This window comes from Paenibacillus sp. FSL W8-0426 (genome assembly GCF_037969725.1).
GTDB classification, from domain to species: domain Bacteria; phylum Bacillota; class Bacilli; order Paenibacillales; family Paenibacillaceae; genus Paenibacillus; species Paenibacillus hubeiensis.
Genome location: NZ_CP150203.1, coordinates 428,358 through 486,028 on the forward strand (window position 1 = coordinate 428,358; position 57,671 = coordinate 486,028).

At 52.6% G+C, this 57,671-nt stretch carries 55 protein-coding genes and 1 riboswitch (2 of these 56 cut by a window edge); of the genes, 36 read left to right on the plus strand and 19 right to left on the minus strand.

The genetic code is table 11. From position 1 onward, the window contains the following. The 4 genes in view from MKY59_RS02055 to MKY59_RS02070 are tightly spaced (at most 37 nt apart) and all read right to left on the minus strand, a layout consistent with a single transcriptional unit that may run on beyond the window. Positions 1-8, minus strand: partial view of a YxeA family protein gene (locus tag MKY59_RS02055; RefSeq protein ID WP_236417713.1) — the beginning only. It extends 346 nt beyond the left edge of the window; 8 of the gene's 354 nt are visible here — the first part of the coding sequence; the start codon lies at positions 6-8; the stop codon falls past the left edge of the window. Between the two features lie 37 nt (positions 9-45). Continuing rightward, positions 46-777 carry an ABC transporter permease gene (locus MKY59_RS02060; protein ID WP_339275727.1) on the minus strand — a complete coding sequence of 244 codons (732 nt, stop codon included), beginning with the start codon at positions 775-777 and terminating at the stop codon, positions 46-48. A gap of 12 nt (positions 778-789) precedes the next feature. After that, entirely contained in the window at positions 790-1,542 is a 753-nt protein-coding gene (locus MKY59_RS02065) for an ABC transporter permease (protein ID WP_339278304.1), read from the minus strand. After that, on the minus strand, positions 1,539-2,456 hold the full coding sequence (locus tag MKY59_RS02070; RefSeq protein ID WP_236417711.1) for an ABC transporter ATP-binding protein: 918 nt from the start codon (positions 2,454-2,456) through the stop codon (positions 1,539-1,541). The genes MKY59_RS02065 and MKY59_RS02070 overlap by 4 nt, the downstream gene beginning before the upstream one ends. A 269-nt stretch (positions 2,457-2,725) precedes the next feature. Between MKY59_RS02070 and MKY59_RS02075 the strand changes: the two genes are divergently transcribed. The 5 genes from MKY59_RS02075 to MKY59_RS02095 all read left to right on the plus strand — a co-directional run bounded on the left by MKY59_RS02075 (position 2,726) and on the right by MKY59_RS02095 (position 11,125). Further along, positions 2,726-3,442: a response regulator transcription factor gene (locus MKY59_RS02075; protein WP_339275729.1), complete on the plus strand. Its 717-nt coding sequence runs from the start codon at positions 2,726-2,728 to the stop codon at positions 3,440-3,442. Beyond that, complete coding sequence (locus tag MKY59_RS02080) at positions 3,442-4,827, plus strand: HAMP domain-containing sensor histidine kinase (protein WP_339275731.1); 1,386 nt, start codon at positions 3,442-3,444, stop codon at positions 4,825-4,827. The genes MKY59_RS02075 and MKY59_RS02080 overlap by 1 nt, the downstream gene beginning before the upstream one ends. 350 nt (positions 4,828-5,177) lie before the next feature. Continuing rightward, the gene (locus tag MKY59_RS02085) at positions 5,178-5,360 is read left to right on the plus strand and encodes a type A2 lanthipeptide (protein WP_236417704.1); all 183 of its coding nucleotides are present in this window, start codon (positions 5,178-5,180) and stop codon (positions 5,358-5,360) included. 214 nt (positions 5,361-5,574) lie between these two features. Further along, positions 5,575-8,910, plus strand: a complete 3,336-nt coding sequence (locus tag MKY59_RS02090) for a type 2 lanthipeptide synthetase LanM family protein (protein WP_339275732.1) — start codon at positions 5,575-5,577, stop codon at positions 8,908-8,910. Next, positions 8,903-11,125: a peptidase domain-containing ABC transporter gene (locus MKY59_RS02095; protein WP_339275734.1), complete on the plus strand. Its 2,223-nt coding sequence runs from the start codon at positions 8,903-8,905 to the stop codon at positions 11,123-11,125. Before MKY59_RS02090 ends, MKY59_RS02095 begins: the two co-directional genes overlap by 8 nt. A 196-nt stretch (positions 11,126-11,321) precedes the next feature. On the opposite strand, the gene MKY59_RS02100 is transcribed toward MKY59_RS02095, so the two are convergent. The 4 genes from MKY59_RS02100 to MKY59_RS02115 all read right to left on the minus strand — a co-directional run bounded on the left by MKY59_RS02100 (position 11,322) and on the right by MKY59_RS02115 (position 15,540). Beyond that, a complete protein-coding gene (locus MKY59_RS02100) occupies positions 11,322-12,077 on the minus strand; it encodes a YcnI family protein (protein ID WP_339275736.1) in 756 nt (251 codons plus the stop codon). Positions 12,078-12,155: 78 nt separating this feature from the next. After that, positions 12,156-13,880, minus strand: coding sequence for a copper resistance protein CopC (locus MKY59_RS02105; protein WP_339275738.1), 1,725 nt, complete (start codon positions 13,878-13,880; stop codon positions 12,156-12,158). Between the two features lie 171 nt (positions 13,881-14,051). Further along, positions 14,052-14,708: a response regulator transcription factor gene (locus MKY59_RS02110; protein WP_236417698.1), complete on the minus strand. Its 657-nt coding sequence runs from the start codon at positions 14,706-14,708 to the stop codon at positions 14,052-14,054. A 1-nt stretch (position 14,709) separates the two neighbouring features. Further along, a complete protein-coding gene (locus MKY59_RS02115) occupies positions 14,710-15,540 on the minus strand; it encodes a histidine kinase (protein ID WP_339275741.1) in 831 nt (276 codons plus the stop codon). 305 nt (positions 15,541-15,845) lie between these two features. Between MKY59_RS02115 and MKY59_RS02120 the strand changes: the two genes are divergently transcribed. After that, the gene (locus MKY59_RS02120; RefSeq protein ID WP_236417693.1) at positions 15,846-16,013 is read left to right on the plus strand and encodes a hypothetical protein; all 168 of its coding nucleotides are present in this window, start codon (positions 15,846-15,848) and stop codon (positions 16,011-16,013) included. A gap of 173 nt (positions 16,014-16,186) precedes the next feature. On the opposite strand, the gene MKY59_RS02125 is transcribed toward MKY59_RS02120, so the two are convergent. The 3 genes from MKY59_RS02125 to MKY59_RS02135 all read right to left on the minus strand — a co-directional run bounded on the left by MKY59_RS02125 (position 16,187) and on the right by MKY59_RS02135 (position 20,502). Then, positions 16,187-18,004, minus strand: a complete 1,818-nt coding sequence (locus MKY59_RS02125; RefSeq protein ID WP_339275743.1) for a diguanylate cyclase — start codon at positions 18,002-18,004, stop codon at positions 16,187-16,189. Positions 18,005-18,308: 304 nt separating this feature from the next. Continuing rightward, positions 18,309-18,899, minus strand: a complete 591-nt coding sequence (locus MKY59_RS02130) for a DUF5317 domain-containing protein (protein ID WP_339275745.1) — start codon at positions 18,897-18,899, stop codon at positions 18,309-18,311. 202 nt (positions 18,900-19,101) lie between these two features. Further along, on the minus strand, positions 19,102-20,502 hold the full coding sequence (locus tag MKY59_RS02135; protein ID WP_339278305.1) for a hypothetical protein: 1,401 nt from the start codon (positions 20,500-20,502) through the stop codon (positions 19,102-19,104). 293 nt (positions 20,503-20,795) lie between these two features. Here MKY59_RS02135 and MKY59_RS02140 point away from each other — a divergent pair, with 293 nt between their 5' ends. From MKY59_RS02140 to MKY59_RS02175, 8 genes are all read left to right on the plus strand, one after another. Next, a complete protein-coding gene (locus MKY59_RS02140) occupies positions 20,796-21,827 on the plus strand; it encodes a BMP family protein (RefSeq protein ID WP_236417683.1) in 1,032 nt (343 codons plus the stop codon). A gap of 113 nt (positions 21,828-21,940) precedes the next feature. Beyond that, the gene (locus MKY59_RS02145) at positions 21,941-23,440 is read left to right on the plus strand and encodes an ABC transporter ATP-binding protein (RefSeq protein ID WP_339278306.1); all 1,500 of its coding nucleotides are present in this window, start codon (positions 21,941-21,943) and stop codon (positions 23,438-23,440) included. Next, complete coding sequence (locus MKY59_RS02150) at positions 23,437-24,504, plus strand: ABC transporter permease (RefSeq protein WP_236417680.1); 1,068 nt, start codon at positions 23,437-23,439, stop codon at positions 24,502-24,504. Before MKY59_RS02145 ends, MKY59_RS02150 begins: the two co-directional genes overlap by 4 nt. Beyond that, entirely contained in the window at positions 24,488-25,411 is a 924-nt protein-coding gene (locus MKY59_RS02155) for an ABC transporter permease (RefSeq protein WP_339275746.1), read from the plus strand. The genes MKY59_RS02150 and MKY59_RS02155 overlap by 17 nt, the downstream gene beginning before the upstream one ends. Before the next feature lie 60 nt (positions 25,412-25,471). Beyond that, positions 25,472-26,143, plus strand: a complete 672-nt coding sequence (locus tag MKY59_RS02160) for a sulfite oxidase-like oxidoreductase (RefSeq protein ID WP_339275748.1) — start codon at positions 25,472-25,474, stop codon at positions 26,141-26,143. 1 nt (position 26,144) lies between these two features. Beyond that, positions 26,145-26,888: a nucleoside phosphorylase gene (locus MKY59_RS02165; RefSeq protein WP_339275750.1), complete on the plus strand. Its 744-nt coding sequence runs from the start codon at positions 26,145-26,147 to the stop codon at positions 26,886-26,888. 189 nt (positions 26,889-27,077) lie between these two features. Beyond that, the gene (locus tag MKY59_RS02170) at positions 27,078-27,698 is read left to right on the plus strand and encodes a hypothetical protein (RefSeq protein ID WP_236417672.1); all 621 of its coding nucleotides are present in this window, start codon (positions 27,078-27,080) and stop codon (positions 27,696-27,698) included. 210 nt (positions 27,699-27,908) lie between these two features. Further along, entirely contained in the window at positions 27,909-28,094 is a 186-nt protein-coding gene (locus tag MKY59_RS02175) for a hypothetical protein (protein WP_236417670.1), read from the plus strand. 163 nt (positions 28,095-28,257) lie between these two features. On the opposite strand, the gene MKY59_RS02180 is transcribed toward MKY59_RS02175, so the two are convergent. Both MKY59_RS02180 and MKY59_RS02185 read right to left on the minus strand, forming a co-directional pair. Further along, a complete protein-coding gene (locus MKY59_RS02180; protein WP_339275753.1) occupies positions 28,258-29,205 on the minus strand; it encodes a response regulator in 948 nt (315 codons plus the stop codon). After that, on the minus strand, positions 29,183-32,245 hold the full coding sequence (locus MKY59_RS02185; RefSeq protein ID WP_339275755.1) for an ATP-binding protein: 3,063 nt from the start codon (positions 32,243-32,245) through the stop codon (positions 29,183-29,185). Before MKY59_RS02185 ends, MKY59_RS02180 begins: the two co-directional genes overlap by 23 nt. A gap of 228 nt (positions 32,246-32,473) precedes the next feature. On the opposite strand from MKY59_RS02185, the gene MKY59_RS02190 reads away from it, so the two are divergent. The 7 genes from MKY59_RS02190 to nfsA all read left to right on the plus strand — a co-directional run bounded on the left by MKY59_RS02190 (position 32,474) and on the right by nfsA (position 39,390). Further along, the gene (locus tag MKY59_RS02190) at positions 32,474-32,962 is read left to right on the plus strand and encodes a GNAT family N-acetyltransferase (RefSeq protein WP_339275756.1); all 489 of its coding nucleotides are present in this window, start codon (positions 32,474-32,476) and stop codon (positions 32,960-32,962) included. A 112-nt stretch (positions 32,963-33,074) separates the two neighbouring features. Continuing rightward, the gene (locus MKY59_RS02195) at positions 33,075-33,476 is read left to right on the plus strand and encodes a metal-sensitive transcriptional regulator (RefSeq protein WP_339278307.1); all 402 of its coding nucleotides are present in this window, start codon (positions 33,075-33,077) and stop codon (positions 33,474-33,476) included. A 27-nt stretch (positions 33,477-33,503) separates the two neighbouring features. Further along, a complete protein-coding gene (locus tag MKY59_RS02200) occupies positions 33,504-33,704 on the plus strand; it encodes a copper ion binding protein (protein ID WP_339275757.1) in 201 nt (66 codons plus the stop codon). A gap of 136 nt (positions 33,705-33,840) precedes the next feature. Then, positions 33,841-36,369: a heavy metal translocating P-type ATPase gene (locus tag MKY59_RS02205; RefSeq protein ID WP_339275759.1), complete on the plus strand. Its 2,529-nt coding sequence runs from the start codon at positions 33,841-33,843 to the stop codon at positions 36,367-36,369. Between the two features lie 285 nt (positions 36,370-36,654). After that, on the plus strand, positions 36,655-37,815 hold the full coding sequence (locus MKY59_RS02210; protein WP_236417664.1) for an ABC transporter permease: 1,161 nt from the start codon (positions 36,655-36,657) through the stop codon (positions 37,813-37,815). A gap of 233 nt (positions 37,816-38,048) precedes the next feature. After that, the gene (locus MKY59_RS02215; RefSeq protein WP_236417662.1) at positions 38,049-38,663 is read left to right on the plus strand and encodes a TetR family transcriptional regulator; all 615 of its coding nucleotides are present in this window, start codon (positions 38,049-38,051) and stop codon (positions 38,661-38,663) included. After that, entirely contained in the window at positions 38,644-39,390 is a 747-nt protein-coding gene (nfsA, locus tag MKY59_RS02220; protein WP_236417660.1) for an oxygen-insensitive NADPH nitroreductase, read from the plus strand. The genes MKY59_RS02215 and nfsA overlap by 20 nt, the downstream gene beginning before the upstream one ends. A gap of 218 nt (positions 39,391-39,608) precedes the next feature. Here nfsA and MKY59_RS02225 read toward each other — a convergent pair whose 3' ends face one another. The 6 genes from MKY59_RS02225 to MKY59_RS02250 all read right to left on the minus strand — a co-directional run bounded on the left by MKY59_RS02225 (position 39,609) and on the right by MKY59_RS02250 (position 44,283). After that, positions 39,609-40,415, minus strand: coding sequence for a TatD family hydrolase (locus MKY59_RS02225; protein ID WP_339275762.1), 807 nt, complete (start codon positions 40,413-40,415; stop codon positions 39,609-39,611). 38 nt (positions 40,416-40,453) lie between these two features. Then, positions 40,454-41,428 (minus strand): ABC transporter ATP-binding protein, encoded by a 975-nt coding sequence (locus MKY59_RS02230; protein ID WP_339275763.1) that lies wholly within the window; start codon positions 41,426-41,428, stop codon positions 40,454-40,456. Further along, the gene (locus MKY59_RS02235; protein ID WP_236417657.1) at positions 41,379-42,137 is read right to left on the minus strand and encodes an ABC transporter permease; all 759 of its coding nucleotides are present in this window, start codon (positions 42,135-42,137) and stop codon (positions 41,379-41,381) included. The genes MKY59_RS02230 and MKY59_RS02235 overlap by 50 nt, the downstream gene beginning before the upstream one ends. Then, positions 42,137-42,427 carry an MTH1187 family thiamine-binding protein gene (locus MKY59_RS02240; protein WP_236417656.1) on the minus strand — a complete coding sequence of 97 codons (291 nt, stop codon included), beginning with the start codon at positions 42,425-42,427 and terminating at the stop codon, positions 42,137-42,139. Before MKY59_RS02240 ends, MKY59_RS02235 begins: the two co-directional genes overlap by 1 nt. A 41-nt stretch (positions 42,428-42,468) precedes the next feature. Next, positions 42,469-43,506: an ABC transporter substrate-binding protein gene (locus MKY59_RS02245; RefSeq protein ID WP_339275765.1), complete on the minus strand. Its 1,038-nt coding sequence runs from the start codon at positions 43,504-43,506 to the stop codon at positions 42,469-42,471. 196 nt (positions 43,507-43,702) lie between these two features. Then, a riboswitch (TPP riboswitch) is annotated at positions 43,703-43,814 on the minus strand. A gap of 82 nt (positions 43,815-43,896) precedes the next feature. Next, complete coding sequence (locus MKY59_RS02250) at positions 43,897-44,283, minus strand: VOC family protein (RefSeq protein WP_236417652.1); 387 nt, start codon at positions 44,281-44,283, stop codon at positions 43,897-43,899. 214 nt (positions 44,284-44,497) lie between these two features. Between MKY59_RS02250 and MKY59_RS02255 the strand changes: the two genes are divergently transcribed. The 15 genes from MKY59_RS02255 to MKY59_RS02325 all read left to right on the plus strand — a co-directional run. Next, a complete protein-coding gene (locus MKY59_RS02255) occupies positions 44,498-44,977 on the plus strand; it encodes a hypothetical protein (RefSeq protein WP_339275766.1) in 480 nt (159 codons plus the stop codon). 326 nt (positions 44,978-45,303) lie between these two features. Further along, complete coding sequence (gene serS / locus MKY59_RS02260) at positions 45,304-46,596, plus strand: serine--tRNA ligase (protein ID WP_339275767.1); 1,293 nt, start codon at positions 45,304-45,306, stop codon at positions 46,594-46,596. Between the two features lie 123 nt (positions 46,597-46,719). After that, positions 46,720-47,823 (plus strand): Ig-like domain-containing protein, encoded by a 1,104-nt coding sequence (locus MKY59_RS02265; protein ID WP_339275768.1) that lies wholly within the window; start codon positions 46,720-46,722, stop codon positions 47,821-47,823. A 294-nt stretch (positions 47,824-48,117) separates the two neighbouring features. Beyond that, positions 48,118-48,426: a DUF2809 domain-containing protein gene (locus tag MKY59_RS02270; RefSeq protein ID WP_339275769.1), complete on the plus strand. Its 309-nt coding sequence runs from the start codon at positions 48,118-48,120 to the stop codon at positions 48,424-48,426. Positions 48,427-48,481: 55 nt separating this feature from the next. Further along, on the plus strand, positions 48,482-49,039 hold the full coding sequence (locus MKY59_RS02275) for a GNAT family N-acetyltransferase (RefSeq protein WP_339275771.1): 558 nt from the start codon (positions 48,482-48,484) through the stop codon (positions 49,037-49,039). Between the two features lie 59 nt (positions 49,040-49,098). Further along, entirely contained in the window at positions 49,099-49,434 is a 336-nt protein-coding gene (locus tag MKY59_RS02280) for a DUF952 domain-containing protein (protein ID WP_236417639.1), read from the plus strand. An 80-nt stretch (positions 49,435-49,514) separates the two neighbouring features. Next, a complete protein-coding gene (locus MKY59_RS02285) occupies positions 49,515-50,063 on the plus strand; it encodes a DUF1572 family protein (RefSeq protein ID WP_339278308.1) in 549 nt (182 codons plus the stop codon). Positions 50,064-50,143: 80 nt separating this feature from the next. Then, complete coding sequence (locus MKY59_RS02290; protein ID WP_236417635.1) at positions 50,144-50,734, plus strand: histidine phosphatase family protein; 591 nt, start codon at positions 50,144-50,146, stop codon at positions 50,732-50,734. 66 nt (positions 50,735-50,800) lie between these two features. After that, a complete protein-coding gene (pxpB, locus tag MKY59_RS02295; protein WP_339275772.1) occupies positions 50,801-51,556 on the plus strand; it encodes a 5-oxoprolinase subunit PxpB in 756 nt (251 codons plus the stop codon). Then, positions 51,553-52,581 (plus strand): biotin-dependent carboxyltransferase family protein, encoded by a 1,029-nt coding sequence (locus MKY59_RS02300; protein WP_236417625.1) that lies wholly within the window; start codon positions 51,553-51,555, stop codon positions 52,579-52,581. The genes pxpB and MKY59_RS02300 overlap by 4 nt, the downstream gene beginning before the upstream one ends. Next, the gene (locus MKY59_RS02305; RefSeq protein ID WP_236417624.1) at positions 52,578-53,339 is read left to right on the plus strand and encodes a 5-oxoprolinase subunit PxpA; all 762 of its coding nucleotides are present in this window, start codon (positions 52,578-52,580) and stop codon (positions 53,337-53,339) included. Before MKY59_RS02300 ends, MKY59_RS02305 begins: the two co-directional genes overlap by 4 nt. 38 nt (positions 53,340-53,377) lie before the next feature. Continuing rightward, positions 53,378-53,836, plus strand: a complete 459-nt coding sequence (locus tag MKY59_RS02310; RefSeq protein ID WP_236417783.1) for an NUDIX domain-containing protein — start codon at positions 53,378-53,380, stop codon at positions 53,834-53,836. 89 nt (positions 53,837-53,925) lie between these two features. Continuing rightward, positions 53,926-54,342 (plus strand): pyridoxamine 5'-phosphate oxidase family protein, encoded by a 417-nt coding sequence (locus MKY59_RS02315; RefSeq protein ID WP_236417621.1) that lies wholly within the window; start codon positions 53,926-53,928, stop codon positions 54,340-54,342. A 508-nt stretch (positions 54,343-54,850) separates the two neighbouring features. Then, positions 54,851-57,055: a bifunctional 2',3'-cyclic-nucleotide 2'-phosphodiesterase/3'-nucleotidase gene (locus MKY59_RS02320; RefSeq protein ID WP_236417778.1), complete on the plus strand. Its 2,205-nt coding sequence runs from the start codon at positions 54,851-54,853 to the stop codon at positions 57,053-57,055. 235 nt (positions 57,056-57,290) lie between these two features. Continuing rightward, positions 57,291-57,671, plus strand: partial view of an EAL domain-containing protein gene (locus MKY59_RS02325; protein WP_236417619.1) — the start only. It continues 663 nt past the right edge of the window; only the first 381 of its 1,044 coding nucleotides appear in the window; it begins with the start codon at positions 57,291-57,293; the stop codon falls past the right edge of the window.

Here is a 57,671-nt window from a genome sequence, read left to right on the forward strand (position 1 = left end):
TTTTTCATGGGGACCTACCCTCCTTAATGGATGATGACGTTTGTTTTAGGACGAGACGATGTCCTTGGTTTTCAGGCGATGTATCGACCAGAAAGCAAAAATCAGTATAAACGCGATATTCATCAACATAAACAGGACGTTCTGGGCCCGTGTGAGTCCTGTCTGGCTCAGGACGCCCATGCCGATGGTCAGCAGAGAATGGGGAAACAGCATGCCGATTTTGAGTACGTACATCCCCAAGCCAAGGAAGACGGCGCACAGGCCGATACCGATCGGCGTGGCGAAGCTGCGGATGCGGATCGACAGGCCGAGCTGCAAAGCGGCGATCGATAGGGATGCGAACCAACCGCGCAGACTCCATATGATGGTCTCCATGGGGAAGGCGTCAGGAATGGCAAACAGCTTCCCTGCAGCCCAATACATAAGCATAAAGAACCCTTGGGCTGCCAGAATCAGCACGCCGACGATAACCAATTTTGCCATAAAGAAGCTGGTAACGGACATCGGGGACGAGAGCACCATGTTCCAATTACGATTGTTATGCTCCAGTCTGCAGACGAAGGCGCAGCATATCGCGATTAGGATCGGCAGAAAAAACTCCCCGTAAAACAGGCTCACCTGCGTCCAAAGGCTGTACCATCCGTTCTGAAGTGCGGCCTGGTTGAAATAATAGTTGAAGCATCCGATCAGCAGGCTGATAATGGGCAGAATGGCCAACACCAGGCTGATCCGGGAATGCCTCAGCTTGAGCCATTCGGCGGAAATGCTTCGGATCATGTGGTTTCCTCCTTACACGTCTTGTCGTGAGACATGGATATTGCCCGCGATGTAAAACAAGATTGCCATGAGCAGGGCGGCGGCAAGCAGTCCGCTAGGCAGGCTGCCAGAAACGTAAGACCCCGAGGAAGCGCCGTAAATATACGTCACCGGAGTGAGATCCATGTAGTAGGACCAGATAAAAAGGTGCCGAACGCCTGCGGGAAACAAGCCTGATGTCGTTCCGACGAATCCTCCGAGCATGCCAAGGCACAGCGCAAAGGCCTGGTTATGGACGGTGAGCGATAACCATTGTTGAAGAGCGGTAATCGCAAGCGTCGTAAGCAGTGTCCCGATCACGAACTGCCCGAGCAGGGAGAACGGGAGAGGGCCCGGTATGTTTTTGGAAAGACCAAAAGCGACGATGAACACGGCCTGAGCCAGAATGCCGTACAGAATCAGGCTGTTGGAACAGACGTACTTGGCGGTGTATACCTCATTGCGCCCGATATTGGTAGTCATCAGCATTTTCCAGGTGCTGCCCTTGTGCTCCATGTCGCAGATGCGGGAGACGACAATCGCCGAGATGATGGGAAGGAACAATCCGTTCATGGAAGCGATGCTGAAAATGAGGGCCTCCCAGTTTGCGTTAGACGCGCTGCGGGAGATGGAAATACTGATAGACATCGCTGCCCAGATCATCTCGGCGGCGAGAAACAGGGTCAGCATGACCCAAATCTTTTTGCGTCGAATTTTGAAATACTCCAGCGCGAGTGCCTTCATTATAAACTCCGCTCCTTCCCGGTAAGATCAAGGAAGATGTCCTCCAGGCTTTTTTTGTGCTCTTCGATGCGCGTTACGGCGATTTCCTGTTCCACCAGAATTCTGTTCAAGCGGGACACTTCCTCATCGCGGAGATAGTCGAAGACCAGCTGTTTTTCTTTTGTTTTGGGCATATAACCCTGCGTAAGCAAAATTTTCTCCGCCCGGGCAGGATCTGCCGTTTGGAAATGGATCGTTGCCCTGTTGCTGGCCTGCAGTTCCTGCATCGTTCCTTGGTACATCAATCTCCCGTCACTGATGATGCCGACGGATGTGGCAATCTGCTCGATTTCGGATAACAGGTGGCTGGAGAGCAGCACGGTGATGCCATATTGCCCCGGCAGGGACTTGATCAGCTCGCGGATCTCGCCGATACCGGAAGGGTCAAGGCCGTTCGTGGGTTCATCCAGAATCAGCAGTTTGGGAAAGGCAAGCAAAGCCATGGCGATCCCGAGACGCTGCTTCATGCCGAGCGAATATTGATCCGCCTGCTTGTGCTTCTGATTTTCGAGGCGGACGATTTGCAGCACCTTGTCGATATTTTTCGCAGGAGCATTCCGCAACCGCTGCATCACTCTCATGTTTTCCAATCCGGTCAGATGGCCGTAGTAGGAGGGGGATTCGATCAGCGAACCCGTCTGGTTCAGGATCGTGGGACGATGCTTGCTCAGGTCTTTGCCAAAAACCCGTATGGTGCCTTCCGTAGGTTTGATCAAGCCTAGCAGCATTTTTAGTGTCGTTGTTTTGCCGGCCCCGTTGGGACCCAAAAATCCATAGATTTGTCCGGTTTCCACGCAAAGGTTGACTTGATGCACGCGCTCTACGCCGCCGTAGGTTTTGGTCAACTGCCGTGTTTCTACGATGGGTTGTATGCTCATCGTCGTCTCAACTCCATTTCAACTCGATTTATCCCGTTGTCCCCAATATAGCGTCATCGCCTTGCTCCCCGCTGAAGGTAACCTTACATTTACCTTAAATGAAATTGGAAAATATCGGGTGAATGCCTTTATCATGTATAATAAGAAAAAAGTCTGTAGATGTAAATTCATGGAATGTTGGAAAAAGCCGAAGAAAGTTCTTAGTGCAGTGCCGGGGAACCGTACCGCCGCACCGGAAGCGTACCTAGTTTAAAAAAAGGTGATGTGAATTGGATACAATGAAGAACAAAAAAATATTGATCGTGGACGATGAACCCGAAATACGGGAGATGATTGAACGGTTTTTGCGAAAAGAAGGTTTTTTTCGGGTATACACGGCAGACAACTTTGCCAATGCACTCTCGGTATGCAGGATGGAAAAGCCGGATGCCGCGATTCTGGACGTGATGCTTCCGGACGGAGACGGTTTTTCCCTGCTCTCGTCCATTCGCTCATTCTCGGATATGCCTGTATTGTTCTTGTCGGCCCGAGGCGAAGATGAGGATCGATTGCTGGGCCTTGGCTTGGGCGCGGACGATTACATGGTAAAGCCCTTCTTGCCGAGAGAGTTGATTTTGCGGCTAATGGCTATTTTGAAACGGGTATACGCGGCACCGGTCGTGGAAAGATTGCCTGTGTTTCGCCTCGGTTCGCAAGTCATCGATTTGGAAAGCGCAACGGTGCAAAGGGGGGATAGCGAGCATCCCCTGACGGCCAAGGAGCATGCCATTCTGGTCAAGCTGTACGAGAATCAGGGCCGAATCGTAACGAGCGATGCACTATGCCAGGCAGTCTGGGGGGATGAAAGCTTCGGATATGAAAACACGCTGATGGTTCATGTGCGCCGCATCCGGGAGAAGATTGAGGAGGACCCGTCCAAGCCGATGTATTTGCTGACCGTGCGGGGGCTGGGGTATAAGCTGCTCGCTGTTCAGGAGGCGCGTTAATGGATGGGGCCGTCCGCATTCTCAGGCGATTCGTCGGTTCCACCATTCTCGTATCCGTTGTGCTTCTCATATTCAACTTAATCCTGCTCGGTTCATTGATCTTTAAAGAGCTTCATGAGGGTCCTTCGCCTGAAGCGGTTGTGAAGCAGCTCTCAAGCGGTCTTGCGGAGGATGGACAGGGAGGTTATGAGCTAAATGCGGAATCCTCCGGCCTGCTTGGTGCGCATCAGGCTTGGGCGATGCTGCTGGACGAGCAGGGGAAGGTGCAGTGGAGCGAGCATTTGCCGACTGAAATTCCACGATCGTACAGCGTAACCGATGTCGCAAAGTTTTCCAGATATTATCTCATGGAGTACCCGGTGTATGTGTGGGAACACGCGAACGGTCTGTTAGTGGTAGGATACCCCAAGAACTCCCACGGGAAATATCAGCTTGATTTTCTCGCAGATTGGTTGAGATCCCTTCCGCTGCGCATCCTGCTGCTATTGGTATGCAACGTAGTTCTGGCGTTGGTGGTGTCCATACTGATCGGAACACGCCTGATTCGCAGCATCCGTCCACTCATGGAAAGCATCCATGCGCTTGCAAAAGGAAAGCCCGTGCATGTGGAGAACGGCGGTATTTTCAGCGACCTTTCCCAGAGCATCAACTCCGCGTCCCGCATGCTGCAGGAAAAAAACGAGGCATTAAAGGCAAGGGACGAGGCCCGCTCGAACTGGATCGCAGGCATATCGCATGACATACGGACGCCGCTCTCCATGATTTTGGGTTACGCAAGCGAGCTGGAGGAGAGGGAGGAGCTGCCTGAGGAGGCCAGCCATCAAGCTGGGATCATCCGTCGGCAAGGAGAACGCCTGCGTTCGCTCGTCAGCGATCTCAACCTGGTATCCATGCTCGAATACGAGATGCAGCCGCTGCAGATGAAGCCGATCCGGCTCTCTGTGCTCGCGAGACAGGTCGTATCCGACTTTTTGAACAACGGGTTGGATGATCGGTACGACATCGTGCTTCAAGTACAGGACGAAAGTTTGCAGGTGATGGGCGATGAGCGTCTTCTATATCGGGCCGTCACGAATTTAATACAGAACAGTATCCGGCACAACTCCGAAGGATGCACGATCCGGCTGCAAACATTGCGTTCTTCAACCGATGGCTTTTGTCATTTTGTGGTGTCCGATGACGGCCAAGGCATTGCCAAGGAGGAACTGTCCGATGTCGTCATGCTGCCCTACGCCGCAGGGCGAAAACGTCCTTCCCGGCAAGGACACGGCTTGGGCTTACCTATGGTTTCGCGAATTGCCCAAGCTCACAAGGGCAAGCTGATCTTGAAAAGCGACGTTGGAGCAGGTTTGTGGGCTGTTATAGAGCTTCCCCTATCCCGATAGGTATCTTTCGGGGACGGGACTCTTTGATGTTTATGCCTATAACAACGATAGAAAGATACATAAGGACGTTTTATATGATTCATTGGATCGTTCAATGCTTTGAGGAGTGCATTCTTTGAACTGGCAAAAGAACTTGGAGTGACGAGGCATTGTAGGCAGGCTGCATTTTTTGTAAAAATGTTGGAAAGAAATTTAAGGAAACTATTTACAAATACTAGAATAGTATGGTAGATTATGAGTATAGAAGATTTACAAAATATTTAAATAATGTAATAAAATGTTTATTTAATGTGGTGTTTAGCTTAATTTAAGCTATTCATAAAAAAATTATTCGAATGGAGGTTTTCTCAATGAAAGAATTCAATTTTGAAGCATTGGGAGCAATCGAAGACATCAGTGATGACGAGCTCATGGTCATTACGGGCGCGGTAGCGGCCATCGAGGCTGCGAAAAGCGGCGGCGTGTTCTGCACGGTGAGTCATGAGTGTCATTATAATTCGGTTTCGCCTTCTTCCTGGTTGACTTGTTGCTAAGTTCTTTTGATCATCTTCAAGCACATGGCTGTTATCAGTTGTGTGCTTGAATTTTTTAAAATTATGGAACGTACAGGTTTCAGCGGAGCTGAACCATTCTATATCGCAAAATTAACTTCGTCTAAGAACGGACCATCTTCCTTAAAGTTACGTAGATGGACGTTTTTTCTTATAGGGCTTTATATCATCTCGCACAGGACAGGAGTTGGGAAAAATGAGCATGCAAGAACTACTGGGGGATGTTCGATGGAACAATGCCCTATACCTGAACGAAAAATATGAACGCTTCAAGCAGGCCGTGTCGTCTGGACCCGCCTCATGGTCGTCTCTGCATAACCGTACCGCAGGACCGGAGGAATCAGGAGGTCGGATGGCCGATTGGATCGAGAAGTATTTCGGTGACCGGCAGCTTTTGGAGGAACGTTTTGAGGCTGAGCATATGACGTTTGAAGAGGTTCGTTCATTGTCTGAACATGAGGATTGGTCCGATGCTTACACGCACATGGAATGGTATTGGGAGCTGAAGCGCACCTTTTTGGAGAACGAAGATTATGAAATCGAATATTATATCGGGGGCGAGACGGAAGAAATTCCGTTTTTTGAATTTTCCAGGCCATTTCTGCAACGAGTCATTCATATTTTGCAGGAGGGCATGCACGAAGGCTATGAGTGGCTGGACCGCAGGCGCATCACGGGGCTGGTGCTCAAAACCGTATCGGATAAAGTGTTTCACCTGTCCGCCAAAATGCTGATTTATGAGTTGAACAGGTCGAGACTACAGGGAGAATTGAAGGGAGATCATCCTGCCGAGAGGTATAAATATTTCGTCAGGGAGAACTTGCAGCATCGGCATCAGATTCTTAACCTGCTCATCGATTACCCCGTACTGGCCAGAGCCATTGTCGAGCAGACCCGGCGGATTGCGCTAAATCTGCTGACCGTTCTGGATAGGCTTACGCTGGATCGTCGTGACCTGGAAGAGGTGTTTGCTTTTAATTTGGACCGGCTGGAGGATGTCGCTTATCTGGGAGATTCCCACAATGGCGGGGCAAGCGTGATGCGGTTGCAGTTTGCCAGCGGTGCCAGCCTGATGTACAAGCCGAGAGATATGGGGATTGACACGGCTTTTGCCAAGCTGCTGCAATGGTTCAATGATCGGCAGATCGCGCTGCCTTTTCGAATGATCAAGTCGCTGGATCGGTCGGATTATGGATGGCAGGAGTTCATTCCTTATAAGGAGGCTGCAAGCCTTGAAGAAGTGGAACGATTTTTCGAGCGGCAGGGGCAATATCTCGCCGTCTTGTATGCGTTGAACGCGACCGATATGCACATGGAAAATATCGTTGTTCATGGCGAGCATCCATTCTTTATCGATTTGGAGTCCCTTCTGCACAATCAACCCTTCCAGTATAACGATGACCAGATAGGGGGAACGGCGCTCGAGAAAACGATGGCCATCCTGAATGATTCGCTGCTGAAAACAAGCATGCTTCCTACGCTCGATGCCAATGCCTTGTACCACAGCGACTTGAGCGGGCTGGCGGGCGATGTGGACCAAGTACTCAATACGTATGAAATTTTGGACAAAAATACAGATACGATGCGAATCAAACGAACGAAGGTTAGCGTAACCCGATTCAATCATTTGCCTTCCTACCGCAATAAGCCGATCAATCCCGAGCGGTACATCCAGAACCTGAAGACAGGCTTCTACCGCACGTATTCCCTTATCATGGAAAGCAAAGAGTCCTTTGTCGATGCGCTGTCTTCGTATTTTCACGGTTGCACGGTGCGAACCATCGTCCGTCCTACCGTTTCCTATTTCAGCCTGATCGAAGCAAGTTCGCATCCCAAATATTTAAAAAATGCGCTGGATCGGAACCTTCTTTTCGACATGATGTGGATGATCGTTCGCCAGGATCGGAACCGGAAAAGATTGTTCGCATACGAGTATTATGATCTGCTGCACGGGGATGTACCGATGTTCAAGACGAGGATCGGAGACAAGCTTTTGTTTCACCATTCGGATCATGAGCCGATCGATGGCGTGTATGCATCGGACATTTTGACGCTGACGGCGGACAAGGTTATGCGAATGTGCCCGGAAGATCTGGAGATGCAGTGGGAGTTCGCAGAACGAACCATTCAAACGAAATATGTGCTTGAACGTTCCTTCGCCATGGAAAAAAGCAAGGATCGCGTCAGGGCGGAACAAATAGAAGGAAAGCGCACCACGTTGTCCGCCGAGGATTACCTGCTTGAAGCATCGAGGATCGGGGATTACATAAAAGAAATTGCCATTGCGGGAGACGACGGTCAGTCCGTATCGTGGATAAGCATGGGAATGGATGCCGACGAGAAGCTGATCTACAAATCCTCCGAGCTTGGTCTGTATAACGGGGTAACGGGAATTGCCTTTTTCTATCTCTATCTGAGCAAGGAGACCGGAAAGAGCGAGTATTTGGAAATGGTGGATCGGTGCACGGAGACGGCCTGGGAGATGATCCGCAAAAAAATGGACAGGAACGTTTCCTTGTTCACGGGATACGGTTCGCTGCTTTACCTGCTGATGCATCGATCCAGCGTCTGTTCCGAACCGGCAATCCATGCGGATACGCTTGAATTGCTGGACATTCTGGAAGAGATGATCGATGACGATCAGCAGCTTGACGTGATATCCGGTTGTGCGGGTACGCTGATCGCCTGCGTAGACATGTACGTCTCCCAATCCTTCGGAAGGGCTTTGGAGGTGGCCAGACGCTGCGGCGATCGTTTGTTGGAAATGGCGCGTCCCATGGAAAGCGGAATCGCCTGGGTCACTTCGGCCATCAATAAAACGCCGCTCAGCGGAATTGCCCATGGAAATGCGGGAATCTGCCTTGCGCTTGCCCGGTTGTACCGCGTGACCGGCCAGACGAAATATTTGGATGCTTGCCTGAAGGGACTGGAATATGAAGAAAGCCTATACAACCCGGAATTGAACAACTGGAAAGACCTTCGATTCACCGATGGAAGCGAGCCGGAGAATCATTATGTCATGTACTGGTGCAACGGTGCGCCGGGCGTTGGTATAGCTCGAGTGGGCATTGCGGAGCAGCTTGGATCATCTGCCGCAGCCCAGAGCGTGGAGACGGACATTCATCGCGCCGTAGCGAAAACGATCGACGACGGATTCACGGAAGTAAGCTATTCGCTATGTCATGGCGATATGGGGAATCTGGAGCTGCTGCTGCTGGCTTCCAGTCATTTCGGCGATCGTGAGCTGGAACAGTATGCTTACGATATGGCAGGCCACATCGTAAGGCAGGTACGCAAAGACGGGCATCATTGGAGATGCGGCGTTCCCGGCCGCCAGCAGATCCCCGGATTGATGCTTGGCTTGGCGGGAATCGGATACCAGCTGCTAAGGCTTCATAATCCCGACTTGCCTTCCGTACTCATGATGGAAGGACCACGGAGCGACAACCGAACGGATCCGGAAGGGACGCTTCATTTGGAGGGCATTCCGAGCAGAGTTGAAACCTATGCGGGGGAGCAGCCTTATGCCTAAGGGAAAGGTGCTCGGGCTATGGCGGGGAAAGCGACGCCGCGTTCCTATTAAATTGCAGATGAACCAGTATGATTGCGGGCCGAGCTGCCTGCACATGCTGCTTTCCTATTACGGTTATGAGGCAGACTTTGCCGAGCTGAAGGAGCGTTTCGCTATGCTCGGCAATGGCCGTGACGGAAGCTCCATGCTCAAAATGAAGGAAGTGGCCGAGAGCTATCAGTTGAACGGAATTGCCAAACGGGCATCCATGGAGCAGATGAGCAACGAATTTTTGCCGGTCATTTGCTTCTGGGAAAACAGGCATTTCGTCGTCCTGGAGCAGATTAGGGCAGGCGGGCAATATGTGGTGGCTGACCCGGCGCTGGGCAGGGTCACGCTTGACCGGAAAGAATTCGAAGAAAAATATTCCGGCATTTTTCTGCTCGTGCACCCCAATGAACATTTCGTGCCTTTAACGGGTAAAAAAATCAGCAAGGTTGGCTATTTCGGAGAACTCATCCGCAGCAACAAAAAATATTTTGCCTGGACGGTAGCGTTGGCACTGGGACTTCAACTCGTATCGGTTGCTTTCCCCTTCCTGATGCAGATATCCATCGATACGGCGATGGGAGAGAGCGGGCAGTCCATTTTTTCGGTGCTGATCGTCAGCATCGCGGCATTGACCCTGTTTCAGATCGGTTTCAGCTATATCAAGGATATGTGTATCGTCAAGCTGCAGGAACTGCTCGATGCACAATTGACGACTCGTTTCGTGTCCCATATGTTGAAACTGCCATACCAGTATTTCGAGATTCGGTCCCGCGGCGATCTGATGATGCGGCTGAACAGCAATACGACCATTCGGGAAATCGTATCCCAAAAAATGATCTCCACCCTGATCAACTTATTTCTGATCGTAGTGACCTTCACGTATATCGTTATCCAGTCCCGGGTGATCGCTTTTACGTTATTGGGCATCGGCGTGCTGCAGGTGGCGATTTTCGGATGGACGCGCAGCAGATTCAAGAAGCTGACCCAGACTCAAATCGTCGCGCAAAGCCTTGCGGGGTCGTTCATGACGGAAGTGCTTGAGGGAATATCGACGATCAAATCACTGGGCATTGAAGAGCGAACAGAGGATACGTGGCGGGAACTGTTCAAACGTCAATTGGCCACGATCAAGGAGAAGTCGATCTTTCAAACCCGGGTCAATACGGTAACGAATACGCTTAATTTCGTGGCGCCCATGCTGATTTTGTTGGTGGGCTTGTACCAAATCATGCAGGGGAACATGACATTGGGCATGCTTGTATCATTTCAGTCACTGGCTGCCCTGTTTCTTGGCCCGTTGAATGCGTTGGCGTTGATGCTGAATGAGTTTGTCATGGCGGACACGCTGCTTGATCGGATCTATGACGTCATCCAGGCGGAAGAGGGCGAGAGATTTAAGGAAAAAGAAACGGATAACAACCTGACGGATTTTAAGTTGTCAGGCGAAGTTGCGATCGAACAGGTCAGCTTCAAATATACCGATTATGGATCGGAAGCCTTGAAGAGCATCAGCATGCAGATCAAGGCCGGCGAACGGGTTGCTTTGGTCGGCAAATCCGGTTCGGGCAAAAGCACGTTGGCAAAATTGCTGGTAGGGTTGTATGCGCCTACCCAAGGCAAGATTTTCTTTGACGGCGTAGATATGGAGGATTTAAGGCAGCAGGAGATTCGTAACCAGATCAGTATTGTGCTTCAGGATAACTTCGTGTTCAACCGAACGGTATGTGACAATATCAGGCTTCATGCGGAGCAAGCAACTATGGAAGAGGTCGTTTTCGCCGCCAAGCTGGCGGACATTCACGAAGATATTCAGAAAATGCCGATGAATTACAACACTTTGATATCGGAAGCGGGGTCCAATCTGTCTGGTGGGCAAAAACAGCGGGTTGCCTTGGCGAGGGCGCTGGTCAGCAGGCCCAAAATATTGCTTCTGGACGAGGCGACCAGCGCACTCGATACGATTACGGAGGCAACCATTTCACGCAATTTGAGCATGCTCAAATGCACCCAAATCATCATAGCCCACCGCCTTAGCACGATTCGGAATGCGGATAAGATATATGTGCTTGATCAGGGCGAGCTGATCGACGCCGGTACGCATGATGAATTGCTGAGCCGCTGTGAAACGTATGCCGAGTTGGTTGGCGAGCAGCTGATGGAATCGGCTATCCGGCAGTATGGATGAGATCGTGCTGGCCTTCATTCCCCGCACGATAGACAAATGCCGAATCCGCAAGGCGCTATGGACGAGCAGAAGCAAAGCAGAAAGAAGCCACGGCTCACGGGTATTCCGTGCGGTCCGATGGCTTCTTTTTATTTCAGAGCTTATCTTTCCTGATGAAGATGTGGAGCGTTTAACGTCTCATTGAAGAAGTGCATGATCATCTTTTTTTGCGACGTGTGGCCAGTGCGATACCGAGGAAGGACAGGATCAATGCCAAAATAGAAACGATCAGCGTAGCCTGCTGCAATCTCAGCGTACCGGGATCGGAGTCGGTGTTGTTCGGCTCTCCGGTTACCGTATCACTTAATGCATCGCCAAGCGTGGTATTGTCGTTGGACTTGCTGCCATCGCTTGCCTTGTTCGTGCTGCCGGCTGTTCCGTCGCTGTCATGGCCATGACTGTCCGCCGCGGAATCTGCGGCGTCGGGATTGGCCGTAATGGTCGTGATGCTGTGCGGGTAATCCGCATTCGATTCGCCTGTCCATTCCACGATGCTGCCATCGCTGTAATATTGGAACGCATCCCAGGCAACTTCCGCTTCGCGATCCGTGTTCTGGGCAACAAAGTTAAATTGTTGGAATTGTCCGGCCAGAATCCCTTCGTTATCGCCGTCCACTTCCCAAGTGACCATAGTGACTTCGTTGGAATCGTTCTTTTCGGTGGTTACTTTCCAACCGGCCAGCGGCTGGTATTGTTTGAACGAAACGCCCTCAGGTATTTTCAAGGCGATTTTGGTCGTGGCGATGTCCTTCTCGGACGGAATCTTGATCGTATACGTTTGCCATGCTCCTGTCTGTGCGACAGAGGGATTGACGGTAACGTGAGCGCTGGCGAACCCGGCAAAGAGCATGAGGGCGGCGGCTCCGGCAGTTAAAGTGGAAGCAAGTTTGGACATCCATGACGTTTTTTTCAACTTGAGTAACCCCTTTCGTAATGCGTAACTTTGTTTTTTAATGGTAAAGCCAAGGTTTGGAAAAGGATCATCGCCTATTCAGGGATTGTTTGTCTCGAATTCGAATTCGGCATCCAGTGAATCCAGGGACCTTGTCAGTGCGTGTACTTTGACGTGCCAATGGCCGGGCATGGAGAGATAATCCTCGGCTTTATAGATGCCGGCGTCGTTTTTGGGAATGGTAATCTCATAGATGCCCATATCCATATCCAAATGAGTCAGGGAAAGCGTAACCTGTTCCAGATCGTTGACGGTTGTTCCGTCTGCCCGTTTGATATCCACAGTAAAGGTATTTTCACCCGTAACGTTGGGACTGATCTGGAGCGTGATCGCCGATCCGTCCTGGATCGCTTGCGTTTCCTGAAACGGCCCCGATGCGGCCGGTTGTCCTGGCGACAGATGTGTCAGGACGGCGGCAAGAGCGAGCACGACAGCGCCTGCGACCAGTTCAGCCTTGAGGCTTCCCGAAAGCCGGTCCCCCGTTCCGGTGCGAGCAAGCGCAGCGTGGCGCCATGCGAGTGCCAGCATGGCCATGAGCAGCAGCACTTTGGCCAACAAGACATAGCCATAAGCGGTCGTGAACAGCGATGTCAGGATCGGCTCGGGCAAAATGACCAGGCTGCTATAGATCCCCGTAGCAACCAGAGCGGCCACGGCACCGATTCCCCAGGCCGAGAAGCGGCGAATGGACGCCCAGTAAGCTTCTCCTCTCAAGGACGCGGGGAGTCTGTCCGTTAGCGGCGGCAAACATACAGCCATAGCCGCCAGGGCGCCGATCCAAAATGAGGCTCCGACCAGGTGGATGTAGTCCATGGCAATCGCCAGTACCTTCTCCTCCGCAGCCGCCGGGTGCCCGGTCATGGCATGGGTGAACAGCCAGCCCAGGACAAGGACTAGCGAGCCATAGGAATTCCAGTGCCGCGCCTTCACTGAACGATCGCGATCATATCCGGACAGGATGGTCACAGCGAGCAGCATCAGGAGCAGCATTTGGACGAGCCAGAGCTGTCCGAAGGAGGTCAGTTTTAGCGCGCTGCCGATGAGCGACCAGCTGAATTCGCCGATGGCCACGCCCGATTCATAGATCGTGTTTAGCGGCAGGCTGATGATCGCCGCAGCGGACGCGGCGGCATAGCTTATCCATAACAACCTGTGGCTGCGCGGCACGTCCAACGCTTCGCCGGCGATGGACTTCGGTACGATCCGAAAGAGCAGGAAGGCCAGCGTGCCAAGGATCGTGGACAGTCCCAAGTATTGAATCCAGTCGGTCAACGATACCAGCCATTTGAGCGGGCCGCCGCCTTGCTCCGCTCCGGAACCTGAGGTCAGGTTCTCAAGTCCCGGTGGCGCTCCTGACGGTGCACCGATATGAAATACATAAACGCCTTGAATGGGGTGCCCGTCGGCAGATACGGCTTTCCAGCTTACCGCATACGTTCCGTTCCCAAGTCCGCTACGAAGCCCGGTTTCCAGCACATGCGGTTTGGCTTCATCGATGCGCACGCTGCCATCGTCCGCCCGGTTGCCGTCCGGTCCGGTAATCACGACGTCATAGAAGGCCGTCTGCAGCGATTCGTTGAATTCCAGCGTGAGTAGAGCCGGTGCGGAGGCAACCGTCTCGTTCTCGCCCGGGCTGGCCTTAACGATATAGGCGTGAGCGGATGCCCATTGCGGCATGGCAAGGCAGCAAAAGAGCAACAAGGAGATGGCAAAGGACCAGTGTCTCTTGGTCCATGCCGGTTTAAATCCGTGAAAAAGAATCAAAAAATCACCTTCAGGTAAGTTGGAATGGTTTTCCTGTGATACGGATCACAATCTATTCCATTATAACTTTGTCCAATTTATAGTTATATGACTACATCGGGCTATAAAAAAACGGATTGCTTTCCTGAAATGTGACAAATGCATGGATGTCTCTACGGTAAGAGCTTGCGTTTACTTACGCAGGTTGCGCCCGGCCAACCCGCTCTCCAGGGCATAGCGGGTTAATTGGACCCTGTTGTCCAACTGAAGCTTTTGCAAAATGTTTTTAAGGTGGTTTTTCACCGTTTGGTCGGAAATGCCGAGCTGTTCTGCGATTTCCCGGTTCGTATAACCGGCAGATACCCACTGCAATATCTCCAGCTCGCGCGAGGTCAACGGGTTATCGGGCACGTCCTGACTGCGCGGCGCAGGAAATTCCTGCAAAATGCGATAGGCCAGCTCCTTGGTCAGCGGCGCATCGTCGGAAACGATGGCACGCAGGTACTCGAGCCATGTGGAGGGCGACAGGTTTTTGAGCAAGTATCCCTGAGCTCCTTGTTTCAACGCTTCGAACAGGTAGGTCACGTCATCCGAGACGGTAACCATCACGATCATGACGTAAGGAAAACGCAGCTTGATCAGCCGGGTGGCTTCCAATCCGTCCATATCGGGCATCTGCACATCCATCAAAATCAGATCCGGCATCCATTGCTCCGTCAATGCGAGCGCATCATGGCCGCTCGCGGCCGTAGCGATCACTTCGAACAAGCGGTCCTCGGACAAAATGCTGCAGATCGCTTCGCGCGCATGTGCATGATCATCCACAACCAATACGCGTACATGCTCCATATCAGTCATTCCCCTTTCCGATCGTTATGCGGGTAAGCCCCGGTTTGGATTCCAGCGAAAAGAACCAGCCCATCTGCGCGGCACGTTCTTTCGTGATTCTCAGTCCGTATCGTTCCTTAAGGGCAAACGGGTCACCGTTGATTCCCACGCCATTATCCTCGATTCGAATGGTCCAGAACGTGGAATCGCCTTTTGCAACAATCCGGACATCCGTGGCCTCTGCATGCTTGCGTACGTTCATCAATGCCTCGCGGATGCAAGCCAAAAGTTCGACCTGCTCTTTGGGCGTCAAAAAGGTGGCATCGAGCTGCCAATGAACGCGAGCTGAGGGAACGGTATCGTTGACAATCGATTTGACCTGGCCGAGAAGAGGTGCCTTTCCCGGCATGGCCGAATGTCCCGGCACGTATCGGAGCTGGGAGATAGCTTGCCTTACATAATCATTCGCTTCTTGAACCGTTTTGCGAATTTCACGGATATCTCGCTCGTGTTCGCTTCCGGCCAGGCTGCGCTCGGCTTTATCCGTTTTGACGGAGAGCAGGAAGAGCGACTGGGCAATGCCGTCATGCAATTCCCTGGCCAGCTGATCCCTGGCTTCCAGCGCAGCTTTGGTGGATCGCTCCTGCTCCAGAGCAGCCCTGGCACTCTCCAGCATATTGAACAGGCGGCTGAGCAGCGTTACGCTGACCAGATACACGATGACCGGCGTAAGCCAGTTTCCGGCGTCCATGGAGAGATAGGGCATCAGAAACTGGTGGCGAATATACTCCCATAGTCCGACCGTGACGGTTGGAATAAGCAATATCATCCATTTGATCTGTTTGTAGGACACCAAGCATAACCCCTTAGATAGAATTCAAAGTCAACAAACATGACAAGATTGATGGCATGGCCTCATTATAACGCAACCGTTCTCGAAGACCATAGCCCGGTGGGGGGATATGGCGATTGGGCTGTATGCAGGAGCATCCGGGAGGATCTTTGCGAACAGACATGGTGGGTATCCCTGATGGACTGTTAAGCCCGATGTGGAGGGCTAAGCATGGATGACCCCGTTTTCCCGAACCGCCAAGGTTCTTTATACTTATATAGAGCGTTAAATGATGACAAACCATGTTAAGGAGTGAATGCATCAACATGAATCAAGAGGTATTGGAACGTCGCAGCGAGTTGCTCAAAAAAAACATCCATCAAATGATTCTGCAGGATAATCAATATGGAATCAGCCGCCAGGACAGCATGTTTTTGCAGCAAATGATCAAGGAATTGGTTCAGACTTCGCATGAACTGAACGCTCAGCGATAATAGCGTTCGTAGAACAGGGAATGGGTTCGAATACGAATTATGGCCGCCTGCATGAACAGTGTTTTCTTGGAATTTAATATTTCGAAAAAAAATGGCGCTATCCCCGGATTGTATGGGGATAGCGCTTTGACGTTCTGCTGAACTACAGTCCGGTTATATACGGGTCAGGAGCGTTAGGAGAGTTTGGTTTGGATGTACCCGATAAACAGTTCGACCAGTTCGGGATCGAATTGCGTGCCTGAGCACCTGCGAAGCTCATCGATGGCTTCCTGCATATTTTTCGTTTTTTGGTAAGGCCGCTCCGTCGTCATCGCATCGAATGAATCAATGACCGTCAGCATGCGGCATAACCGCGGAATTTCGGCCCCCTTGAGGCCGTAAGGATAACCTTTCCCGTCGTACCGCTCATGATGCAGCTCAATGTAAGGAATCAGGTCCGCAAACCGCTCGTTGGTCATGACCATTTTTTTGCCCCAGGTGACATGGCCTTTGATCGTTTCCCATTCATCGGCGGTGAGCTTATCTTTTTTGTTGAGCAAAGACCAGGGGATTTCCAGTTTCCCGATGTCGTGAATCAATGCACCCAGCACGAAGCGCCGTTTGTCGGCATTGTCCAGCTGCATGCGTTCACTGATATCGATTGCGTATTTGTATACCCGTTTCGAATGTTTAAATGTATCCATATCCTTGTACCGGAACAAGTTGAGCTGTTGTTCGATATCCCGCACGTCCTGTACCAGGTCGATTTCCTGCTCCATGCCGTCGTTGCTGCCATGGCGATGCACATTGTTTTTGCCTTGTTTCTTGGCGTAATACAGTGCCTTGTCCGCCTGGTCTACGAGTTGGGACTTGTTGTACATATCTGTTTCATATTGCGCAACGCCAGCGGAAAAGGAAAGGCAGCCATGCGGGAAAACCTCCACGCCTTCAAAAGGAGTATCGTTCAGTTGTTTGCGCAGTGCATTCATGAACGTAAACGCTTCGTCCACCTCCAGGCCCGGCATGAGCAAGGTGAATTCTTCCCCGCCGTAACGGAAAGCGGTAAACGGTGTGCCTTTCGTTTTTTGGATCAGAAATTTGCCAAAAAAAGACAACAGGCTGTCTCCTTGCAGATGCCCGAAGCGGTCGTTGTATTTCTTGAAATCGTCGATGTCGATTAATCCCAGAGAAAGCGACGTTCCTTGAATGCGGGTCTTGGCCAGCTCGCTTTCGAGCATGTTTTCGAAATAGCTGTGGTTGAACAGTCCTGTGCGCTGGTCCTTGTTGGCCTTTTCCTCAATGTCCTGATACATGAGAAACAGTTGTTTGAACGCATGCGACAGCAAAATGGTAAGACTGAGGTACAGCAGCAATCCAAGTACGCCGTTATGGCTAACCAGTATCGTTAAAACCAGCGCGAGAATGAGTGTACACAGGTAGACGAGCAGCGACTCCGTGACGAAGGCGCGTTTCATCTGCTGAAGGGCATCCTTGGTTGTGAAATGAAAGAAGAGTCCAAGCGTGAACGTATTAATAATGAAGTACGCCGCCAGCGCAGCAATATAAGGGAACAGGTTGTATCCGTCCAGCAGGCCGGGTTTGCCGCCAGTCCAAGCAAATACGGCTGCGGCCCCGGCAATCATGAGGACATAAATGCTGAAATTGATGATATGCTTCCACCAGGCAAGCTTGCGATCCTTGATCAGAAGAATGAGAGAGACGGGAAGCAGCACCGACAGGCTGAAGGCGCCGCCGAACATGAAGATGCATGCAAGATATACGGAAGAATCCATCGATTGCTGATTGCCTTTGGGCGGAATCTGGAACGTGAAGTAGTCGAGGATCAGCGCGGCCCCGAGCATGGTATATACCATAACCCAATCATCCATGGAGAGATGAAAATAAGACCACCTGTTCATATACAGAAAACCACCGATACCCGCGCAGCATAGCAAAATGGTATACACGCTGCTGCGATCTGCTTTATGGATAAGGTTACGAATGAAGTTCATGCCAATTCTCCCGCTTGATTTAGTCTGCTCGTGATGTTGTATCCGCTTATACTATATCGATGTATACCATAACAAGTTGCTGGGCAAAAATCCAGAACGAAAAAACAGGCTGCTTGGGCAGCCTGTTTTCGTTAGTTGGCAAGTTTGGAGTTATTAGCCGCCAAGCTTGTATCCGGAAGTTAAAGCCACAACAACGGAAGCTACGATGATTGCATTGATGACAAGGCGAGAATATTTGATGTTTTCAAATTTTTTCATGGATTGAACCTCCCTTCCTTGGAATCGGATGGCAGAACCATTCCGTTTATGCCTGACGTGTTTCGGGAGCCTTGGCTTTCTTCCGGTTCTTGTCCACCATCATGTGCTGAATAAACAGGAAGATGCCCAAGTTCATGACCACATCGCCGATGCTGATGACCTGGGTGCGCGGATAGGGACTGGACAAGGGGATAATGTCACCAAGGAAAGATAGCCGGGTAGAGGCATCCATCGCAAAATGTTTGGAGACCGCACCCCCTTGCTGCAATAAATCCACATAGTACGGACCCAGTACCTCAGAAGCCTCCACTGAAACGGGCATCCGACCGCCATTCGCCGCCATGACGGCAAAATTGAGAAATACCCCGATCCAGATCAATGTAAACCCCGGATACTTCCTATTCATCCAGAGGAAAACGAGACCGGTGACATACACGGCTCCAAACAAGTAACCATTAATAGAAGCAACCCAAGTCCACTTCTCCTGTACGTAAAAAATCAGAAACTGGCCAAGCAGCAATAACGGGAAAATCCAGCCGCCTTTCAACTTTAACGTTGAAAATTGGGCAAGACCATGGCGAAATCCGCCCCGAAACAGCCCGACGATCACACCGATCAAAATCCCATCGTATACCATGGAAAACTCCTGTTCTTGCAGATATGTGTAAGTAAATGCGTGTTTATGTATCTATGTTATTCGACCTCGTATTGGTAATTCCTTCATGATTTTGGACGATTCGATAAAAAAATTGTTAACCTCTGGAGAAAGGTCAAAAAACCGCATTCGTGAGCCTTCGCGACTAGTCGCTGCAGGTTCATGAATGCGGTATGGTTCGAAATTATTCCGATTCGCCGTTCAGGTAATTGAAAAACGGCTGATCCACCCAGAAGTCGTATCCGGAAATATCGGCATCCGGGGCAAGCTTGCGGAACCCATCGCGAATCGTTTGCGCCTGCTCTTTTAGGGAGAAGGATTGCGCGTAATAATGGCCAAGCGCGATTTTGGTATTGGAAATAACCGGGTAACCGTCAATGGCGGTTGGCGAGTAATACAGCGGCTGCCACCAGGAAGCATGAATCAGCGGGGACGTGCCGTCACTGTTCTTTTTGGCATATTTTGCAACGATGTCGTTAAATCGGGCTTTGTCTGCCGCATTGTTGAACTCGAATTGAATGTCGTATTCTTTGGCATAAGCGATATAATTGCCGTTTTCGATTTGCGTTACTTTATAATCCGGGGTTTCTTTCGGCTCGCCCCATTCCTTCAAATAAATGAATGCCGATGTTTTCGGCTGGAACTGTATGTCTGCATCGATGCCTTCGCTGCGCAGCAGGCCGATCAGCTGTGCGGCATGTTTGATGTCGTCATGACCATACGTCAATGTCAGCTCATCGATGAAATTCGAATTAAAACGTTCGTCCTTCAGGTTGTAACCTGTGACGAGATTGTCGCGCAATGCCTGATCGACGATCTTCCTCAGCTCAGGCGCATCGATCAGATCAGCCGTGCGGTATGCGGCATACAGTTTGGAGTAAATATCCGGGTCGCCGGCTCTTCCGATTTCATTTTTGTATTGTCCCAGACTGGTCAGCACCTGTCCAAGCAATACATTGGCGAAATCCTTGCTTGCTGCCCCGCCTTTGCGCAACGCAGGGTACAGGCTTGCTGGCAACAGCCCCGTATCGATGGCAGCGGCCAGCTCCTGAGCGGCTTGTCCTTGGACGCGATTTTTGGAAATGCCCGCTTTGGCCAGCGCATTCTTCACCTTTGCTTCAGGGTACGTATAAGCGAGCTCCTTGAAGCCGGCTGCTTTGACGGCAAGGTATACTGCGGCATAAGTGCCGAGCGTATCGTCTGCCCGAACTTCGGTAGAAGTGAGAATGCCTGCGTTAAACAGCGAAGCTGCGGCATCATAGACGTCGTCGCCGGCCTTCAGGTCGGTAAACGAAACCGCCTGATCTGCGGCAGCATCAGCCTCAGCGGTTTGGGTGATGGCGGCAACGGCTTGAATAAAGTCGCCCTTCGTGATCTGTGCCGGCAGCCGCACGCCATACTTGGCTTGCAGGAATTGGGCGTAATCAGCGGCGCTTTCGGCATGCGTTGCCGATGTTGATGATGCTGGGGCCGAAGCTTGCGCCGGCGTGGACGCCGTTGCAGCGGATGCCGGAGTGAGGGGCAGGCCAATGCTGCCGATCGTAATCGGGGCCGCAAGCAGTGCGGCGAGTGTGGCGCGAGTCATTTTTTTCAAAGGAAATGCCTCCTTAAAGGAAATATGTATTGAAAGTTTGGATGAAAAGCATTAAAATTCTGACAAATCCTATCCGAATTTAAAGATTGGAATGAATTTAGCACGGTGAAGCGGAGGATGTCAACGAAAAAAACAAAGATATCATTGTCGTTCAAAGTTGCCGCAATGAAGGATGTCACATTAAGCCATTTAAAAGAGTGTATACGGTTAAAGTTTTATTGACAAGGATCGACATTATCCGATAGGATGATAACAAAAGAATGTGGAAAAGGGGAATTTTAAAAATGAAAAGAGGTTTATCGTTCGTCTTATCCATCGTTATGGTCGCTATTTTGCTGGCTGCTTGCGGAAATTCGGCCTCTAAAGACGAACAATCCGCGCAAGGTGGCGATTCCGGAAAATCGCTCCGCATGGCGCTGGTGCTTCCCGAAAAAATCGGGGTTAACCCGTTCTTCGTACAAATGGATGAAGGTTTCAAAAAAGCGGGCGAAGAGTTCAAGGTAGATACGAAAACGATCGAATCGACAGACCCGGCTGCGTTTGAACAAAATTTGCGTGCCGCTGTTGCCGAGAATTACGACTTGATCATTACCGCTACGTTCCAAGCGGAAGATGCCCTGAAAAAAGTGGCTGCCGAAAATCCGGACAAGCAATTCGCGATCGTGGACACAACGGTAGACCTGCCTAACGTGCGCAGCGTCGGTTTCCGCGAGTACGAAGGGGCTTACCTGCTCGGCGCTGCAGCCGGATTGTCCACCAAAACGGATAAAGTCGGCATGATCGCAGCGGTAGACGTGCCTCTGATCAAGAAATATACAGAAGGTTTCAAAGCAGGTCTGGAATCCGTTAACCCGGATGCCGAGTTCCTGGTAAACTATGTCGGCGGCTTCAATGACCCGGCCAAAGCTAAAGAATTGGCCTTGGTTCAATTCGGCAAAGGTGCCGACTTCATCGCCGGCGCATCGGCTGTAGGCGATCTGGGCGTGTTCGAAGCAGCGAAGGAAAAAGGATTCTACACTTCCGGACAGGATACGGACCGTACTGTTGAAGATCCGGAACACATCGTTTTGTCCCAGTTGAAATCCACGGATACCGTTGCTTATCAAACCGTCAAGGATTTTGTGGAGGGCAGCTTCAAGGCTGGCGCGGTAAACTACGGCCTGAAGGAAGATGGCGTTGGCCTGACTTTCGTTACGCGTGACAGCGAATCCCCGCTGAGCGATTTCGTGGGACAAGAAGTGATCGACAAAGTAAAAGCGATCAAGGATGATATCGTATCCGGCAAAATCGTCGTCAAAGATCCACTGCAACAGTAAGATTGAAGTGTCGATTATGGAGTGATTGACATGTTGATCAGCCGGCTGCCCAATCAGGCAGCCGGTTTTGCTGCTATTATCATGTCCGAGACCGAGGGGAGCGAATGAGGGAAATGCTGTTGGAGATGGAACAGATTACGAAGAAATACGGCGAATTCACGGCCAACCGGGACATCCGTTTTACACTGCGCGAAGGGGAGATCCATGCCCTTGTAGGCGAGAACGGTGCCGGAAAAACAACGTTGATGCGTATGCTCTACGGTATGGAGCAGCCTACATCTGGAACGATCCGCGTCCGTGGGAAAGAGGTGAGCTTTGCCACCCCTTCGCAGGCTATGGCCTGCGGCATCGGCATGGTACACCAGCATTTCATGCTGTTTCCATCCTTTACGGTTGCCGAGAATATCGTCATCGGGCGCGAGCCTTCATCGGCCGGGGTGTTTGACCGCAAGCAGGCGGCTGCGCAGGTGAACGAGCTCGGCAAGAAGTACGGGATGCCGGTCGATCCGTGGAAAAAGGTAGCCGAATGTCCCCTTGGCATGCAGCAGCGCGTGGAGATTCTGAAGGTGCTGCATCAAGGTGCGGACATCATCATTCTGGACGAGCCTTCTGCCGTATTGACGCCGCTTGAAGTGAAGGAATTGCTGGCAAACATGAAATCGCTCGCCAGATTGGGCAAAACGTTTGTCCTGATCACCCACAAGCTGCAGGAAGTGATGGATGTGGCGGACCGGATCACGGTGCTCCGCGACGGTCAGGTCACGGGCACATTGGATGCGAAGGATACCGACGTGGAGGAGCTTTCCCGTCTCATGGTAGGGCGCGAGCTTGTACGCATGGACAAACAGCCGTCCGTTCCGGCCGAAGCCGTGCTTCGGGTGGAAGGCGTCAATTTGTCCGGTGCCAAGGACCGCTCGCCACTGAAAAACATTCAGCTTGAGGTTCGCAAGGGCGAAGTCGTCGGTGTGGCGGGCATTTCCGGCAACGGACAGTCCGAGCTGATTCAGGTGATTGCAGGGCTGCGCAAGGCGGACAGCGGGCGCGTGCTGCTGTCCGGACAGGATACGACGAACTGGCCGGTACGGCGCATCCGCGAGCAGGGTCTGGCGCATATTCCGGAAGACCGCTACATGTGGGGAGCGGCGAAGGATGCCAGCGTACGCGAGAATGGATTGATGGGCCATCATTACCGCCTGCAATCCCGCGGCCTGATCAAAGCCAAGGCAGCCCGGGCGATGGTGGAAGGTTGGATTAAGCAGTTCGGCATCAAAACGGGATCGGCTGACACCAAGGCACAGTTTTTGTCCGGCGGTAATTTGCAAAAGCTGATTGCGGCGCGCGAATTCGCTCAGGACACGCCGTTTCTGATCGCCGCCGAGCCTACCCGCGGCGTCGACATCGGCGCGATGGAAACCATCCATGCCGAGTTATTGCGCAAACGCAATGAGGGAGCCGGCATTTTGCTTGTCTCTTCGGAATTGACTGAAATATTGCAGCTGTCCGACCGCATCGTCATCATGTACGAAGGCGAGATCGCCGGCGAACTGAACGCGGCGGATGCGACGGAAGAACAGATCAGCTTGTTAATGGCAGGGGGGAAAGAGCGGGTATGAATCGATTAAAAGACTCACTTCGCGGGCTTGTGCAGCCCCTGCTTGCCGTATTGATCGGCTTGCTGGCCGGCGCAATCGCGATTCTCGTCGTTGGCGGGAACGTCATCGAAACCTATGGGGAAATGTGGAAGGGGGCCTTCGGGAACTTCTATTTCTTCACCAACACGCTGGCCCGATCCACGCCGATCATTCTGGCGGGGTTGGGCGTCGCGCTGGCTTTCCGTGCTGGATTTTTCAACATGGGTGCCGAGGGGCAGATGATTCTGGGCGGACTCAGCGCAGCGCTTACGGCGCTCTACCTTCCTGGACCAGGCTGGTTCGTATGTATTGCCGCGATCGTCGCAGGCATTCTGGCAGGCGGGATATGGTCCCTGCTGGCAGGCTGGCTGGATGCGCGGTTCGGCATGAATCTGCTCATTACCACACTGCTGCTCAACTATATTGCGATCTGGTTCGGGGGATATATGGTATCGTACCCGTTCAAGGACCGCACCGGCTCCGCCGCCATGGCGCAGACGCCGATGATCGACCAGAGCGTCTGGCTGCCGAAGCTGTTTCAGGGCATGAGTTTGCATGCCGGCTTCATTATTGCCATCGTGGCGGCGGTTCTGATCTATTTCTTTACGTATAAAACGGTGACCGGATACGAGATCCGCATGCTCGGCAGCAACCCGTCCTTTGCGACATATGGCGGGGTTCGCCGCATTCGCATCATGATGCTGTCCATGATTATCAGCGGCGGACTCGCCGGACTGGCGGGTGCAGGAGAGGTTCTTGGCACGCAGTACCGCTTCCTGGACGGCTCTCTGTCTTCGGCCAGTTATGCCTGGAGCGGCATCATGGCGACCTTGCTGGCCCGCTCGCATCCGCTTGGAACAGCCGTAGCGGCCATCTTGCTCGCTGCTCTGCAGACGGGAGCGATGGGCATGGAGCGCAACACGGATGTGCCGCTGGAAGTCGGCAGCGTAATTCAAGCCGTGCTGACCCTGTTCGTGTCAGCGCAGATCGGTTATTCATTCCTGAAGCGGAGAAAGGAGAAGAAATCCAATGCAGCAACTGTTTGATGCAGCCTTGTTTGGCTCGACCCTGCGGATCCTGACTCCCATTCTGCTTGCGGCGCTTGGCGGGGCCTTGTGTTCCCGTGTCGGACTGTTCAACGTCGGACTGGAAGGACTCGTGCTGATCGGCGCTTTCTCTGCGATCGTGGGAAACTACCTGTTCGGCAACGTATTGCTGGCCGTGATGTTCTCCATCGTGATCGTCATGTTGTTTTCGGCCTTATTCGCATTCATCAGCATTAATCTCAAGGCGAATGCCATCGTTGTCGGCATTTCGCTCAACTTTTTGGCGACAGGGCTGACGACCTTTGCGCTCCGCGCGATTTTCGACGTAAAAGGCGCTTATTACGATAAGGACATGCAGGGACTTCCGAAATGGGACATTCCGCTGATCAAGGACATCCCCTGGGTCGGGGACGTGTTCTCTGGCCACAGTCCGCTCGTGTATTTGGGGATCGTGCTTGTCATTGCGCTCCAGTTCTATCTGTTCAAAAGCGTCTCCGGATTCCGCTTGCGCTCGGTCGGCGAAAATCCGATTGCTGCGCAAAGCATCGGCATCAAGGTGCGCGGCATTCAATACGGCGCCGTCCTGATGTGCGGCGTGCTGTGCGCGTTGGCGGGAGCGCAATTGTCGCTGGGCCAGGTGACGATGTTCACCGAAGGCATGACGGCTGGACGCGGATTCATCGCGCTCGTGGCGACGATGCTCGGGCAGGCGAACCCGCTTGGCGTATTGGGCTCCAGCGTGCTGTTCGGCTTCATGGAAGCTTTGAGCATTCGTTTGCAGGGCTTCTCCCTGCCAACGCATTTCACGATGATGCTTCCGTATATCGTGACGCTGGTGGCCATGTTCTTTTTCAAAGATCGGACTTATGCGCAGGACGCGCAAAAAGCGGGCGGAAGCTCGCGTTAATCTGAATGCCCGCTGGTGAAATAACGTCGGCGCGCCAATCGAGCAAGGGAGGAAAGCAAATTGCATACAAAGGCTGAACGTCTGAAAAAAACGAAGGCCCCGGCGTCGAAGGCCGGTTCAGTATATGGCGACCGCCTGCCCCCAGGGCAGGTGTTGACGGAAAAATTCCCGATCCTGCACGAAGGAGAAGTGCCGGAATACGACCTGTCCACCTGGGATCTGAAAGTGTTTGGCGAAGTGTGGGAGGAAAGGGTGTTCTCCTTCGCCGAGCTGCAGGCGATGCCGCAGGTGAACACGGTCAGCGACATCCACTGCGTAACGCGCTGGTCCAAGTTTGATACGTCCTGGGAAGGCATCCGCTTCTCGGATTTCGTGAAGATTCTCGGCGTCAAGCCGGAAGCGAAATATGTGATGGTCCACGCCGACTATGATTATGAGACGAATGTGCCTTTGGAGGAACTGATGCACGATGACGTGCTGCTCGCCTTCAAATATAACGGCGAGCCGCTGACGCCGAAGCATGGTTATCCCCTGCGCCTCGTCGTGCCGCAGCTCTATTTCTGGAAGAGCGCGAAATGGATTCGCGGTTTGGAATTTATGACGGAGGACCGCAATGGCTTCTGGGAGAGCAACGGTTTCCACCATTTTGCCGATCCGTTCAAAGAACAGCGCTTCTCGGGCGAGGATTTGCCGATTCCGGAAGACGAATGGACGAAAAAGGAGTTTGATTGACATGTTGATGCCGATTTTGCAAATTCATTCGGAGGATATGCCCGCTTACGCCATCGTGTGCGGTGATCCGGCCCGTGCGGAGAAAATCTCCCGCAAACTGGACGGAGCCAAGGAGCTGGCGTTCAGTCGCGAATATCGTACGTTTGTAGGTGATTACGAGGGTGTAAGGCTGGCTGTGGTCAGCCATGGCGTAGGTTGTCCCGGAGCAGCAGTGTGCTTCGAGGAATTGATTCGCGCCGGCGTAACGACGCTGATCCGGGTCGGCACGGCCGGTTCGTATACGGCCGACTATCCGGCTGGCAGCGTCATCGTCAGCACGGCGGCGGTTCGTACGGACGGTTTGACGCGTCAGCTCGTGCCCGACGGTTTCCCCGCCGTTGCAAACCTGGATGTGACCCGAGCGCTGCTAGCGGCTGCGGAAGCCGGAGAAGGCGAGCAAGGGAAGCTCGGCGTCGGCATTACGGTGACGCTGGACGCGTTCTTTACAGGCGTGGAGGAAATTCCCCACCGCAAATATAAACAAGCGGGAGCCTTGGCGGCCGAAATGGAGATTGCAGCGCTCTACATCGTGAGCACCCTGCGAGGTGCGCGCGCCGGAGCGATCGTGGCGATCGACGGTTTTGCGGACAGTGATCTGGCTGCCGAATACGACCCGCATACGGATGCGGTATCCAAGGCCGTGGAGCGCGAGATCGATGCCGCGCTGCGTGCGCTTGCGTCGCTCGCCCGCCAGGACAAGGAATAGTACAGTGCAGGCTGGCAGGAACAAGAAGCGTCCTTGAAATAAGCATTCTGGTTGCCGATGAACGGCATTCAGAGTGCTTTTTTTATGGCTTATAGCTCCAGTTTGAAGAAAAATTGCTGTATACTGGGGGCTAGATCGAAACAGGATTAATAGAAAAGTTTGGAATGTAAAAGGAGGATCATTAGGATCATGTCTATGGGCTGGGCTGAATTTCGGGAAATTCCGTTTGAATACAATGATCAGGTGAAGCAGATCGATGAACAGCTGTTAAGGCTGGTGGCGGCAAGAAAAAGCATTACGGGGGCTGCTTACCATCATCCGGATCAGAAAACCATTGATGAGTGGGTGGAGCGACTGGACATGAAGGAGGAGGACATTCGCCATGTTCTTCGCAGTGTACAGCCAATGCCCAAACGACCGTTTGTCCCCCAGGAGGAAACCAAACTGACGGGTGTGCTTCCGATTATGAAACAAACGACGCAGGACGGCTGCGATTATGTGATTACACATGCCATGCAATATGATCATGAAAGCATTGTGCATCTCGACATTCACCACCGGGAGCCCAAGGCAGAGCATGTCTTTCTCAAACCGCAATTGATGCTGGAGGTCACCAGTGCTCAGGGTGAACACATGGTTCTTCGAGAAGGCAGTCGTGGTAGCGGTAGCGATGCTCAGCTTAGCTACCGGGTTGTGCCTGCGCTGCCGCCGTCATTGGAGCAGGTGAAATTTTCGCTTGTTCCGGCAGTTCACGAACTGGAGATCAAGATGGAGGAAGTCATCCTGGACAAGCATGTAGACTTTAAATAGCGTGGATGAAATAAAACGTATTGCATCTAGCGGGAGCTGTAAGGCAGGGAGACTGATCCATACGTTTTTAGGTTGTGAAGTGCAGGCAAAGATCGATTTGCCTCTCTGCATTTTTTCAGGCAGGCGTTATGCATTTTTCGAATGATGGCGTTCAAATTGGGTAAATTACTTAAGAAGCATTACACCCATAATGAAGAGGAGGAGTCCATCATGAAGCAAAACAACCAGCCTCAGGACGAGGCCGAAATCCGCAACAAGCTGGACGAGGATGGGGATTCCCTGATGGAAAAGAAAAAGATTCTGAACGGAGTGGACATTGAGCCGCAGGCAGACGCTTGGGCGGCAAAACCTTCACCGGTAGCATTTGACGAAGCGGATACAACGTCCAAAAAATAGCGGAAACAACGATGTTTATTCAAACGAAGCGGACACCCGATCGGGTGCCCGCTTTTGGCATCGTCTTATTCATTCAATCTGTCCGCTGCAAGTGGTTGTTTGGCTTCGTCTGCTCTCTTGCAGAAAGAAGAATACCTCCGGAGGCATTGGAAAAGGTCGATAATCATATGTAATCCAGTTCCAGTAGCTTGCTCTGCAACATGGAGCGAATTTCCTCGTCTACATTGGGCAGGAGCTTCTCCAAGTGCCTGATAAATTTGCTCCGCAATTCTTCCCTTTTGACGTCGGCCCACTGGTAATATTCCATTTCGAGCAGGTCTCCCCTGTACAGCTCCAACAGTTCCCGGACATTGCCGCTTTCCGACTCCAGCAAGGACTCCAGGCGAGTCATGTCGCTGCTGATCCAATGCGCATGCATCCAATAGCGTTCGTCGCCGAATTCCACTTTGTTGACGAACCCTTCCGATTTCAAAAGGCTCCGCAAGTTATACAACGTCGTATGAAGCAAGGCCTGCGCACGCTCGACGTCGATATTCGGCCAGAGATCATCCAGCAGGTGATAACGATAAACCGGTTTTCCCCGTTGGAACCACAGGTAGGCGAAAAGCTCCTTTGTCTTTTTGGTTCGCCACGTGATCAGCTTGCCGCCGGAATTGTACAGTTCCAGCCCGCCGAGTACTTTGAGCTGAAGCTGTTTGGTTTGCACGACGGACTCCTGGACTGCGGAGGCTTTTGATTCGTCGCGTCTTTGCCGCAAACGGGTGTAACGCTGCAATGTTTCCTGCAGACGATCTTTCGCAACGGGCTTAAGCAAATAATCGATGGCGCGGGCATCAAATGCCTGTACCGCGTACTGCTGATAAGCCGTCACGAAAACGATCTCTGCATCCGGACACAGGAGAGATAACTGCCTGCCCGCGTCCAGACCGTTGATCCCGGGCATTTCAATATCGAGAAAAATGATGTCCGGCTGTACGGTTGCAGCACAGGCCAGTGCGTCCGCTGCCAGCTGGCATTTGCGGACGATCTGAACGCCGCCGATTTCGTTCAGCAAAATTTCCAACACATCCAGGGCGATTTTTTCATCATCAACCAGCATTGCTTTCAACATTTCTTACCTCCGGTACAGTAAGCTTAACCCGTGTTCCCTTCCCTTGCACACTGCTGATTTCAAGCCTTAAATTGTACAACATCTGCAGGCGGCGATTCACGTTCCGAAAACCGATGCCTGAAGCCTGATCGCGTTCCAGCATCTCCAGCTGAACACTGCTCATGCCAACGCCGTCATCTTCAACGACGATTTCCGTGATGCCGTTCCGGTTATGCGCAGAGATCAACAACGTACCGCCTTCGGGTTTTGGCCCGATGCCGTGGCGAACGGCATTTTCCACAATCGGCTGCAGCGTGAGAGGGGGGATCAGGCACTTCAAATTCTCTTCAAGCTCATAACGAATATTCAATCTCTCGCCGAACCTTAGATTTTCAATGGCAACATAAGCTTGTACCAGTTCCAGTTCACGTTCGAAGGTAATCGGTTCGCTATGAAAAACAAACGTAAACTTGGAGCGGAGGTACGTCGTCAGGTGATAGATCGTTTCTCTAAGCCTGATGGGGTCGGTGTAACTCAACCCTACGAGACTGTTCAAGCTGTTGTAAAGGAAGTGGGGCATAATCTGTGCCTGCAAGAAGTCCATTTCCCTGCGAACTGCCTGCTCGGAGGAATTTTTTAATTCCAGCAGGGAGCGGACCCTTGCTTTCAATTCAGCAAGCTCGAATGGCTTTTGCAAAATATCGTTGGCTCCCGCGTTCAACGAAGCCACGATATCGCCGGTCTGTCCCGAAGCGGTCAGCATCAGGACAGGAAGCTCGGCCAGGCCCTGTCTCTCGCGAATTTGGCGGCATACTTCGATTCCCGAAATACCCGTCAGCATCAAATCCAATAAAACGATATCCGGTTTGGAGCCGTCACGCAGCACTTCAAGAGCCTCCTCGCCGCTGCCGACCGCGGTATAGGCGTACCCCAACGATGATATAACATCGACGAGCACTTTCATATTGGACAACTCGTCATCGACGATGAGCGCGTGAAAAGGCGCGAGGGGGCTGGGATGCAGCATGTCGTTCATCGTTTCCGCGTCCACCGTCAAGGAGACGGTCGGTGTCGTGGCCGAGGCTTCAGACTGTTTGTCTAACGGAAGGGTAAACGTGAACCGGGTACCTTGTCCCAGCTGCGATGCTACCTCCAGGCGACCGCCTTGCAGCTCGATCAGCTGTTTGGAAATGCTAAGGCCGAGCCCGAGGCCCCCTGAAGTATCGTCCTGAAAGCTGTCCTTGTACTGATTATAGGGCTGCAGGATGTTATCCAGCTCTTCGGCAGGGATGCCTGGTCCCGTATCGGTGATGGATATAGCCATCTCCTCTTCAAGACATTCCACGGATACGGTCACCGTCCCCCGTTTCGTGAATTTCAGCCCGTTTTCGATCAGGTTGTGCAAAATTTGCTTCAAACGATTTTCGTCGGCATAGACCAGGGGAAGCGCATCAGGCAGCTTGTTGACGAGACGAACCTCCTTGTTGATCGGCGCGATCGAAAGGGTCTCCAAGACGAAATGAATGGAAGTGCCCACGTTGACGGGGGTCGGATGGATCACGAATTGGCCATGCCTGATCCGATTCAGATCCAGAATGTCATTGACGATCCCCGACAGCCTTCGGCCCATCAGATGGAGAAGCATGATGTTCTCGCGGTGATCTTCCTGCAGCGGGTGTTCCGTACTGTCGAGGAGCGATTGGGACAGGTTGACGATGCCGTGCAACGGCGTCCGCAGTTCATGGGATGTTTTGGCCAAAAACTCATCCTTCTGACGGTCGTAAATCAATAGTCTTTCTGCAAGGCTTTCGCTCCGTAAAAAGTTGTCCTGCAGCCGGTCGGAGATGAGCAGGGCCTGGGATAATAAAAGAAGCAGCGGCGTCCCTACCATGAAATAGGGATTGTCCAGAGCAAACAAGTATCGCAGCTCCCCGAAAATCCAGTAGACCGCAAGAAAGAAACAACCGAGAAGCAGATGATGGCGATCGTTAATGCCTTTTCTTCTCCCCCGGAAAATGGCTCTTACGATTAGGAAAAACACAAATATCTGTATCGGTATTCCAAGCGCCAGGGAAAACGGAAGATAATCGTTGGGAAGCACGAGCAAAATGACCGTAAGAACGATCGCGCATGACCCGAGCCATCTAAACAAAAAGAATTTGGTCTCGTCGGTGTATGAATGCACGTAACTTGCAAAAAAATAAAATGAAGCGATCGGCAGCAAAAACAGCAATCTCTGCAGAAAAGGAAAAGACATATCCGGAAAGATGATTAGCGCCAGAATTTCGTTGTCGATACTGATAAAAAGACCTGTCGCCAGACAAAACAGGCAGAAATGCATCAGGTAGCGTTCCTTGCCCCATTGCCTGAACATGCCGGCATAATAAAGACCGAATGAAAACAGCATGGCAATGATGGCCATATCGGCGAGCCTTGCCCCATCAACGCGTTTGCCAATCTGGGTAGCCAAGCCGAACTCGGGTGTCTGAACCATGCCGCCGCCCAGGTTGTTGAACGCAGCCGTTTGCACGATGATTTCGTTTACGCCTTTGTTCAATTGAAATGTGCGAAAATAGGGCGTGTTGCTTGGTACGAAGTGTTCCGAAGTCATCGAGGGTTTCCCGCTGCCTCCCATTTCCTGGCCGTTAATGAAGAAGCGCGATGAGATGCGGATTTTTTTGGCGCGAAGTCCGTACATTCCGTCTTCGGGCACTTCAACGAGCAAACGATAGGTTCCAGCCCCTTGGTTGTTGGGATTGGCCGAGGAGAGCGCATTGGTTTTTTCATTCGGGACATTCTTCAGCTTGCGGATCTTGGACAGATTGCCGTCGTCCTCGGCAAAATCCACAGGAGTCAGCAGCCGGTTCGCATAATATTCCCATTCCCCGCGCAGCGGCAAGTAGCCGTCCGCTTCGAAGTTCCATTGACGGGCGTCAAACACCCCGTTTTTGGCCTCGACTCCCTTCATCGGTGGCACTAACCATTGATAAAGGCTAACTACCGTGATCAGCAAAAAAATGCCGATCATAAGCGGTAGTGCAATTTCCCGTTTCGGTTTCATTTACGTCAATCCCCATTATGTTTTTCCATGGTACTTGTATGATTTTCGTCATCATTCGAGCACTTCCTTCATTTTTATACAAAAAATGCAGGTTTGGAATAGGTAAGTGTCGATTTTTTGGACCATTTCATCAGAAGGTGAACTTGTTATGGTGTTATGGCACGTCTGGGCACCTTGCCAACCGGTAATGTATAATCATGGAAACAAGTGGCGAGGTGGCATTACTTTATGGACAAGCTCTTGATTCGACGTGCCAGGGTTAAAGATTATATCGGCATTTCCGCGTTAATGGATGAGTTGCATGAACAACACGTGCAAGGGAGACCGGATATCTATCGGGCGATTAAGCCCCGATTGGAGGGGGCCGAATATGAGGAATGGCTTGAAACGGATAACCGATACCTTTTCGTTGCAGAGGATCTGGAAGCGGGGAAGATTGTCGGATTTGCAAGCGCCCAATGGCAGCAGATCCGGAACCTGAATGTGCTGCTTGACAGGGATATGCTGTATATCAACGAAGTTGTCGTGGATCGAAAGTGGCAGGGAAAAGGCGTCGGGCAGCGAATCATGACGGAACTGATCGAACTGGGCAAGGAGCTTCAGGCAGACAGCGTGGAGTTGACGGTATCGTCGTTCAACGAGGGAGCGCAGGCTTTTTACGAGAAACTTGGTTTCGCCGTCCGCAGCAGCAGAATGGAATATATTTTGCGAGCGTAAGCCCCTCATGAAGAAATGATGAACAATTGATGGCGAGAAGAAATAGGGCTTGAATACCCCTATGGGGTATGTTATTCTGGATTCAGAAATCATTTGAAAAGGGGTGTTCATGATGGAACATCAGAGCCATCCCCATGAAGAGATGGAAACGGCGGTAACCGCAGCGGGGCAAGAAGGTTCGCTGCCGGAAACGCAGGCAAATGCCTGTCATACGCCGGGACCTGACGGGAAACCGGTTCGCAAGAGCCATCATTCCCAGGAGATGAAGAGCAATCTCATTTCCCGCTTGAACCGCGTGGAGGGGCAGATTCGCGGGATCAAAGGGCTGATTGAGAAGGATACGTATTGCGACGATGTGCTTACGCAAATCGCTGCAGCGCAATCCGCATTGAGCTCGGTCGGCAAGCTGCTGTTGGAAGGGCATATGAAGAGCTGCATCGTCGAACGCATTCAGGCCGGAGAGCATGAGGTTGTAGACGAATTGCTTGTTACGGTCAGAAAGCTCATGAAATGATGAATATATACGAAGGAGGAATGAACGATGTCCAACATCACATTGAACGTTGCAGGCATGTCTTGCAACCATTGCGTCAAATCCGTAGAGGAAGCCGTTAAAAGTGTAGGAGCGAAAGCCCAGGTCGATCTGGCAGCGGGAACGGTTGCCGTGGAGTACGATGAGCAAAGCGTGAGCGTGGAACAAATTAAGGCAGCGATTGAAGATCAAGGTTATGACGTAGCCTAAGATAAGCAATGAGCGATCGTATTGGGTTTAAGCGCAGCTTCTCTTAAGAGAGTCGGAAGCGGGCGTTTAAGCCCGGATTTCGGCTTGTTTTATACCCCTTAGGGGTATTTTCGGAATAGGGAAAGGAGACTGTGTTATGGTTAAATCATCGACAACGGCAAGCGATCAAGATTCGAATGCGTTGACGTCTCCGGTTGGAGTACAGACCACGCTGCAGATTACCGGCATGACTTGCGCGGCCTGTTCGAGCCGGATCGAAAAGGGATTGTCCCGCATGGAGGGCGTGAATCAGGCCAACGTGAATTTGGCCACGGAGCAAGCAACGATTTCGTATGATCCGAAAATGGTGAACGTCTCCAGCTTGCGCGACAAGGTGGAGGCACTGGGTTACGGCACCGCATCGGAATCGCTGGACCTGAACATCACGGGCATGACCTGTGCCGCTTGTTCGACCCGCATCGAGAAAGGATTGTCCCGCTTGCCCGGCGTATCGCGGGCAAACGTCAATCTTGCGCTGGAGACGGCGCATGTGGAATATGCCGCCGGCACGTTGAAGCCGTCCGACATCATGGCCAAGATCAAACACCTCGGTTATGGCGCTGAAGTGCAGCAGGGCGAGCAAGAACATCAGTCTGTCCGCGAACGCGAATTGCAGCGCAAAAAATGGAAGTGGATCGTTTCTGCCCTGCTGTCCATTCCTTTGCTCTGGGCGATGGTCGGTCACTTCTCTTTCACGTCCTGGATCTGGGTGCCCGATTTGTTCATGAACCCTTGGTTCCAGCTGCTGCTGGCAGCACCGGTGCAATTCGTTATTGGCTGGCAGTTCTATGTCGGAGCGTACAAAGCATTGCGAAACGGCAGCGCAAATATGGACGTGCTTGTTGCACTGGGAACGAGCGCAGCTTTTTTCTACAGTTTATATCTGACCCTAAGCAGCGCATACGGGACACAGCCAGCTATGGAACATGGCGGAATGGGGATGGGTACGGCAGTCTCCGTCCCTTCCGTTGAACTGTATTATGAGACGAGCGCCGTTCTGATTACGTTAATTTTGCTTGGCAAATGGTTTGAAGCGGTCGCCAAAGGGCGTTCCTCTCAGGCCATTAAAAGCCTGATCGAGCTTGCTCCGCGCGAGGCGCGGGTGATTCGCGACGGCAAGGAAGTTGTCATCCCCTCCGCTTATGTAGCCGTTGGCGATCTGGTGATCGTCAAGCCGGGCGACAGCATCCCGGTCGACGGCGTGGTGGAAGAGGGACGTTCGTCGGTCGACGAGTCCATGCTGAGCGGGGAGAGCTTGCCGGTCGACAAACAACCGGGCGATCCGGTTACGGGTGCCACGCTGAACAAAAATGGCGTTTTGCGGCTGCGGGCCACCCGGGTCGGATCGGATACGGCACTCTCGCAAATCATCAAAGTCGTTGAGCAGGCACAAGGCTCCAAAGCGCCGATCCAACGCATTGCGGACGTAATATCAGGCATATTCGTGCCGATCGTTGTCGGCATTGCGGCGTTGACGCTGCTGATTTGGTATTTCTTCGTCAGTCCCGGAGATTTTGCGGGTTCGCTGGAAAAAGCCATTGCTGTTCTGGTCATTGCGTGCCCATGCGCCCTGGGGCTTGCCACGCCGACGTCCGTCATGGCCGGTTCGGGACGGGCAGCGGAGTTCGGCATCCTGTTTAAGGGAGGCGAATACCTGGAAACCGCGCAGCAGATTCAAACGGTCGTGCTGGACAAAACGGGCACGGTTACCGAGGGTAAACCGGTGCTGACGGACGTGGTTGCTGCCGGGGACTGGCACGAGCCCGAGCTGTTGGAAATGGTAGGCGCCGCGGAGCAAGGATCCGAGCATCCTTTGGCGGAAGCCATTGTAGAAGGAATCCGGGGCAAGGGCTTGGAACCTGGACAAGCGGAACAATTTGAAAACATACCCGGATACGGTATACATGCAGTGGCAGGTGGCCGGCAGGTGCTGGTGGGGACCCGCCGTTTGCTTGCCGATGCTCAGGTGAACGTGCCGGAGCAGGCCCTGCAGCGTATGCACGAGCTTGAAGAGCAAGGGCGCACGGCAATGCTTGTCGCGGTGGACGGTCAATGGGCAGGCATCGTTGCCGTTGCGGATACGATCAAGGAAACGTCCCGTGAGGCCGTTGGTCGTCTGCATGCGATGGGGATTGATGTCATTATGATTACGGGCGACAACGAGCGTACCGCCCGCGCCGTGGCGGCACAAGCGGGCATCAAGCACATTCTCGCCGAAGTCCTGCCTGAGGGCAAGGCTGCGGAAGTGAAGAAGCTGCAGGAAAGCGGCCGCAAGGTCGCCATGGTCGGCGATGGCATCAATGATGCGCCTGCGCTTGCTACGGCCGATATCGGCATGGCGATCGGAACGGGGACGGATGTAGCGATGGAAGCGGCCGACATCACGCTGATGCGCGGCGATCTGAACAGCATCGCCGACGCGATCGAGATGAGCCGCCGCACGATGGGCAACATTAAACAGAACTTGTTCTGGGCGCTCGGGTACAACGTGCTGGGCATCCCGATCGCTGCGGCCGGTTTCTTGGCTCCTTGGCTGGCCGGAGCAGCAATGGCATTCAGTTCGGTATCGGTCGTGCTGAACGCGTTGCGCTTGCAGCGTATGAAGCTCCAGCGGCGTGCCGGGTAACGTCGCGGTGGTTCTTTTGGCTTGATGAATACAGAAACCTGAAATAGATGTGAGCACTTTGCACGGCCCGCCAAGACGGACCGTGCATTTTTATCTGTTCGCAAGGTTGAGATGCCAGACAGTTGATCTCCGTTTTTTAATGAAAATGCTAGTGTGTATTTCTGCATCTTTCAGAAAACCGGGTTGACAATACAGACAACTCCATTTAAAATTTTAAACGACTGTTTGATTCAAACGATTGTTTAAATCAATGTAAAACTAAATATCCGATGGAGGACAAACTTTATGCTGCGAGCTTTACGCGCTCTTTTAAAGAAACCGCCAGTCATTATCGGCATTGTGACGGCGTTGATGTTCCAAGTCATTTTCAGCGTGATCTGGATGACGGCTTACTCCGGCGTCAATGATCGAACGAAAGAACTGACGGTAGCCATCGTCAATGAGGACGGCACGCAATCCCAAGGGATTGCAGACAGCTTGGCCCAAACGCTTCCTTTCCACACCGTGGCCAATCTGAGCAGCGCCGAGGCGCTGGACCAACTGGAGCATCATAAGGTGCACATGGTGCTTGACATCCCGGCCGGATTCAACGAGGTGCTTCAAACGCCGGGCTCCACGGCACAGATCAAGTACACGCTTAACGAAGCAAACCCGGTTACGATCAAAAGCATGATGCAAGGCGTTTCCCAAAGCGTGACCAACACGATCAACAAACAGGCATCTGCACAAGGCGTTCAAGCGGTATTGACCGCTTCCGGCGCACCTGCCGACCAAGCGGCTTCGGCAGCCGCTTCGTTGACTTCCCGCGTGGAGGGAACAACGACATCCATCAATCAGGTGAACGGCATGAATAACCAAATGGTGCCGATGATGATGGTGCTGGCTTCCTATGTGGGAGCAATGATCATGGGAATGAACGTGCAAGGAGCCATGGGCATGCTGGCAGCGATGCATTCGCGCCTGTCGCTGTTCGGGGCAAGAGTGATCATTAACATCGGATCCGCGCTGCTTGTATCCCTTGTTGGTTCCTCTCTGATCGTGGCCCTCGGGGGACAATTCGAACAAGGCTTTATCGCGTTCTGGATGTTCCAGGCATTGTTCCTGTGCACATTTATGTTCTTCTCCCAATTTTTCCTGATCCTGTTCGGACCGGCAGGAAGTGTGTTCAACATTATCTCGCTGTCCCTGCAGCTGGTGTCTTCCGGCGCGATGGTGCCGCGTGAACTGCTGAACGGGTTCTACAGCGGTTTGGGACAATATTTACCAGCCACATATGCGGTACAGGGCATTCTGAGCGTTCAGCTCGGCGGTCCCGGAGCACAGGCGGCCGCAGGAACGATTGCGATCATTCTGGTCGTTGCGGTGGCGCTGTCCTTGCTGGCGACGTTGCTCAAAAAAGGCCGTATGCCTGCAGTAGCGCCAAACCCGGCACCGGTTAACGGTTAAGAAAAATGAAGGCTTGCGACGCAGATGCAGATACCCTCATCGCTGCGATCGACCGAACACCCCGATGGAATTCATCGGGGTGTTCGCCTGTTCTGGAGTGTTGGCTTTGCGGAAACGGCACATGACATGCCTTGCACTTTTTGACACAAACTTTCATAATAACAGGTAGAGATCAGGCATGCAGTCCGAGCGTGCCGGGCGCTTGAATAGAACGGACAAGGGGAGAGAACGGAATGACGGAACCGGAATTGGATATCAAAACGAGGATTTTGGTGGCAGCGAAGAAGCTCTTTGCCCAGCAGGGATATGACGGGACGAGCGTGCGGCAGATCTGCGACGAGGCGGGAGCGAATATTTCGCTCGTTTCGTATCATTTTGGCGGCAAAGAGAAAGTGTTTGAAGCGCTGTTCGAACGTTATTTCCTGATCCGTATTCCGGATGATTTGGATGAGATCATTCAGTCCATGTCACCAGCCGAGGGGGTAAGTCTCGTCATCGGCGAGATTGTCAGGTTCACCCTGTCGGACCGGGACATGAGTGATATCGTGCAATTGGAGATGGCGCTGCGGACCAACCGCGCCGCTTCCGTCATTCGTTTCCTGGAGCCGATCTGGACCAAGCTGACCGAATTGTTGGAAAGAGGCAAGGAGCAGGGAGTATTCCGCATCGAGTCGGCCACATATGGCATGCTTCAGGTATTAAGCGTGGCGCTTGCCCACAAAAGAGCCCATAACACACGATTTATGCTGGACTACCCGAATGTCGATCCGGAAAAGCTAGTCGAACAGACCGTCGAGTTTGTATTACGAGGATTGGGAGTGAATGAGCATGAACAACGAAACCATTGAATTGATGATGAAGCACCGCTCCGTGCGGAAATACAAACCTGATCCGGTTAGCGAGGAACAATTGGCCGCCATCGTATCGGCGGGTCAAATGGCTTCTACCTCCAGCAATGTGCAGGCTTACACGGTTATTGCGGTTACCGACAAAGACCAGAAGGCGAAGCTGGCCGAGCTTGCGGGCAACCAGGCTTACATTGATCAATGCCCTGTTTTCCTGGTGTGGTGCGCGGATTTGTATCGTCTCAAGCAAGCCGCAGTTCAACATGCGCCGGAGAAAGAATCGTTCGAAGATAGCATGGAAAATTTCATGGTAGCGACGATCGACGTGGCCCTTGCTTCCCAGAACGCAGCGCTTGCGGCGGAGTCGCTCGGATTCGGAATTGTATATATCGGCGGTCTTCGTACGCGGATCAGCGAAGTTTCGGAACTGCTGGGATTGCCTGAAGGCGTATACCCTGTGTATGGCATGTGCATCGGCGTAGCGGATCAAGATACGGGCATTCGCCCAAGACTGCCGCTGCAGGCGGTGCTGCACCATGGCCGCTACCAGGCTGAACAGACGCTGCAAGGCATGAAAGAGTACGATGAAACATTTGCAGCATATATGCAGGAGCGCACCCAAGGCGAGCGTTCGACGACATGGTCCGAAATGATGGCGAAACGCCTTACGGAGCCGGCAAGGCTGCAAATGAAGACATATCTTGAAGGCAAAGGGTTTATAAAACGGTGAAAAACTGCCGCAAGTTGCTCGTTGCGCAGATTCGGGCAGCGAACGCGAGTGAGATATCGTTCAGTAGGAAACCTGTTTGGATAGAGGATAAGATGTAACAAAGACACTGCACATAGCATCCGCATAATTATAGAAGCCAGTCCTCGTGGACTGGCTTCTATTGCGTAGAATATATGACCTGCTCTAGCGGCTTGGATGATCCAATTAGGGGTCCTTTTTCAGGGTAAACGATAGAAGCGCTTCGTATTTTCGTAGAAAATGCGTACTGCCGCCTCCGGCTCCGTTCCCGTAATCTCGCACCACGCCTGAACGACGCGGCTTGTCATGGCTGGATGCGTCATCCTGCCTGCAAAAGGGCCCTCGAACGGCCAGGGCCCGTCCGTCTCGGCCATGATCTGTCCTGGAGGATACACCCTTGCCAGTGCTTGAATCTCCTCTTCGTATACGATATCCGGCGTGAACGAGACGTAGTATCCGTTGTCCGCCATTCGCCGAATCGTTTCCGGCGAGCCTTTGAACCAATGGAAGTGAGCCTTGTTTACTTGGTACTGCTCCAGCAGGTCGCAAGCCACATCGGCATCTTCGTACACGGCATGCAGCACGATCGGTTTGTCGTGCTTTTTGGCGAGCCGAACGAAACGTTCGAGCAGCAAAACGTAGCCGGATTGGTCCCAAGGTTTCCCTGCTTGCTCCGCCTCCTGGCGGCTGTAATAGGGAAGCCCTACTTCGCCGATGGCAACGGCCTGATCGATGCGGCGCTCGATCCAGTCGAACAGCTGCTCCGCTTCCGACGGCGAAGGTAGAGGCTGCTCCGGATGGAATCCGATGGCCGGAAAGACGGCATGCGGATGTCTGGCCGCCAGGTCCATCGTGGCCTGCGAGGAGGCAAGGTGCATGGAGACGGCGATGACCGCTTCAACCTGGTGCGAAGGCAGGGAGCGAAGCATGTCCTGCTGTTCGGCCGGGGTGTATTGATCCAGATGAAGATGGGCATCGATGAAGGGGACATGGGTTGGCATTTTCATGGAGAGACGCTCCTTCTGCATGATTTAAGCCCGCTATCTCAGGATAGGCGGGCCTTCTTTTGTTCTTGCTTCATCCACTCGGAGATTTGCCGTTTGCGCTCCAGGAATGCCGGCAGATCGGCGATCGTTTCTTGACGGGGCCGCTCAAAAGGAACATGGACTTCGTGCATCACCGTTGCGGGCCGATTCGAGAGCACGTAGACGCGATCGGCGAGCAGCAGCGCTTCTTCGATATTATGGGTGATGAGCAGCACCGAGCGGCGGTTCAGCTCCCATATGTCGAGCAGCCAGCGCTGCATGTCGCTGCGCGTCAAGGCGTCGAGCGCGCTGAACGGCTCGTCGAGCAGCATCAGCTCCTGGGGACTGAGCAGCGCCCGCAGGAACGCGGCGCGCTGCTGCATTCCGCCGGACAGCATGTGCGGATATGCCTGCTCGAAGCCGCCGAGGCCGACGCTCTCCAGCCATTGGCGCGCTTCGGCAAGCGCGGTATGCCGCGGCTGGGCCGATGGAGACACTTCGCCCGCAAGCAGCACGTTCTCTTCGATGGTGCGCCACGGGAAGAGCGCAGGTTGTTGCGGCATGTAGCTGATCTTGCCGCGCTGGCCGGTCACGTTCTCGCCGTTCATCCAGATCTCTCCCTGCTGCGGCTTCAGCAGCCCGCCGATGATATGGAAAAGGGTGCTTTTGCCGCAGCCGGACGGTCCGACGAGTGCCACGAATTCGCCTTGCCCCACAGTCAGGGAAATATCGTTAAGCACCGGCAGCTTGCTTCGCCGCTCGCGGAAGGAGGCGTGCACGTTCCTGACGTTGAGCGCAGGCGCCGTTGCCGATGCCGATGTCGGTGCCGTGCCGTCAGAGTGAGCCGCTCCCGTTTCGCTTGCCTGCATAGCTGGGGCAGCCGCTGGTGTTGCCGGAGAACCGGTATGATTCATGTCGTATTCACTTCCTTGGTTCAATGTCGGGTTAGCGCTTCTGCGGCCGCCATTTAACGAGCAGCTTCTCCAGCAAGGCAATGAGCAGGAAGAGCAGCAGGCTCAGCGCCACGATGATCATGATGGCAACGAATAATCGATCTGTCCGGTAAGCGGACTTCTGCAGCATCATGTAATAACCGATGCCCTTGTCGGCGCCGATCCATTCTGCGATGATGGCGCCCATAACGCTGTACGTGGCGGCAATCTTCACGCCGGAGAAGATGGAGGGCAGCGCATGCGGCAGCTCCAGCTTCCAGAAGATGTGGCGGCGCGATGCACCGGCCATGCGCATGTAATTCATCATGGCTGCATCCGTGCGCGTTAACCCGTCCATGGCCGCTACGGCGACCGGGAAGAAACAGACGAGAACGATCGTGATCAGCTTGGGCAGCAGCCCGAAGCCGAACCAGATCAGCAGGAGCGGAGCCAGCGCGATGGTGGGTATGTTTTGACTTAAAATAAGCAAAGGGTATAACGCCTGTTTGAGCAAAGGAATAAGATGCAGCACCATCGCGATCAGCAATCCGACGGCCGTGCCGGCAGCGAAGCCGATCAGGGTAAGCTGGATGGTAGCCCAAGCATGCATGCCGAGGCGATCGGCTTGAGATGCCGCTTCGCGGGCGATGTCCGAGGGTGCGGGAAGCATCCACTTTTCAATATGGAACAGGGATACGGCTCCCTGCCATAACGCGATAAAGAGAATAACCGCCACGAAGGGCGGCCATACGCTTTTCCAGTATGAATTCATTAGCGATATTTCTCCGTGAGGGCATCCATGCTGAACCCGTCAGGGCTATGGGCAATTTTGATCTGGGAAATGATGCTTGGGCTGCCGGCCTCCACGAGTGCTTCGTGCATTTTGCGCACGATCTGCAGCAGCTCCTCAAGTTCGCCTTCCATGGTCGTTTCCAGCGGGTTTACTTGATATTTGACGCCGGATTGTTGAATGACTTCGATCGCGCGATCGACGTAAGGATAAGAGTTTTCGCCGTTCGGCGTTTTGGGAATCACTTGTATGCTAAGCAGTGTGCTGGCCATGTCCATTCACGGCTCCTTCCGATTTCGTTATATAGTTCTCGTTATTGTGGTAAAAATTCGTTCGTATACGCTTTGGAAACGTCGACTTGCTGGTCGAGCAGTTTTTTGCTGAACATCCAGTCCGCGTAATTTTGCCAAACTTCCTGTTTCTGTTCGCCCCAACGTGCGGCATCGTCCTGATATTTAGGGCTGAGCCACTTCTGGCTGGCGAGTACTAAATCCTTGTCGAGGTCCGGAACGGCCTTCAGCAAAATGTTGGCAGCCTCCTCCGGGTGATCGATCGCATATTGATATCCTTCGGATGTCGCTTTCATGAACGCTTTAACCAGCTCCGGATCATTCTGAATCGTCGTTTCGTTGGTTACGAGCACAGGCGTGTAATAGTCGAGCGCTTCGGAGTAATCCTTGACGTACAGCATGTCGATCGGTTCATTCCGCAGCTTGGCTTCAATCCCGGTCCACGCATAGAAGATCCAGGCAAAGTCGATGTCGCGTTTCACGGCAGTGAAGAAATCGGCATCGCCCATATTGATGTTTTTCACCTTGGAGACGTCGGCGCCTTCGCCTTCCATAATCGATTGCATGACGGCTTCTTCTACCGGAGAGCCCCAGCCTCCATACGATTTGCCTTCAAAGTCTTTGGGCGATTTGATGTTCCGGTCCACCGGAGCGGCAAAGCCGGACGTGTTGTGCTGAATGACCGCGGCGATGGATACGAGCGGTACGTTTTGCGTGCGTGCTTGAGTTACGCTCTCCTGGTAACTGACGCCAAAAGGGACCTCGTTCGAGGCTACCATCGTGTCCGCTCCGCCTGCGCCAGGCTGCACGATTTCGACGTTAAGTCCCTCGGCTTTGTAAAAGCCCTGATCCACCGCAGCGTACAGGCCGGTATGGTTCGTATTCGGCGTCCAATCGAGCACCACCTTAACGTCTTTCAGTGCGGCATTGCCGCCTTCGCTTGCCTTTTCCGTGCTGCTGCCGTTCTCGCCGGCAGGTGCCGCTTCCTTGCCGCCGCATGCGGCAACGGTTACGAGGGTGATGCACAGGAGCATCAGGCCCATCATTTTGCGCCATTTCATTTCTTTTTCTCTCCTTCATATTGTCCGGCCATCGGCACGGGTACTCCTTGGCTTCATGTCCACAACATCTGATTAAGAATGCCATATCAGGGGAATTGCATCGCGGTCCACACGTTCTGATATTAACAAAAAAGCGCCCCGTTATTCGGGACGCATGCAGGCGTTAGAGAATGGCCACCAGCCTTGGGGCTGTGCCTTGGTCAATATACTCCGATTCCTACGCTGGCATGATCCAGATCAGGTCTAAGGGTCAGTATCTTATGGGATACACTCTCAGCCGGCCAATTCCGACACCCCTGGGAAGCTATGAAGTTACGGGCGTTGCTATCACAGTAATTATAGGCAAGAGTCCGGATTGTGTCCAGTAAGGAATTGGAGGGACGACCGGGATTACCGTTGGAAAAATTCAATCCATTCTTTTTCAGGTCCATAGATGAAGAAATAACGATATCCGTTCGGCAAGGTTACAATCTCCCCATCGATGAACTCTGCATCCGTTGCCTGAATGCGTCGGTATTCCGCTTCGATGTCCTCCACATGGATGGCAAAGTGGTGCACCGTTCCTTCGGATGGCAGCTTGTCGCTATACCCCTGAATCAGCTCGATCTCGGTCTCGTCGCTCCCGTTAAAACCGAGAAATGCCAGCTGAATGACACCGTTGGTGTGAGTCAACCGTCCCTTCAGTTCCAGACCGACAATCTCGGTATAGAAGCGGAGCGTTGTTTCCAGATCGCGAACGGAGATTCCGACGTGGTCGACGCGTTTTTGAAAAGCCATATGAACATACCTCCCGGGGCAGATAATTCGCCATTAGCATTTTAGAAATAGAATAGATGTGAAAACCCAAGCTGTCAAGTTGGAATTAGAGCGGCAATTGAACGCGCTTACGTAAAAAATAAAGATTTAAATTTTAAAAGTTCACAATTTGTTCACTTATGAAGGGCATAACGTGATCACTATAATGATCAAATGAACAGAAAGGATGAGTGCATTGCCAACAACGAAAAGAGAACAAGTGGTGTTCGGATTAATGATGTGCTTCGGCATGGTCACGATCATGCTGTTGTTTAATCTGTATAACAGCGGAATGATCGGGAAATTGTCTTTGATGGAGATTCTGCTGCAGTTTGTGATCTGTTTTGTGGTCGCTTTTGCGGTTGAATCGATATTGGTAGGTCCTGTGGCGAAAAAAGTAGCGTTTTCCCTGCCGTTCGACAAGTCGAACAAATTGGTGGCCGTGTTGACGCTCTCGTTTTTTATGGTGGTCGGCATGGTGTTGGTCATGTCTTTCTATGGTGTAATGACATCCTACCTCACCAATGGACTTGGAGGTCGTTCCATCCTGCGAAGCTATGGTTCGGCGATCGGCCATAACTTCTTGCTGGCACTTCCGGCACAGCTTCTGGTGGTGGGGCCGATCGTTCGGGCTGTATTTGGCAATGTGGTGGACAGAAGCAAAGTCAGCGCTTGACCGATCTGTCTTATTTCCTGGGCAATGGTCGTTTGAAAACATAATGAATGAAGCTCTTGCGAATGGGGGAGCATTTCATATATAATCATTGTCAACAATTGCAGATCGGAACTATGCCGTTGAAGAGCATCCAACTCGGAGGCGTTTTCGCCAGGGGAGCGAACCCATTCCCCAAGTTAACCGGAACCGCCCGTTATCGCGGACCAAGAGGCTGGACACAGGATTACCTGTCCCGGCAAGTTGGGTGGCACCGCGAGCAGAGCGCTCCTCGTCCCAAGGGATGAGGGCGCTCTTTGCATTTTTATAGCCCAAAGGAGACGGTGTACATGTTGGATATGAAATGGATTCTTGCGCATGCGGATGAGGTTCAGGCGGCCGCGGACGGCAAAAAAATCAAGGTTTCGGTTCGCGAGCTGCTCACGCTGGACGAGGAAAGAAGAAGGCTTTTGCAGGAAACGGAGGAAGGGCGCCGCTTGCGGAACGCCTGGTCGGCTGAGATTGGCAAGCTGATGCAGACGGGAGATCGGGCACAGGCGGAAGAGCTGCGGACACGCGTAAAGGAGCTTAACGACAAGCTCCAGCAGAATGAGACCAAGCTTGCCGACGTGCAGGAGGAGGTAACGAGACTGCAGTGGCTGGTGCCGAACGTGGTGTCGCCGGATACGCCGGCAGGAGCATCGGATGAAGATAACGTTGAAGTGCGGCGTGTCGGTGAGATTACGAAATTCGATTACGATGCGAAGGATCATGTTGAGCTGGGTGAAATGCATGACATGATCGACATTGCCCGAGGCGTAAAAATCGGCGGCACTCGCAGTTATGTATTGAAAGCAGCAGGTTTGCTTTTGCATCGGGCCGTACAACAGTTAGCCCTCGACCTATTATTGAAGAAAGGCTTCACGCCGATGGAAGTGCCGCTGATGGTGAGGGAGGAAGCGCTGGTTAACACGGGCTTCTTCCCCACAGGGCGGGATCAGGTATATGAGCTTGAGGGCGAGAACAAATGGTTGGTAGGGACTTCGGAGGTGCCGCTTGTTTCTTATTATATGGATGAAGTCGTGGATGTAGCGGAACCGATCCGATTGGCCGCCATGTCCACCTGTTTCCGCAGCGAGGTTGGATCGGGCGGCAGGGATGTGCGCGGACTGTATCGGGTGCACCAGTTTTCCAAGGTAGAACAGGTCATTATCTGTGCGCCGGATGCGGACGAATCGGAACGAATGCTGCAGGAGATCACCGGACATGCGGAGGAACTGCTGCAGCTGCTGGAGCTTCCGTATCGCGTGGTTGCCGTGTGCATCGGGGATATGTCGCAGAAAACCTATAAACAATACGACATCGAAACATGGATGCCAAGCCGCGGGGCCTATGGAGAAACGCATTCGTCGTCGAACCTGCACGACTTCCAGGCCCGGCGCTCCAACATCCGTTGTCGTAACGCAGAAGGCAAGCTGGTCTATTGCCATACCCTTAACAATACGGCAGTGGCATCGCCGCGCATATTGATCCCGCTTTTGGAGAATCACCAATTGGAGGACGGGAGCATACGCATTCCGGCAGCGCTTCGGCCCTATATGGGGGGATTGGAATACCTGAAGCTGCCGGAAGCAGAAAAATAACAAAACATGTCGAATGGTCCTGTTATCCGAATTTCTTCAGTTATAGTATTCATTTCTGGGCATACCATTTCCGATATACTATAATAGGAGTAAAATACTGGATTATGGGAGATGAAGATGGGCATGAAAGGTTTAAGAGCAGGATTCAAGGCAACCCTAGCCTTGATCGTGGCGTGCGTTGCGCTGATTCCATCGCTGGCCATGGCGGCCGCAGGAGATATCACATCCATTAAAATTGTAAGTAATACGGATAAAATGAGCGTTTCCGAAACGGCCTCGTTGAAAGTGATGGCGGTGGTGGAAGGATTCGATAACGAGCAGGACGTCACGGCTGGCGTGACATGGTCGTCGAGCAATGCCAAAGTCGCTACCGTAACGAAAGGCAAGATCAAAGCCGTAGGTGCGGGAGAAGCGACCATCGTCGCCCAGGTGGATAACGAGAAAGCGCAGTTTGCCGTGCAGGTACAGGAGAAAATCAAAAAGATCAAGGCATCGCCGAGCTCTTATAATTTTGTCAAAGGCAAGGAGAGCGCATTGCCCAAAGTAACGATCGTGCGAACGAGCGGTAAAGAAGAGGACGTCACTTCCCAAATCGTCTGGACAGTTTCCAAGCCATCCGCCGTCGTGGAAAATGGGAAAATCAAAGGGGTGGAACCGGGACGCGTGCTGCTGCAAGGAAAATACGGCTCAACCACGGTCAAAGTCCCTGTAGCGATTACCGATATCATCGCCAAGGTGGAGGTTACGCCATCGGCCATCCAGATGAACATCAAGAAGTCCAAAGCTCTTAAGGTCATCGGTACCTATGAGAACGGCAAAACGGTGAACTTGTCGAAGCAAGTGACCTGGACATCGTCTAATCCCACTGTGGCCACGGTCAAAAATGGCACGGTCAAAACGCTGACAGAAGGCAAGGCCACATTGACGGGTGTGTACCAGAATCAGACCGTCAAAACGGAAGTGACCGTGGTGCCTCTGCTCAAAAAGCTGATCAGCAGCACCAAAAAGCTGGTCTTGTCTCCTCAGGGCACAGCAACGGTGAGCGTTATGGCCCAGTATGACACAGGAAAGACCGCCTTGGTAACGAGTGACGCGGTATGGAGCAGCAATAAGCCAAGCGTGGTCACGGTTTCGAATGGCAAAATCCAGGCCGTTGGCAAAGGCAAGGCTTCCGTGGTCGTCAAATGGAACAACAAAAAACTTACGATTCCGGTGACGGTAAAATAGCAAGCTTGGTTCTGGTTTTAGTGGTATAATGTTAAAAAATGGAATGTTGAAGGGCGCTGGCAACGCCCTTTTTTTGTATCCTTTTGTACGATGGGAGGAAGATACATGAAAGATGCATCGATCGTGGAATCGAACTCAAGCCTGGGGGAAATCGCATATGATACGGGTTGAAATACAATCATGACAATGCATAAGCAGAGGTGCGCCAGTAGTTTAAGAGGCGAACTGTTGTATTTGTCCGTGACATTGCTGGCGATGTCTGCCGGGTATGCCTCCAGGGCCTAAGGCGAGGTTTTGCCCGCATTTCTGCGAGAACATGCCGGGGATGCCTTATGGGCAGCTATGATTTATTTTGGAATCCGCCTAATATTCACGTCGTGGAGCAAGGGATGGTCAGCCTTTGCCGGATTGCTGTTCAGTTGGTTCATCGAATGCTCGCAGCTCATCCAGGTCCCGTGGTTGAACGAAATTCGTTCGACGACGCTAGGGGCACTTGTGTTGGGCCGGGGTTTTTTGGTCATGGATCTCATGCGTTACGCCGTGGGGATATTGGGAGTTTGGTTTGTAGATCGATATGTGTTAAAGGCCGAAACCGAGCGTTGAAAGAGATGCGGCAAGAGTGGTTCTTTTGAAACGGATTCGTCAGGAGGAAATGAACATGAATGTCGACAAATTATTTTCCGAATCGCCCGAATTCGAGACAGAACGTTTGCGGTTGAGACGTCTGACCTTGGAGGATGTGCCTGAATATTTTGCGTTTGCCTCCGATCCGCTCGTCAGCCAGCACAGCCTCTGGAACTGTCATGAGACCATAGATGATTCGGTCGGATATATTCGGCGGGTACTGGATCAATATGAACAGCAGACTGTGTACATTTGGGCCTTCATTTGGAAGGACACCGGGGAACTGATTGGGCGCGGGGGCGTATTCGACATGAACGAATCGATGCAGAGCGCCGAATTGGGATACGCGATATCGAGCAGGTACTGGAATATGGGCGTGGCCTCCGAAGCGATGCAGCCTGTTGTGAACTATTGCTTTCGCGAGCTGGGTTGCAACAGATTGGCAGGCAGGTGCAATGCGGGCAATATCGGTTCGGCCCGGGTGATGGAGAAACTCGGCATGTCGTATGAAGGTTTACTGCGCAAACAGTTGAAGATTAAAGGCGTGTTCACCGATCAGAAATTGTACGCACGCATCCGGGATGATCTATAATATTCGAAAGCGGATGCAAGACATCGAACGATTTTCGAATCATGGGGGGAGGGTCAAGTATGATATACAGCATTATTTCCCGCGCAGCGTGGGAAGAGGTGTCGAAAGCAGAAGTGTACGCACCGGAAAGCTTGCAAAAAGAGGGATTTATCCATTGCTCCACCAAAGAACAGATTCCGTGGGTGGCATCGCAGTATTATGCCGGGCGTACCGATCTGGTGCTGCTGGGCATTGACGAAAAAGCATTGAAGCCGGAATTGGTTTATGAGGACCTATACGACTTGAATGAACTGTTCCCGCATATATACGGGGAGCTGAACCTGGATGCCGTGCAGAAAGTGATTCCGTTCGGTCCGAACGAAGACGGGACGTTTGCATTTCCTGTATCGGAATAATTGGAAGATAAAGAATAGATGATGATGGCCTGATTTGACGAAAACATGGAGAGGATGCGGCGAGCGTGGATACGAACCGAATGTTTCTGGAGACGGCGGAAAAACAGTTTTTGTATTATAAACAGCTCGGCGAAAAAGCGATGGCCCAATTGGAGACAGAACAGCTCTTTCAGTCGTGGCATGAGGATACGAACAGCATCGGAGTCATTGTGAAGCATCTATGGGGAAACATGCTGTCCCGCTGGACAGACGTGCTGAATTCCGATGGCGAAAAGCCATGGCGCGAGCGCGACGCCGAGTTCGTCAACGACATATCCACGCGCGAAGAGCTGATGGACAAATGGGAGGAAGGGTGGCAGTGCCTTTTGTCCGCGCTTCGTGCCTTTACGGCCGAGGATTTGGAACGCATCATATATATTCGCAATGAAGGTCATACCGTCATGGAGGCCATTATCCGTCAACTCGCGCATTATCCCTATCATGTCGGGCAAATAGTCTATGCTGCCAAAATGATCAAGGAGACGCCTTGGGACAGCCTGTCCATCCCTAGAAACGCTTCTGCCGATTATAATGGCGGCAAATTCGCCAAACCAAAGACGCGACGGCATTTCACCGAGGATGAGCTATAGCTTGGGGCTGTGATTCGTCAATAACATCTGAAGATGATCATCCATCCGTTTCGGGTGGAGACAGAAAGGAAGGAAAAGGGATGACACATTTTGCATTGATTCGCCACGGAAGCACGGCATGGAACAAGGAGAAACGTTCTCAGGGCCAGACGGACAACCTGCTTGACGATGAAGGAAGAGAGCAGGCGAAATTGCTCGCCGAGCGGCTTAGCGGAGAACATTGGGATGCCATCTATGCCAGCGACCTGAAGCGCGCCAGTGAGACGGCCCGAATCATTGCGGAGCGTCTGGGCATTCAGGAGATTCATTTGGACGCGCGGCTGCGCGAAATGGGCGGCGGACAGGTGGAAGGCACGACGGAGGAAGAGCGCGTTGCAAAGTGGGGAGCGGATTGGAGCACCCTGGATTTGGGCAAAGAAGCACCCGAGGCCGGGACGGCAAGAGGCTCCGAAGTGTTGGAGGAAATATCGCGCGAGCATCCGGACGGGAAGGTATTGGTCGTTAGCCATGGAGCGATTTTACGCAATACGCTGCGCGGTCTCGTGCCCGATCTGGATGTAAGCGCCAAACTGTCCAACACTTCGATTACCCGAATCATGACGGGGCAAAGAGGTTGGCAATGCGAGCTGTACAATTGCAGCGCGCACCTGGTCCCGTCCAAGGACGAATAATCTACGGATGCAGTCGCACTGAGAGGACAATGGGAACTGTTGAGGAGTGGGTGAAGGAGGGCTCGCATGGCTGATCGGTCGTACATATGGACGAAGGAAACCTTATCTCCGCTTGGCGAGTCCGGCGTCGTGATTCGCTGCGGGGATATCATTTCCGAAGAAGTCCACCATCGGGTGATGTCTGTGTGTGCCTTGCTGGAGTCACAGGATGTCATGGGAATCGTTGACGTTGTTCCGTCTTTTAATGCAGTTACCTTGTTCTTTGATCCCGTAAAGGTTGCGGCGTCAGCGCAGCTGTTGGAGAGGACGGCGATGCTGCCCTATGAGGCCATCTGCGGCTGGTTGTTGGAGCAGTTATCGGGCTTATCGGAGAATCAAGGCGCGGCGCCGCCGTCTCGAATCGTGACGATTCCCGTCTGTTATGGCGGGGAGCTGGGTCCTGATTTGCAGCACGTCGCGAGCGTGAACGGGCTTGATGCCGATGAGGTTGTTTCGATCCATTCGGGGGCGGAATATTTGGTGCACATGATCGGTTTTGCACCGGGTTTCCCATACCTGGGCGGCTTGTCCGAGCGGATCGCCACACCGAGACGGGCGACGCCAAGACTTCGCGTCGAGGCCGGGACGGTGGGCATCGGCGGCAGTCAAACGGGAATCTATCCCGTGGCCACGCCCGGCGGATGGCAGTGTATTGGCAGGACGCCGCTTGCCTTGTTTGCGCCTGATCAATCCCCGCCCAGCTTGCTTGCAGCAGGGGACAGGGTCCGTTTTCAACCGATTACGCTTGAGGAATACCTTTCTCTGAAGGAGGGCTGTCCATGAGTATCGAGGTCATTCGTCCAGGAATGCTCTCCATCATTCAGGATGAGGGGCGAACCGGTTATCGAAAGTATGGCGTTCCGTCAGGTGGGGTGATGGATACCTTTGCTGCCCGGACAGCGAACATGCTTGTAGGCAACCCGCGTGAGGCTGCCGTGTTGGAAATGACGCTTAGCGGTCCAGAGCTCCGGTTTCGGGAAACCCGGCTCATTGCGTTGTGCGGTGCCGACATGTCCGCCATGGTAGACGGAAAGCCGGTGCCTCTCTGGCGTCCGGTTGTGATCCGGCAGGACAGCGTGCTGCGAATCGGGAGCTGCCGCTTGGGCATGCGCGGTTACATCGCTTTTGCTGGCGGCGTGGAAGTCCCACGGACGATGGGCAGCCGCAGCACCGATCTCAAGACAGGCTTCGGCGGTCTGGATGGACGCCCATTGCGTGCAGGCGACAGGCTGTTCACGAGAGAGGGGAGCGGGGCAGCTCATGCCTTGTTGCATGTTATGGCTAAACGCGCCAAAGAGCAGGGGGAAGGAATGGCCGCCCCTTCGTGGCGCCTCTCCGAGTATGAAATTCCTGGCTATCGCACCGATCCTGTTCTGCGGGTTATGCCTGGCAAAGATCATGGGGAATTCACGGAGGAAAGCTTGCATCAGTTCTATCGGGATCGGTACATGGTCACCTCGGAATCGGATCGGATGGGATATCGCCTTAAAGGAGCGGCGCTGGAGCTTGCCCGGAAGGCGGATCGCTTATCCGAAGCCGTCGCGTACGGCACGGTTCAGGTACCCCCGGATGGCCAGCCGATCGTGCTGATGGCCGATCATCAGACGGTTGGCGGTTATCCCGTCATCGCCCAGATCGCTCGTGTAGACCTGCCGCTGTTGGCACAGGCGAGGCCCGGTAACCGGGTTGCCTTTGCAAGGGTATCCCACGAGGAAGCGCAGCAGCTGCTTCTGCATCAGGAGAAAAGCATGCGGCAAGCGGAAATGTGGATACGGCGAAAAATGAGCGAAATGGGGAATGAACGATGAGTGCAGTCGACATCAACTGCGATCTTGGCGAAAGCTACGGCATTTATCGGATGGAATCGGATAAACACATCCTGCCTTGGATTACCTCGGCCAACATTGCTTGCGGTTTTCATGCCGGCGATCCGGCAACGATGCGAAGCACCGTAGAGCTGGCATTGGAGCATCAGGTTGCGATCGGGGCTCATCCGGGTCTGCCGGATCTTCAAGGTTTTGGCCGCAGGAGGATGGATGTTACGCCGCAGGAGACGTACGACATGATGGTCTATCAGATCGGCGCGCTGGATGCTTTCGTCCGCGCCCGGGGCGGTCGCATGCATCACGTCAAGCCGCATGGTGCTTTGTACAATATGGCCGCTGCGGACGTTACATTGGCGGAAGCCGTTGCCGAGGCGGTATATCGCGTGCAGCCGGAACTGTATTTGTACGGCCTGGCCGGCAGCGCGTTGATCGAGGCCGCGGACCGGATCGGCGTGCGCAGCGTAAGCGAGGTGTTCGCGGACCGAACCTACGAGGCGGACGGAACGCTGAGATCACGGCAGCTGCCCGGAGCGGTCATTCATCGGTCCGACGAGGCTTTGGCACAGGTGCTGCGCATGGTGACTGAAGGCAGCGTACTGGCAGTGGACGGGACGGTTGTGCCGATCAAAGCGCAAACGATTTGCATCCATGGCGACGGGCAGCAGGCTCTTGCTTTTGCCAAGGATATCCGAAATCTTCTTGAAGCCGAAGGGGTCACTTTGACAGCCATGAAACACTAACAAAGATCACAAGAAGTACAAAGGAGGGAAACGTGGAAATGAAACCGATACGCAATTCGGCCAAAGCGGTCATCATACAGAACGGGCGGCTTCTGGTTATTAAACTGGAGGACCAATACGGAACGGCATATGTTTTCCCCGGTGGCGGGCAGGAAAAGGGAGAAGAACTGAAGGATGCCGTTGCACGGGAATGCTTGGAGGAAATTGGCCAGGCCGTGACGGTAGGGGAATTGCTGCATATTCGCGAGTACATCGGCAAAAACCACGAATTTGCCGAGTGGGACGAGGACGTACATCAAGTCGAATTTTATTTCAAATGTCATCTGAATGACCCGGAAGCAAGCGAATTTGCGGGTTCCAATCCGGATGATCACCAAGTGGCGGTAGAATGGATACCCCTTGAGGACTTGCCGCAGGTAAGACTGTATCCGAAAACGATCGGCGAAATGCTTCTACGCCCTGAGCAGGCACGTATTTATTTGGGCGATTTGAACTAAACCTGCAGCGGATTCGCTCCCGGTGAGATGGGTACACTATAAGTATGTGAGATTTCCATCATATACACCATCCGGAAGGGAGCATGATCATGAACCGAAACGAATTGGAGCAGCAGATCATAGGCGCTTTGGAAAACAATCCGTATTGCAGTTTTTCCACCGTGGAGAACGGAAAACCGAAAGCGAGATACATGGCACTGTTTAATGATGGGTTGAACATCCATCTGGCTACGAATCGCCGTACCCATAAGGTAGAAGAGCTTGAGAACAATCCGAATGTCAGCTTGCTGCTGGGCTATGAAACGGGCGGTACCAAAGAAGTGGTCGAGATCGAAGGCACTTGCGAGGTTACCAAAAACGAACAGCTCCGTCAGGAGATTTGGAACGATGAGCTGAAGGCCTGGTTCGACGGACCGGATGATCCGAATTACGTGGTGCTGGATATTACGCCGCAGCGCATCGAATACACAGGCAAGGATCATGAACATCAAGTCTGGGAGCAATAATCAGAACCATATGCCTTCTAGGCAAGACAGCCGTGAGGTCTCGGACTTTGCGGCTTTTTTATGTTGTTTATGCCATTTTTGGGGAAGGGCATGAATCGATGTGAAGTAAATGTAATGTACGTATTTTACGTGTAATGTAAACTAATTTTAGGTAGAGTAATGACGTATAATGTCGAAAACACGCATGATTATGTAAACTTCCGAGGATATGTGCGGATAAAGTAAAAAATAATGCTTTTCAACCGCATCGCATTGCGTTATGATTTGGAATGTAAACGTCGCACTTCAGATATGAGCAGATATTCATGTGAGTTTAGCTGACCTGAATCACGAATTGCAGTGCCCCAGGAAGCAAAGCATCCCACAGCCATGAATTCTGTCCTTTTGGCGTCTGTTCGTTTGCCCATTAAACGAAGGTTTGATTCAATGTACATAACCGGGAGGGGTTATTTTGAAAAGGAACAAAAAAGTGTTATCGAGCCTGACTGCCGCTTTTGTTGCATTAAACGTGCTTGCGGTATTTCCGGTGCCCGTATCGGCTGCAGATGCGGCCAAAGTCAAACTGCGCATCATGGAGACGACGGACATTCACGTCAACTTGGCGAACTATGACTACTACTCTGATAAAGAGACAGACCAGTACGGATTGGCCAAAACGGCAACATTGATCAAAAAAGCGCGCGACGAGGCCAAAAACAGCCTGTTGTTCGACAACGGCGATTTGATTCAAGGCAATCCGCTTGGCGATTACGTCGCCAAAATCGATCCGCTCAAACAAGGGGAAACCCATCCAGTATACAAGGCGATGAACCTGCTCGACTACGATGCGGGCAACATCGGAAACCATGAATTCAACTATGGACTCGACTATCTCGACATGACGCTGGAGGGAGCCAATTTCCCTTATATCAATGCCAACGTATACGTTGATGACGGCGACGATGACGAGACGAACGACAAAAACTATTTCACCCCTTATCAGATTTTGGACAAGAAGGTGACCGATGAGAACGGCAAAGAGCATACGATCAAGGTAGGCGTGATCGGGTTCGTGCCGCCACAGGTCATGCAGTGGGACAGCGCAAATCTCGAAGGCAAAGTGATTGCCAAGGATATCGTGGCTACGGCCAAAAAATTCATTCCCGAAATGAAGGCGAAGGGTGCGGACATTATCGTTGCCATTCCGCACTCCGGATTCGAGGATATTCCCCAAACCGATCTGATGGAGAACTCGGTGCTGTACCTGAGCCAGGTGGAAGGCATTAATGCCATTCTGTTCGGACATGCCCATAAAGTATTCCCGAGCGCCGATTTTGCCGGCAAAAAAGGGGTGGATCTCGATAAAGGCACCATTAATGGCGTGCCATCCGTTGAGCCGGGATTCTGGGGCGACCATCTCGGGATCATCGATTTGGATCTGGAACAAGTCGACGGCAAATGGAAAGTCGTAGATTCCGCAACCGAGGCACGTCCGATTTATGATGCGGCGAACAAAAAACCGCTGGTGGAAGCGGACGAAAAAATTCTGGATGCCATCCATGACGAGCATGAGGGCACACTTGAATATATTCGCGGCCCGGTCGGCGAAACAACGGCTCCCATCAACAGTTACTTTGCTCTGGTGCAGGACGACCCTTCCATCCAGATCGTAACGAATGCTCAGAAATGGTATGTGGAGAAACATCTGCAAGGAACGGACTACGAGGATATTCCGGTTCTGTCCGCAGGAGCGCCATTCAAGGCAGGTGGACGTTCAGGCCCGGCTTATTATACCAACATTCCTGCGGGCACCATCGCCATCAAAAATGTGGCTGATCTGTACGTATATCCAAATACGGTACATGCCGTATTGATCAACGGCGCCGAGCTGAAAGAATGGTTGGAGTGGTCGGCAGGACAGTTCAACCAGATCGATCCGTCCAAAGGCGGACAGCAGCAGCTGATCAACATGGACTTCCCGACATACAACTTTGACGTGATTGACGGTGTAACCTATCAGATCGACGTGACGCAGCCTGCAAAATACGATAGCAAGGCAACGGTAATCAACGCATCCGCGAGCCGGATCAAAGACCTGAGCTTCAACGGCAAGCCGGTGGATCCTGACCAGAAGTTCATCGTGGCTACCAACAACTACCGCGCCTCTTCGTCCAAGCTTGCGAATCCGGACGGCAAACGCATCGTGCTGGCTGCCCCGGACGAGAACCGCCAAGTCATCATCGATTACATCCGCGAGAACAAAACGATTAACCCTACGGCGGACGGCAACTGGTCGCTTGCTCCGATCAAACCTGCTGCAAATGCAGCGGCTGCAGCAGCTGGCGATCTTGAAGTCGTATTTGCTTCTTCCCCGGATGCACAAGCATTGGTTGATGCCAACCCGGCCATGTCCTTCATTGGTACTAACGAGGACGGTTTTGCTGAATACGGGTTGAAACTGACAGGAGCGGCGCCTTCGACACCAGGTAACGAAACAGCCGGGCCAGCCCCAACGCCAACACCTGCTCCAGCACCTGCTCCGACGCCGACACCAAAGCCTGAGCCGGAGAAGCCTGCGAGCGGGAAAGTGGTCCATGTCGTGAAAAAAGGGGACAACCTGTATCGCATCGGCTTGAAGTACGGTGTGGATTGGCGCAAAATTGCAACAGCAAACAAAATCAAGAACGTACATGCGCTGAAAGTCGGGCAAAAGCTTGTCATCCCTGCTTCATAAACGGGAAAGCATTCGATGAAGATGGGCAGTCGTAGACTGCCCGTCTTTTTTGCGTCGGCTCCGAATATGAACATATGCGAGGTCATCAAAACGATAGAGATAATTTAGGAGACCCATGATATAATATTTACAAAGTTTGGATATCATTCTGTGGACCAATCCGACGTAGCGAACGCATCGACGAAAGGATGCAACATGACGATTTTGAACTCCAACAACGGCAAGGGGGGCTTACATGAATTGCAGCGGCTGCAGTCCAATACATCCGATTGAGGAACAAGGTATTTTGTATCTGCGTCCCAGATCCCCCGTTTTGCTTGAGGCTCTTCAAGCATTGGCAATGAAGGTTGTGCATTCAAACGATTTAATCCAGATGCAGTATACGAGTACGGAAGCGGTTAGAAACGTGTTAGGGAAAGTGGAGAGGGCAGACCTGTCTCTGCAAGCTTCAGTCGAGGTTCAAGTGACCCCGCTGCATATGCAAGCAGACCCGGACGGTTGGATTCGCCCACAAATGCTGGAATCCCGGATTCGGCATGCCGAGTTGGTCTCCATCATTTTGGGCAACCAATTCAGCAGTCATATGCAGCCCATCGTGGATGCCTCCGAACAGATT

Excerpts from the sequence above, each read along its gene's own strand:
- MKY59_RS02235 (WP_236417657.1), bottom strand. The coding sequence starts at position 42,137 with ATGAATTCATACTGGAAAAGCGTATGGCCGCCCTTCGTGGCGGTTATT.
- MKY59_RS02315 (WP_236417621.1), top strand. The coding sequence starts at position 53,926 with ATGAACCGAAACGAATTGGAGCAGCAGATCATAGGCGCTTTGGAAAAC.
- MKY59_RS02275 (WP_339275771.1), top strand. The coding sequence starts at position 48,482 with ATGAATGTCGACAAATTATTTTCCGAATCGCCCGAATTCGAGACAGAA.
- MKY59_RS02125 (WP_339275743.1), bottom strand. The coding sequence starts at position 18,004 with ATGAACTTCATTCGTAACCTTATCCATAAAGCAGATCGCAGCAGCGTG.
- MKY59_RS02290 (WP_236417635.1), top strand. The coding sequence starts at position 50,144 with ATGACACATTTTGCATTGATTCGCCACGGAAGCACGGCATGGAACAAG.
- MKY59_RS02135 (WP_339278305.1), bottom strand. The coding sequence starts at position 20,502 with ATGACTCGCGCCACACTCGCCGCACTGCTTGCGGCCCCGATTACGATC.
- MKY59_RS02085 (WP_236417704.1), top strand. The coding sequence starts at position 5,178 with ATGAAAGAATTCAATTTTGAAGCATTGGGAGCAATCGAAGACATCAGT.
- MKY59_RS02215 (WP_236417662.1), top strand. The coding sequence starts at position 38,049 with ATGACGGAACCGGAATTGGATATCAAAACGAGGATTTTGGTGGCAGCG.
- MKY59_RS02310 (WP_236417783.1), top strand. The coding sequence starts at position 53,378 with ATGAAACCGATACGCAATTCGGCCAAAGCGGTCATCATACAGAACGGG.
- MKY59_RS02095 (WP_339275734.1), top strand. The coding sequence starts at position 8,903 with ATGCCTAAGGGAAAGGTGCTCGGGCTATGGCGGGGAAAGCGACGCCGC.
- MKY59_RS02305 (WP_236417624.1), top strand. The coding sequence starts at position 52,578 with ATGAGTGCAGTCGACATCAACTGCGATCTTGGCGAAAGCTACGGCATT.
- MKY59_RS02200 (WP_339275757.1), top strand. The coding sequence starts at position 33,504 with ATGTCCAACATCACATTGAACGTTGCAGGCATGTCTTGCAACCATTGC.
- MKY59_RS02210 (WP_236417664.1), top strand. The coding sequence starts at position 36,655 with ATGCTGCGAGCTTTACGCGCTCTTTTAAAGAAACCGCCAGTCATTATC.
- MKY59_RS02080 (WP_339275731.1), top strand. The coding sequence starts at position 3,442 with ATGGATGGGGCCGTCCGCATTCTCAGGCGATTCGTCGGTTCCACCATT.
- MKY59_RS02090 (WP_339275732.1), top strand. The coding sequence starts at position 5,575 with ATGAGCATGCAAGAACTACTGGGGGATGTTCGATGGAACAATGCCCTA.
- MKY59_RS02180 (WP_339275753.1), bottom strand. The coding sequence starts at position 29,205 with ATGTTGAAAGCAATGCTGGTTGATGATGAAAAAATCGCCCTGGATGTG.
- MKY59_RS02070 (WP_236417711.1), bottom strand. The coding sequence starts at position 2,456 with ATGAGCATACAACCCATCGTAGAAACACGGCAGTTGACCAAAACCTAC.
- serS (WP_339275767.1), top strand. The coding sequence starts at position 45,304 with ATGTTGGATATGAAATGGATTCTTGCGCATGCGGATGAGGTTCAGGCG.
- MKY59_RS02185 (WP_339275755.1), bottom strand. The coding sequence starts at position 32,245 with ATGAAACCGAAACGGGAAATTGCACTACCGCTTATGATCGGCATTTTT.
- MKY59_RS02225 (WP_339275762.1), bottom strand. The coding sequence starts at position 40,415 with ATGAAAATGCCAACCCATGTCCCCTTCATCGATGCCCATCTTCATCTG.
- MKY59_RS02140 (WP_236417683.1), top strand. The coding sequence starts at position 20,796 with ATGAAAAGAGGTTTATCGTTCGTCTTATCCATCGTTATGGTCGCTATT.
- MKY59_RS02110 (WP_236417698.1), bottom strand. The coding sequence starts at position 14,708 with ATGGAGCATGTACGCGTATTGGTTGTGGATGATCATGCACATGCGCGC.
- MKY59_RS02195 (WP_339278307.1), top strand. The coding sequence starts at position 33,075 with ATGGAACATCAGAGCCATCCCCATGAAGAGATGGAAACGGCGGTAACC.
- pxpB (WP_339275772.1), top strand. The coding sequence starts at position 50,801 with ATGGCTGATCGGTCGTACATATGGACGAAGGAAACCTTATCTCCGCTT.
- MKY59_RS02265 (WP_339275768.1), top strand. The coding sequence starts at position 46,720 with ATGAAAGGTTTAAGAGCAGGATTCAAGGCAACCCTAGCCTTGATCGTG.
- MKY59_RS02300 (WP_236417625.1), top strand. The coding sequence starts at position 51,553 with ATGAGTATCGAGGTCATTCGTCCAGGAATGCTCTCCATCATTCAGGAT.
- MKY59_RS02150 (WP_236417680.1), top strand. The coding sequence starts at position 23,437 with ATGAATCGATTAAAAGACTCACTTCGCGGGCTTGTGCAGCCCCTGCTT.
- MKY59_RS02240 (WP_236417656.1), bottom strand. The coding sequence starts at position 42,427 with ATGGCCAGCACACTGCTTAGCATACAAGTGATTCCCAAAACGCCGAAC.
- MKY59_RS02250 (WP_236417652.1), bottom strand. The coding sequence starts at position 44,283 with ATGGCTTTTCAAAAACGCGTCGACCACGTCGGAATCTCCGTTCGCGAT.
- MKY59_RS02285 (WP_339278308.1), top strand. The coding sequence starts at position 49,515 with ATGTTTCTGGAGACGGCGGAAAAACAGTTTTTGTATTATAAACAGCTC.
- MKY59_RS02280 (WP_236417639.1), top strand. The coding sequence starts at position 49,099 with ATGATATACAGCATTATTTCCCGCGCAGCGTGGGAAGAGGTGTCGAAA.
- MKY59_RS02060 (WP_339275727.1), bottom strand. The coding sequence starts at position 777 with ATGATCCGAAGCATTTCCGCCGAATGGCTCAAGCTGAGGCATTCCCGG.
- MKY59_RS02130 (WP_339275745.1), bottom strand. The coding sequence starts at position 18,899 with ATGGTATACGATGGGATTTTGATCGGTGTGATCGTCGGGCTGTTTCGG.
- MKY59_RS02205 (WP_339275759.1), top strand. The coding sequence starts at position 33,841 with ATGGTTAAATCATCGACAACGGCAAGCGATCAAGATTCGAATGCGTTG.
- MKY59_RS02165 (WP_339275750.1), top strand. The coding sequence starts at position 26,145 with ATGTTGATGCCGATTTTGCAAATTCATTCGGAGGATATGCCCGCTTAC.
- MKY59_RS02145 (WP_339278306.1), top strand. The coding sequence starts at position 21,941 with ATGCTGTTGGAGATGGAACAGATTACGAAGAAATACGGCGAATTCACG.
- MKY59_RS02120 (WP_236417693.1), top strand. The coding sequence starts at position 15,846 with ATGAATCAAGAGGTATTGGAACGTCGCAGCGAGTTGCTCAAAAAAAAC.
- MKY59_RS02245 (WP_339275765.1), bottom strand. The coding sequence starts at position 43,506 with ATGAAATGGCGCAAAATGATGGGCCTGATGCTCCTGTGCATCACCCTC.
- MKY59_RS02175 (WP_236417670.1), top strand. The coding sequence starts at position 27,909 with ATGAAGCAAAACAACCAGCCTCAGGACGAGGCCGAAATCCGCAACAAG.
- nfsA (WP_236417660.1), top strand. The coding sequence starts at position 38,644 with ATGAACAACGAAACCATTGAATTGATGATGAAGCACCGCTCCGTGCGG.
- MKY59_RS02170 (WP_236417672.1), top strand. The coding sequence starts at position 27,078 with ATGTCTATGGGCTGGGCTGAATTTCGGGAAATTCCGTTTGAATACAAT.
- MKY59_RS02190 (WP_339275756.1), top strand. The coding sequence starts at position 32,474 with ATGGACAAGCTCTTGATTCGACGTGCCAGGGTTAAAGATTATATCGGC.
- MKY59_RS02155 (WP_339275746.1), top strand. The coding sequence starts at position 24,488 with ATGCAGCAACTGTTTGATGCAGCCTTGTTTGGCTCGACCCTGCGGATC.